Annotated in this window: 52 protein-coding genes (2 of these 52 cut by a window edge); 26 read left to right on the plus strand and 26 right to left on the minus strand. The window is 68.0% G+C overall.

Annotation, left to right across the window (positions count from 1 at the left end; all coding sequences use genetic code 11):
• The 6 genes from MNR00_RS16340 to MNR00_RS16365 all read left to right on the plus strand — a co-directional run.
• On the plus strand, positions 1–145 hold the end of the coding sequence (locus MNR00_RS16340; protein ID WP_241926964.1) for an amidohydrolase family protein. The gene continues 875 nt to the left of window position 1, outside the view; 145 of the gene's 1,020 nt are visible here — the last part of the coding sequence; its start codon lies off the left edge, out of view; its stop codon occupies positions 143–145.
• A 40-nt stretch (positions 146–185) separates the two neighbouring features.
• Positions 186–1,175: a hydroxyacid dehydrogenase gene (locus MNR00_RS16345; RefSeq protein ID WP_241926965.1), complete on the plus strand. Its 990-nt coding sequence runs from the start codon at positions 186–188 to the stop codon at positions 1,173–1,175.
• A gap of 122 nt (positions 1,176–1,297) precedes the next feature.
• Positions 1,298–2,542, plus strand: coding sequence for an extracellular solute-binding protein (locus tag MNR00_RS16350; RefSeq protein ID WP_241926966.1), 1,245 nt, complete (start codon positions 1,298–1,300; stop codon positions 2,540–2,542).
• Between the two features lie 62 nt (positions 2,543–2,604).
• Positions 2,605–3,549 (plus strand): sugar ABC transporter permease, encoded by a 945-nt coding sequence (locus MNR00_RS16355; RefSeq protein ID WP_241926967.1) that lies wholly within the window; start codon positions 2,605–2,607, stop codon positions 3,547–3,549.
• Complete coding sequence (locus MNR00_RS16360; protein WP_241926968.1) at positions 3,549–4,436, plus strand: carbohydrate ABC transporter permease; 888 nt, start codon at positions 3,549–3,551, stop codon at positions 4,434–4,436. The genes MNR00_RS16355 and MNR00_RS16360 overlap by 1 nt, the downstream gene beginning before the upstream one ends.
• Positions 4,437–4,439: 3 nt before the next feature.
• Positions 4,440–5,888, plus strand: a complete 1,449-nt coding sequence (locus MNR00_RS16365; protein WP_241926969.1) for a carboxylesterase family protein — start codon at positions 4,440–4,442, stop codon at positions 5,886–5,888.
• A gap of 64 nt (positions 5,889–5,952) precedes the next feature.
• Here the strand turns inward: MNR00_RS16365 and MNR00_RS16370 are convergent, their stop codons facing one another.
• Positions 5,953–8,883 carry a carbohydrate binding domain-containing protein gene (locus MNR00_RS16370; RefSeq protein WP_241926970.1) on the minus strand — a complete coding sequence of 977 codons (2,931 nt, stop codon included), beginning with the start codon at positions 8,881–8,883 and terminating at the stop codon, positions 5,953–5,955.
• A gap of 94 nt (positions 8,884–8,977) precedes the next feature.
• On the opposite strand from MNR00_RS16370, the gene MNR00_RS16375 reads away from it, so the two are divergent.
• Together MNR00_RS16375 and MNR00_RS16380 are read left to right on the plus strand one after the other, a co-directional pair.
• Positions 8,978–10,486, plus strand: a complete 1,509-nt coding sequence (locus MNR00_RS16375) for a DUF4127 family protein (protein ID WP_241926971.1) — start codon at positions 8,978–8,980, stop codon at positions 10,484–10,486.
• Positions 10,483–11,367 (plus strand): acetylxylan esterase, encoded by an 885-nt coding sequence (locus tag MNR00_RS16380; protein ID WP_241926972.1) that lies wholly within the window; start codon positions 10,483–10,485, stop codon positions 11,365–11,367. Before MNR00_RS16375 ends, MNR00_RS16380 begins: the two co-directional genes overlap by 4 nt.
• Before the next feature lie 65 nt (positions 11,368–11,432).
• On the opposite strand, the gene MNR00_RS16385 is transcribed toward MNR00_RS16380, so the two are convergent.
• A complete protein-coding gene (locus tag MNR00_RS16385) occupies positions 11,433–14,366 on the minus strand; it encodes a carbohydrate binding domain-containing protein (protein WP_241926973.1) in 2,934 nt (977 codons plus the stop codon).
• Positions 14,367–14,495: 129 nt separating this feature from the next.
• Positions 14,496–15,395: an acetylxylan esterase gene (locus MNR00_RS16390; RefSeq protein WP_241926974.1), complete on the minus strand. Its 900-nt coding sequence runs from the start codon at positions 15,393–15,395 to the stop codon at positions 14,496–14,498.
• Positions 15,396–15,519: 124 nt separating this feature from the next.
• On the opposite strand from MNR00_RS16390, the gene MNR00_RS16395 reads away from it, so the two are divergent.
• Both MNR00_RS16395 and MNR00_RS16400 read left to right on the plus strand, forming a co-directional pair.
• Entirely contained in the window at positions 15,520–16,209 is a 690-nt protein-coding gene (locus tag MNR00_RS16395) for an SGNH/GDSL hydrolase family protein (protein ID WP_241926975.1), read from the plus strand.
• Between the two features lie 53 nt (positions 16,210–16,262).
• On the plus strand, positions 16,263–17,300 hold the full coding sequence (locus MNR00_RS16400; RefSeq protein WP_241926976.1) for a Gfo/Idh/MocA family oxidoreductase: 1,038 nt from the start codon (positions 16,263–16,265) through the stop codon (positions 17,298–17,300).
• 59 nt (positions 17,301–17,359) lie between these two features.
• Here MNR00_RS16400 and gndA read toward each other — a convergent pair whose 3' ends face one another.
• The 5 genes from gndA to MNR00_RS16425 all read right to left on the minus strand — a co-directional run bounded on the left by gndA (position 17,360) and on the right by MNR00_RS16425 (position 23,217).
• On the minus strand, positions 17,360–18,769 hold the full coding sequence (gndA, locus tag MNR00_RS16405; protein WP_241928876.1) for an NADP-dependent phosphogluconate dehydrogenase: 1,410 nt from the start codon (positions 18,767–18,769) through the stop codon (positions 17,360–17,362).
• An 80-nt stretch (positions 18,770–18,849) separates the two neighbouring features.
• Positions 18,850–20,163, minus strand: coding sequence for a TRAP transporter large permease (locus MNR00_RS16410; protein WP_241926977.1), 1,314 nt, complete (start codon positions 20,161–20,163; stop codon positions 18,850–18,852).
• 1 nt (position 20,164) lies between these two features.
• Positions 20,165–20,773, minus strand: a complete 609-nt coding sequence (locus MNR00_RS16415; protein ID WP_241926978.1) for a TRAP transporter small permease — start codon at positions 20,771–20,773, stop codon at positions 20,165–20,167.
• Positions 20,774–20,883: 110 nt separating this feature from the next.
• Positions 20,884–21,906, minus strand: coding sequence for a TRAP transporter substrate-binding protein (locus tag MNR00_RS16420; protein ID WP_241926979.1), 1,023 nt, complete (start codon positions 21,904–21,906; stop codon positions 20,884–20,886).
• A gap of 228 nt (positions 21,907–22,134) precedes the next feature.
• Entirely contained in the window at positions 22,135–23,217 is a 1,083-nt protein-coding gene (locus MNR00_RS16425; RefSeq protein WP_241926980.1) for a LacI family DNA-binding transcriptional regulator, read from the minus strand.
• A gap of 163 nt (positions 23,218–23,380) precedes the next feature.
• Here MNR00_RS16425 and MNR00_RS16430 point away from each other — a divergent pair, with 163 nt between their 5' ends.
• The 5 genes from MNR00_RS16430 to MNR00_RS16450 all read left to right on the plus strand — a co-directional run bounded on the left by MNR00_RS16430 (position 23,381) and on the right by MNR00_RS16450 (position 28,400).
• Entirely contained in the window at positions 23,381–23,605 is a 225-nt protein-coding gene (locus MNR00_RS16430) for a hypothetical protein (protein ID WP_241926981.1), read from the plus strand.
• Between the two features lie 86 nt (positions 23,606–23,691).
• Positions 23,692–25,107: a glucuronate isomerase gene (gene uxaC, locus MNR00_RS16435; RefSeq protein WP_241928877.1), complete on the plus strand. Its 1,416-nt coding sequence runs from the start codon at positions 23,692–23,694 to the stop codon at positions 25,105–25,107.
• Positions 25,104–26,513, plus strand: a complete 1,410-nt coding sequence (locus MNR00_RS16440) for a mannitol dehydrogenase family protein (protein ID WP_241926982.1) — start codon at positions 25,104–25,106, stop codon at positions 26,511–26,513. Before uxaC ends, MNR00_RS16440 begins: the two co-directional genes overlap by 4 nt.
• A gap of 121 nt (positions 26,514–26,634) precedes the next feature.
• The gene (gene manD, locus MNR00_RS16445; protein WP_241928878.1) at positions 26,635–27,873 is read left to right on the plus strand and encodes a D-mannonate dehydratase ManD; all 1,239 of its coding nucleotides are present in this window, start codon (positions 26,635–26,637) and stop codon (positions 27,871–27,873) included.
• An 11-nt stretch (positions 27,874–27,884) separates the two neighbouring features.
• Positions 27,885–28,400 (plus strand): gluconokinase, encoded by a 516-nt coding sequence (locus MNR00_RS16450; RefSeq protein WP_241926983.1) that lies wholly within the window; start codon positions 27,885–27,887, stop codon positions 28,398–28,400.
• Positions 28,401–28,405: 5 nt separating this feature from the next.
• Here the strand turns inward: MNR00_RS16450 and gnd are convergent, their stop codons facing one another.
• From gnd to MNR00_RS16465, 3 genes are all read right to left on the minus strand, one after another.
• Complete coding sequence (gene gnd / locus MNR00_RS16455) at positions 28,406–29,461, minus strand: phosphogluconate dehydrogenase (NAD(+)-dependent, decarboxylating) (protein ID WP_241926984.1); 1,056 nt, start codon at positions 29,459–29,461, stop codon at positions 28,406–28,408.
• Between the two features lie 187 nt (positions 29,462–29,648).
• On the minus strand, positions 29,649–29,939 hold the full coding sequence (locus MNR00_RS16460; RefSeq protein WP_241926985.1) for a metal-sensitive transcriptional regulator: 291 nt from the start codon (positions 29,937–29,939) through the stop codon (positions 29,649–29,651).
• Positions 29,936–31,642: an FAD-dependent oxidoreductase gene (locus tag MNR00_RS16465; protein ID WP_241926986.1), complete on the minus strand. Its 1,707-nt coding sequence runs from the start codon at positions 31,640–31,642 to the stop codon at positions 29,936–29,938. The genes MNR00_RS16460 and MNR00_RS16465 overlap by 4 nt, the downstream gene beginning before the upstream one ends.
• Before the next feature lie 325 nt (positions 31,643–31,967).
• Here MNR00_RS16465 and MNR00_RS16470 point away from each other — a divergent pair, with 325 nt between their 5' ends.
• Positions 31,968–32,552: an NAD(P)H-dependent oxidoreductase gene (locus MNR00_RS16470; RefSeq protein WP_241926987.1), complete on the plus strand. Its 585-nt coding sequence runs from the start codon at positions 31,968–31,970 to the stop codon at positions 32,550–32,552.
• A gap of 120 nt (positions 32,553–32,672) precedes the next feature.
• On the plus strand, positions 32,673–33,014 hold the full coding sequence (locus tag MNR00_RS16475) for a TraR/DksA family transcriptional regulator (protein ID WP_241926988.1): 342 nt from the start codon (positions 32,673–32,675) through the stop codon (positions 33,012–33,014).
• Between the two features lie 21 nt (positions 33,015–33,035).
• Here MNR00_RS16475 and MNR00_RS16480 read toward each other — a convergent pair whose 3' ends face one another.
• Positions 33,036–33,959 (minus strand): AraC family transcriptional regulator, encoded by a 924-nt coding sequence (locus MNR00_RS16480; RefSeq protein ID WP_241926989.1) that lies wholly within the window; start codon positions 33,957–33,959, stop codon positions 33,036–33,038.
• Positions 33,960–34,044: 85 nt separating this feature from the next.
• Between MNR00_RS16480 and MNR00_RS16485 the strand changes: the two genes are divergently transcribed.
• Both MNR00_RS16485 and MNR00_RS16490 read left to right on the plus strand, forming a co-directional pair.
• A complete protein-coding gene (locus MNR00_RS16485) occupies positions 34,045–34,872 on the plus strand; it encodes a hypothetical protein (protein WP_241926990.1) in 828 nt (275 codons plus the stop codon).
• Positions 34,869–35,717 carry an SMP-30/gluconolactonase/LRE family protein gene (locus MNR00_RS16490; protein ID WP_241926991.1) on the plus strand — a complete coding sequence of 283 codons (849 nt, stop codon included), beginning with the start codon at positions 34,869–34,871 and terminating at the stop codon, positions 35,715–35,717. The genes MNR00_RS16485 and MNR00_RS16490 overlap by 4 nt, the downstream gene beginning before the upstream one ends.
• Positions 35,718–35,812: 95 nt before the next feature.
• On the opposite strand, the gene MNR00_RS16495 is transcribed toward MNR00_RS16490, so the two are convergent.
• Positions 35,813–36,787, minus strand: a complete 975-nt coding sequence (locus tag MNR00_RS16495; protein WP_241926992.1) for a C-terminal binding protein — start codon at positions 36,785–36,787, stop codon at positions 35,813–35,815.
• A 78-nt stretch (positions 36,788–36,865) separates the two neighbouring features.
• Between MNR00_RS16495 and MNR00_RS16500 the strand changes: the two genes are divergently transcribed.
• Positions 36,866–37,615, plus strand: a complete 750-nt coding sequence (locus tag MNR00_RS16500) for an SDR family oxidoreductase (RefSeq protein ID WP_241926993.1) — start codon at positions 36,866–36,868, stop codon at positions 37,613–37,615.
• Positions 37,608–37,946, plus strand: coding sequence for a nuclear transport factor 2 family protein (locus MNR00_RS16505; RefSeq protein WP_241926994.1), 339 nt, complete (start codon positions 37,608–37,610; stop codon positions 37,944–37,946). The genes MNR00_RS16500 and MNR00_RS16505 overlap by 8 nt, the downstream gene beginning before the upstream one ends.
• A 75-nt stretch (positions 37,947–38,021) precedes the next feature.
• Here MNR00_RS16505 and MNR00_RS16510 read toward each other — a convergent pair whose 3' ends face one another.
• Entirely contained in the window at positions 38,022–38,366 is a 345-nt protein-coding gene (locus tag MNR00_RS16510; protein ID WP_241926995.1) for a metalloregulator ArsR/SmtB family transcription factor, read from the minus strand.
• An 83-nt stretch (positions 38,367–38,449) separates the two neighbouring features.
• Here MNR00_RS16510 and MNR00_RS16515 point away from each other — a divergent pair, with 83 nt between their 5' ends.
• From MNR00_RS16515 to MNR00_RS16530, 4 genes are all read left to right on the plus strand, one after another.
• On the plus strand, positions 38,450–39,751 hold the full coding sequence (locus tag MNR00_RS16515; protein ID WP_241926996.1) for an FAD-dependent oxidoreductase: 1,302 nt from the start codon (positions 38,450–38,452) through the stop codon (positions 39,749–39,751).
• Positions 39,752–39,920: 169 nt separating this feature from the next.
• A complete protein-coding gene (arsB, locus tag MNR00_RS16520; protein ID WP_241926997.1) occupies positions 39,921–41,000 on the plus strand; it encodes an ACR3 family arsenite efflux transporter in 1,080 nt (359 codons plus the stop codon).
• Entirely contained in the window at positions 40,997–42,004 is a 1,008-nt protein-coding gene (locus tag MNR00_RS16525; RefSeq protein WP_241926998.1) for a metalloregulator ArsR/SmtB family transcription factor, read from the plus strand. Before arsB ends, MNR00_RS16525 begins: the two co-directional genes overlap by 4 nt.
• Positions 42,005–42,013: 9 nt before the next feature.
• Entirely contained in the window at positions 42,014–42,415 is a 402-nt protein-coding gene (locus MNR00_RS16530; RefSeq protein ID WP_241926999.1) for an arsenate reductase ArsC, read from the plus strand.
• 45 nt (positions 42,416–42,460) lie between these two features.
• Here MNR00_RS16530 and MNR00_RS16535 read toward each other — a convergent pair whose 3' ends face one another.
• From MNR00_RS16535 to MNR00_RS16555, 5 genes are all read right to left on the minus strand, one after another.
• Positions 42,461–43,267 (minus strand): SDR family oxidoreductase, encoded by an 807-nt coding sequence (locus MNR00_RS16535; protein WP_241927000.1) that lies wholly within the window; start codon positions 43,265–43,267, stop codon positions 42,461–42,463.
• Between the two features lies 1 nt (position 43,268).
• On the minus strand, positions 43,269–44,345 hold the full coding sequence (locus MNR00_RS16540) for an enolase C-terminal domain-like protein (protein ID WP_241927001.1): 1,077 nt from the start codon (positions 44,343–44,345) through the stop codon (positions 43,269–43,271).
• Entirely contained in the window at positions 44,342–45,103 is a 762-nt protein-coding gene (locus MNR00_RS16545; protein WP_241927002.1) for an SDR family oxidoreductase, read from the minus strand. The genes MNR00_RS16540 and MNR00_RS16545 overlap by 4 nt, the downstream gene beginning before the upstream one ends.
• Positions 45,104–45,159: 56 nt before the next feature.
• Complete coding sequence (locus MNR00_RS16550; protein ID WP_241927003.1) at positions 45,160–46,545, minus strand: hypothetical protein; 1,386 nt, start codon at positions 46,543–46,545, stop codon at positions 45,160–45,162.
• Positions 46,546–46,620: 75 nt separating this feature from the next.
• On the minus strand, positions 46,621–47,973 hold the full coding sequence (locus MNR00_RS16555; RefSeq protein WP_241927004.1) for an MFS transporter: 1,353 nt from the start codon (positions 47,971–47,973) through the stop codon (positions 46,621–46,623).
• 141 nt (positions 47,974–48,114) lie between these two features.
• Here MNR00_RS16555 and MNR00_RS16560 point away from each other — a divergent pair, with 141 nt between their 5' ends.
• A complete protein-coding gene (locus MNR00_RS16560; RefSeq protein ID WP_241927005.1) occupies positions 48,115–48,774 on the plus strand; it encodes a GntR family transcriptional regulator in 660 nt (219 codons plus the stop codon).
• A gap of 183 nt (positions 48,775–48,957) precedes the next feature.
• On the opposite strand, the gene MNR00_RS16565 is transcribed toward MNR00_RS16560, so the two are convergent.
• The 7 genes from MNR00_RS16565 to MNR00_RS16595 all read right to left on the minus strand — a co-directional run.
• Positions 48,958–51,120, minus strand: coding sequence for a peptidase C14 (locus tag MNR00_RS16565; protein ID WP_241927006.1), 2,163 nt, complete (start codon positions 51,118–51,120; stop codon positions 48,958–48,960).
• 99 nt (positions 51,121–51,219) lie between these two features.
• Positions 51,220–52,170, minus strand: coding sequence for a GNAT family N-acetyltransferase (locus MNR00_RS16570; RefSeq protein WP_241927007.1), 951 nt, complete (start codon positions 52,168–52,170; stop codon positions 51,220–51,222).
• A complete protein-coding gene (locus tag MNR00_RS16575; RefSeq protein WP_241927008.1) occupies positions 52,170–53,132 on the minus strand; it encodes a hypothetical protein in 963 nt (320 codons plus the stop codon). Before MNR00_RS16575 ends, MNR00_RS16570 begins: the two co-directional genes overlap by 1 nt.
• On the minus strand, positions 53,129–54,130 hold the full coding sequence (locus tag MNR00_RS16580) for a hydroxyacid dehydrogenase (protein WP_241927009.1): 1,002 nt from the start codon (positions 54,128–54,130) through the stop codon (positions 53,129–53,131). Before MNR00_RS16580 ends, MNR00_RS16575 begins: the two co-directional genes overlap by 4 nt.
• Entirely contained in the window at positions 54,127–55,188 is a 1,062-nt protein-coding gene (locus tag MNR00_RS16585; protein WP_241927010.1) for a dihydrodipicolinate synthase family protein, read from the minus strand. The genes MNR00_RS16580 and MNR00_RS16585 overlap by 4 nt, the downstream gene beginning before the upstream one ends.
• Positions 55,188–56,222 carry an epimerase gene (locus MNR00_RS16590; protein ID WP_241927011.1) on the minus strand — a complete coding sequence of 345 codons (1,035 nt, stop codon included), beginning with the start codon at positions 56,220–56,222 and terminating at the stop codon, positions 55,188–55,190. Before MNR00_RS16590 ends, MNR00_RS16585 begins: the two co-directional genes overlap by 1 nt.
• A 16-nt stretch (positions 56,223–56,238) precedes the next feature.
• Positions 56,239–56,625, minus strand: partial view of a carbohydrate ABC transporter permease gene (locus MNR00_RS16595; RefSeq protein WP_241927012.1) — the final stretch only. Its footprint extends 489 nt past the window's final position; only the last 387 of its 876 coding nucleotides appear in the window; the start codon falls outside the window, past its right edge — the gene reads right to left on this strand; its stop codon occupies positions 56,239–56,241.

Here is a 56,625-nt window from a genome sequence, read left to right on the forward strand (position 1 = left end):
CGACGTTCTCGCGATGGCGTCCCGCAACCCCGCGCGGATGCTGCGGATCGACCCATCCGGCGACAGAGTCGACGTCGCTCTGGATCACGGGCGCGTCATCATCCACCGCGTGACCGTGGGCGGCAACGTCGTCTGCGAGCAGTGAGAGAACGATCGGAGTGAGAACGATGACCGTGCGAATCTGCATGGCACTGAATGACCTGGACGGCAGCCGCCTCTACTCCGCCGAGGAGATGAACCGGCTGGCGGCCCTCGGTGAAGTGATCCGCCCTCCGGCGACGGAGGCGGGCACAGTACCGCCTCCGCCAGGCCTTGGCGATGACTTCGACGTGCTCATCACGTCGTGGAGCACAGCGCCATTCGATCCGGGGCTGCTGCGCGGCGGCCGCCTGCGGCTCGCCGTGCACAGCGCCGGATCGGTGCGCAGACTGTTCCCGATCGACGCGCTCGGGGACGGCCTCCGCTTGGCGCAGGGTGGATCGGATGCCATGGCCGAGGCCGTCGCAGAGATGGCGCTGACCATGACACTGTCGGTTCTGCGCAACGTGACCCTGCACGACCGGCGGCTGCAGTCGACGCGTGACTGGCGCGTCGGCGGCAACGGCATGCTCGGACAGAGCCTCGCTGCTCAGCGCGTCGGTGTCGTCTCGCTGAGCCGGGTCGGACGGCACTACGTGCGGATGCTGCGCGGGCTGGGCGTGACCGACGTGCAGGTGCACGACCCGTACGCCACAGAAGCGGATGCCGCCGAATTCGGGGCGGAGCTCTGCGAGCTGGATGACCTGTGCGCGCGCAGTGACGTGCTCGCCTTGCACGCGCCGAGCATCCCCGAGACGGTCGGGATGATCGGCGCCAAGCAGCTGGCGCTGCTCCGCGACGGAGCGATCATCATCAACACCGCCCGCGCCGAGATCACCGATGAGCAGGCGCTGATCGCCGAACTCGTCAGCGGCCGGATCTCGGCGGCCCTCGATGTGTTCACCACCGAGCCCCTGCCGACCAACTCCGCGCTGCTCGGCCTCGAGAACGTGCTGCTCACGCCGCACGTCGCCGGCGGCACGGTGCAGGCACGCTTCGCGCAGGGCCGCGCCAGCGTCGATGAGATCGAGCGGTTCGTGCGGGACGGCGCGCTGCTCGCCGAAGTGACACCGCAGAACTATCACCGTCTGAGCTGAGGACGTATCGCGTCCCCAAAGGTTCTTGACATGTACCCACACCGGTGGTTACGGTAAATGCAACCGATTGCAAACTGCGTCGTCCCGAGATCAAACCTGTACCCGAACCCAATGGAGGGATCATGAGTCACAAAGCCACAGTCGCCGCCGGCGCGCTCGCGCTGAGCAGCCTGCTGGTGCTCACCGCATGCTCCGGCAGCGAGGCACCCGCCGAAGCCGCAAACCCCGATGAGGTCTCCGGCACCGTCACCTTCTGGCCTTACCCGCTTGGCGGCGTCAAGGATGCCAGCTGGTGGCAGACCTACATCGATGACTTCAACGAGACTTACCCCGATGTGGAGATCGACCTGCAGATGCAGGCCTTCGCGGGTCGCGAAGAGGCCCTCGTCACCGCCATCTCCGGCGGCAACGAGCCGGATGTCGTCTACTTCAACCCGGACTTCGTACCGAAGTACGCCGCCGAGGACCTGCTGCTTCCGCTCGATGACCTGCGCGACGACTGGGACCAGTTCCACGATTCCGCCCTGCAGGCGATGACCTACGACGGCACGCTGTACAGCGCACCTCAGCTGATCACCGCCGGCAACGATTTCTGCAACGCCGTCGTGCTGGAGGCTGCCGGCGGAGTGGCGTGCCCCACCACCTGGGACGAGCTGCTGGAGATCGCCCCGGCGGTGAAGGAATCCGGCAACTACGTCACCAACTACTACGGCACGGGCACCCTGAACAGCACGTTCTACAAGTACCTGTGGCAGGCCGGTGGCGAGGTCCTCAATGAGGACATGACCGAAGCCGCCTTCAACGGGCCCGAGGGTGTCAAGGCGCTCGAGTACATCAAGACGCTCGCAGACAACGAGTGGATCCCCCGCGAGGAGATCGCGACGATCCCCCCGTTCGAGCAGTCACAGCAGGGGCTCGGCAAGGTCGCATACAACGGTGGAGGCAACATCATCGCCAACCGCGACCTGCACGGAGCGGACGCCATTGAGACGGTTCCGACCATGAAGGACGTCGAGCAGGTCGCATCGGGCACGGTCGGCGGATGGTCGATCTTCAACACCACCGACGCTCCCGCAGCCGCCCAGGCCTGGGTGCGGTACCTGACCGAAGCCGATTTCATGTCGAAGCTGCTGCCCGAGGCCAACTACTTCTCACCCCGCAGCGACCTGACGGGTCTGTACGCCGATGACCCGATCATGACCGCCGGCGAAGAGGCGATTCCGTTCGTTCGCACCGGCGTGGCAAGCCCCAAGGCACGTGAGATCATCGACCTCCTCAAGCCGCACATCCAGCGCGTCCTGCTCGAAGGAGCCGATCCGCAGGAGGCCCTGGATGCCGCTGCAGAAGAAGTGAACCGTATCCTCTGATCGCGCTCGACGATGGTGCCCGGAGCGCTCGCGCTCCGGGCACCATCAGACCGAAGGGCACCATGACTGCCACACCCACTCTCACCGCTCCACCGTCACCCTCGGAGCCCGAGCCGGCGCCGGTGGCTCCCAGGCGGCCTCGCCGCTGGTGGAACTCGCGCGAGGCGATTGCGGGATACATCTTCGTCGGTCCGATGGTGCTGCTCTTCGCCGTATTCCGCATCTGGCCGGCCATCTACGGCATCGTGCTCGCTTTCGGCGAGTACACGCTCCGTCGCACGTACAAGTTCGTCGGTCTTGACCACTTCGTGCACCTGTTCCAGGACCCGATCTTCTGGGACGCGCTGCTCGTCACCTTCATCTTCGCCGCAATCCAGATGCCGCTGGCGATGATCGTCTCACTGGGCATGGCGCAGCTCTGCAACCGGGTCCTCCGCGGCATGGGCTTCTATCGCTCGATCTTCTTCCTGCCGACCGTCACGTCAAGCGTGCTCATCGCGCTCGTCTTCATGTGGATCTTCTCGGGCGCAGGGCCCGTCAACGCACTGCTCGGGGTGTTCGGCATCGAGCCCGTCGGCTGGCTGACCGAGCGGGTCTGGGTGCTGCCGACCCTCGCCATCCTCAGCGTGTGGAGCAGCTTCGGCTACAACATGCTGATCCTGTTGGCCGGGATGCTGGCGATCCCCACCGAGTACTACGAAGCGGCATCGCTCGACGGCGCGAACGGCTGGCAGAAGTTCTGGCACGTCACCCTGCCCAATCTGAAGCCTGCGCTGTTCTTCGTGCTGATCATCGAGACGATCAAGTCGCTGCAGACCTTCGACTCGATCTTCGTGATGACCGGCGGCGGACCGGCACGAGCCAGTTACACCTTGACTTTCATGATTTACGACCAGGGCTTCGGCTACTTCGACTTCGGCTATGCCAGCGCGGCGGGTGTCGTGCTGCTGATCATCACGCTGGCGCTGTCGCTGATCCAGCGAAAGATCGTGGGGAAGAACGACTGATGTCCGAGACGATGACCACTGTGCTGCCTGACGCGTCGCCCAAGTCTGTGCGGCTGAAGCGTCGCTCCCCGTCGATGCGCAAGCTCGGCCGGCTGCTGCCGTTGCACCTGCTGCTGATCCTGATCGCCGTGGTGACGGCGTTCCCGTTCTACGCGATGGTGATCATCTCGGTGCAGCCGGGCCAGCCCATCCAGATGCCGCAGGCCCTGTTCCCGACCTCGATCTCGTTCGACGCGTTCATCGAAACACTCAGCAGCAGGAACATCCCACGCTGGGCACTCAACTCGACGATCTACGCTGTCGTCTCCACCGTCTTCGTCCTGCTGTTCGCATCGATGTCCGGCTACGCCTTCGCGAAGAAGAAGTTCCCCGGACGCGAACTGATCTTCTGGACCCTGGTCGCGATGCTGATGATCCCGTACCACCTGACGATCATTCCGCAGTACATCCTCGTCGGTGACCTGGGCGGGTTGAACACCATGTGGGGAATGCTCGTGCCGACGCTCGCCAACACCTCGGCGATGTTCCTGATGCGGCAGTTCATCCATGGCATTCCTGATGAGCTGCTCGATGCAGCGAAGATCGACGGAGCGGGAGAGTTCCGCATCTTCTGGTCGATCGTGCTGCCGCAGCTGAAGCCGATCCTCGCCACGCTGGCCACGTTCGTCTTCCTCGCGCACTGGAACGACTTCCTGTGGCCGATGATCTCTCAGACGTCCGCCGAGAATCATGTGCTGACCGTGGGACTGAACACGCTGCAGGAAGAGCAGGTACCGCTGGCTACGATCATGGCGGCGGCTGTGATCAGCTTCATCCCGACCTTCCTGGTCTTCATCTTCTTCCAGCGCTTCTTCGTGCGCGGGGTGATGATGAGCGGGCTGAAGTGACAGATGTCGGCCGGCGCGAGGGCTGATCCGCTCGAGCTGCCGTCCGAAGTGGTCGACACCCACTCCGGCCGGGTGCGCGGGTTGCGAAGAGTGGACCCGGCCTCGGGATCCGAGAGCCTCGCGTTCCACGGGATCCCATACGCACGGCATCCCGCTGGAGCTCTGCGGCTCGCCCCACCACAGCCGCCCGAATCGTGGCGGGCGGTGCGGGATGCAACACGGCCGACTGACCCAACCGCTAACGCCCTGCACGTCAATGTCTTCACTCCCGACCTAGACGGACGCCTGCCCGTACTGTTCTGGATCCACGGCGGCGCATTCACGAACGGCTCACCGCTCGACGAGCAGCTCGATGGAGTGAGCTTGAACCACGCCGGCGTCGTGCTCGTGTCAGCCTCCTACCGCCTGGGATTCGAGGGGTTCGGTCACGTCGACGGCGCGGTGCCCAACCGCGGCGTGCACGATTGGCTGGCAGCACTCGAGTGGGTGCGGCACAGCATCCGCTCCTTCGGCGGAGACCCCGATCGGGTGACCGTCGGCGGCCACTCTGCCGGAGGCGGTGCGGCGCTGACGCTGCTCGGGATGCCCGGGGCGCAGCATCTGTTCCACCGGGCGTTCTCGCTCTCCGGTGCTCTCGCCGACGTCGCACCGGCGCGGGCGCGCGAGCGCACGCGCCGGCTCGCGGCGCTGGCGCGGGTGGAAGCCGCGAACCTGCCCGACGTCGCCAGCGAGCAACTCGCCGTCCTGCTGCGGAAGGCTGCGAGCGCTCAGCAGGGCGACGCAGCACGCGCGGAGCGACTGCGCGAGGGCCTGCCATGGGGCCCGGTCGTGGACGGCGACCTGGTGCACCTGCCAGTCGCCGAGGCGGCCCGCGCCGGGATCGGCGCCGACAAAGCGCTGCTCATCGGGGCCGCGGATGACGAGTTCACCCCGGCCCAGAGGTCCAGGCAAGACGCCCTGGATGAGCTGGACATCGATCGGATGCTGCTGCCGTTTCTCATGGATGTGTCGGTGCGGGCTGCCTATCTGGCGGTGAACGTGGAATCGGCGGCGCGGGGCAACGCCGACTTGCTAGGTCGTCTGATGAGCGACGGCATCTGCCGCGCACTCGTGCCGCAGCTCGCCGACCTGCGGGCACGCGCTCATGCACCGACGTGGACCTACCGGTTCGGCTGGCGATCTCCCGTCACCGGATCGGCGAGCCACACGATCGACCTTCCGTTCTGGTTCGACGGCCTCGGCAAGGACCGCGCCCGGCGCCTGCTCGGCGATGGCGCCCCGCAGCCGCTCGCCAATGACATGCATGCCGCACTCGTGCACTTCGTGCGCGGTATCGATCCGGGGTGGCCGGCCTGGCGGCCCGGGATGCCGGTGACCAGGCAGTACGGCCTGGCCGAACCGACCTCCGAGACCGCATACGCGTCGGTGCGGCCGCTGGTTCCTGCAGGATGAACAGCCGCCCCGATGCCTGATCCAAGGGGTGTGCGCGGGTCGGATCCCGCGCACACCCTGCCGCTCACTTCAGCGAGCAGCCTTGCACGGCGCCGGAGATCGCGTTCGGCTCCCCCTGATCGTCAACGCCTGCGACATTGCCGCCGCACATCAGTGCACCCCGCACGTCGTTGCCGACGAACACAACTGGACCACGCGCGTTGGTGATTGCAGTGGCGCCCGAGATGCGGGATCCGATGATGCTCACTGCCGTCGCGCCATCGGCGGTGAGTCCGCCGCGCACGGTGCTGCGCTCGAGGCGCAGCTCGCTGCCTTCAGCGACTGTGACGCTGCCCTGTATCGTGACGTCAGCGCCGCACACCACGTCGCCGCCGGCCACGACCAGGCCGCCGGAGACGACCTTGTCGAGTTGCACCGTGCACGCCCTCTCACCGCGTGCCACGTCGTAGCGGAACACGTACGGCCCGTGGGAGAAGAAGATGTCTCCGTCAGCATCCGCGACGGCATTCATCAGCGGTGAGCCCGTCACCGTCGTGGGAACGATGTCGGTGTAGGCCATCGTCTCAGGATCGATCCGGAAGAACGAGAACCGGTTGGAGCCGTAGACGTCACCGTCGGCGCCGATCGCGAGATTCGCCCACGCCCATACGGTTCCCGAGCCGTACCGATGACGGAGGAGCTTCTCGGAGTAGACGATCTCCTCCGTCGCCGGGTCGTACTTGAACACGGTGTCCTCGGAGACTCCCCAGATGAGCCCATCAGGGCCGACGATGAGCCCGGTGATGCCCTCGTCCCCCTCCACTGGCACGAGGTCGCGAACCACCGTCTCGGTCTTCGGATCCCACACGATGAAGTGGCCCTGTGTCTGCCCGGAAGTCGGCGCCGCGAGCGCCCCGTCGATCGTCGTGCCGATGTAGACCAGACCGTCGTGCGCGAGCACGCTCACCACGGACTGATCCGTGACGATCTCGGTGGTGTACGTGGTGCGCTCGCCACTGGCGAAGTCGTAGCGGGTGAGCGCGCCCTGGTTCTTTCCGTAGGCGCCGACGCTGCCCATGTACGTGCTGTCGGTCTCGGCGTCGTAGGCGAGGCCGAACGGACGATCCTGCCCCTCATCCTCGAGGGAGTACACCTGGCGGGGCGCCGCACCGGTCGCCGGGTCGTACTCCATGAGCTTGGCATGTCCGTACGCGCCGAGCAGCAGCTTGCCGTCCCGGTTGACGGCGCTCTCGTACTGTCCGGACTGCAGCGAATCACCTGGTGTGCCGGTCTCCTCGTCGAACGGCGCGAGACCGATCAGGTAGCCGGATGCGTACATCGAGTCGGGGCCGGTGAACAGTCGCTGCACACTGGTCGGGGTCGCATAGGTGATGCTGTGCGAATCCGATACGCCCTTCGCCGGGTTCACCCTGATCACGCCCTTGCTGGTGGAGGCGATCAGCGTCCATCCCTCCCAGCCCGCTTCATCGGACTCCACCCAGTACCCGTCGTTCAGGTAACCATTCGCCGGGATGCCCAGATCGCGGCGTGTGCCATTGGTGGCGTCGAACTCCCAGAACGTCCTCCCGAACACGTAGATATAGTGCTCCGGCTGATCCGGTCGGGGCGTCACCCAGTAACCGTGCATCTCAGGGCCATCGCCCTTCCAGTACTGCACCTGATCGTCGGCGCCGATCACGATGATCTGGTTGGAGATGCGCGCGAACAGCCGGTCGTCGACGAACGTGAAGGTCGAGGCGAACGATTCGGTCGTGGAGCCAGGCGCGGTCTGCTCGTTCAACAGCGCGGTTTTCGTGCCATCCGGCGCCACCTTCCAGATCTGTGCGCTGCTCCCACCCGCACCGACGTACAGGTAGCCCCGCTCCTGATCGAAAGCGAGTCCGTGGATGTACTTCTGGCTGGAGTCGACCGCGCCCAGGTTCGCGATGACGTCGGTCACCGGGTCATAGCGGAACAGCAGTCCCTTCGGGTAGGTGCCGAGGTACATCTCACCGTCGTGTCCGGCGGCCATCGACCACGTGTAGCCGTCTGCGGGGGTGGACGGATTGATCACCCCGATCCTGCGGGCCTTCGTCGTCTCAGGGTCATACACCCACAGGCTGTAGTCCCCGTCGGTAGCGACGTAGATCCTGCCGTCGCTCGATCGGCGGATCTCCTGGGCGAAGCCGGATCCCGGCAGCGGCACCCTGCGCACGATCTCACCGTCGTCCAGACGCGCCACGACCAGGGTCGCCGGATACCCTGTCGACTCGACGCCCTTGAAGACCCCATAGCTCATCCAGACACCGCCCTCTTGACCGATCACCGCGTTCTTGGTGATCCTGCTGCCGACCGGCGTTCCCGTGTACGTCAGGTTCGGATCGTTCGCGACGACGAGGTCGGGCACCGACGGCGGAACCGGACGCTCGTGCCCGGATTCGCCTTTCAGTCCGAAGTAGACGTCGTCAAGGTACGCGTCGACGACTGGCGCGTTGCCGGCGTAGATCATGATCTGCGCCTGAGCGGCCCCGGCTGGCGAGTCGAAGTCGAGGAACGCGCGCTCCCACTTGTCCTCCTCGGTGCGCACCGTCTGCCAGCTGGACGCCAACTGCGTGCCGCTATCGTCGAGGAAGTACGTCCAGACGCTGAAGCTGCCGGACACCTTGTACACCTCGAGATTGACCTCGTACGCGGTCCGCTCCTCGACCGGCATCGCGGTGCTGATCACGCCCCCGCCGTACGACGTCGATGTGTCGTCGACATGCAGGCTCTGCGCGCCGACGGTGGTGTTCGAAGTCGAGACCTTGAAGTAGTCGCTGCTGCGAGTCGACCACGGGGCCCAGCCGTCGAGTTCGGCGAGCGTGGCGCCCGATTCGAAGCTCGCATCGACGAGCAGATTCGCATCCGGGTCGGTTGCGGCAACCGCGGATTCGTCGGTCTGGAGCGGGTTGGCGAGCGTCGTCACGATGAGCGCAGCCGCGGCCACTCCCACCAGCGTTCTTGATCGGGGAATCATGGTGCTTCTCCTGTGTTGTCGGGCCTCATTGCCGAAGAACAGCGCAACCGGCGACTCTTGCAATCGGTTGCAGAAGCAGGCTACCGTTAGATCCATGAGCGCACAAGACCCTCACCCGACGCGTATCGCGGTGCTGCCACCTGACGAACGGCCCAACACCGCCGGATACGCGCAGCAGATCGGCGCGTGCTGCGGAGCCGAGGTCATCCTGCCTCCTGCGCCACTGATGCCCCGCTTCCGAGAGCCCGCGGATCGCGATGCCCTGGCCGCTTGGCTGCGTGAGATCGACCCCTCCGCGGATGCCCACGTGATCTCTCTCGACCTGCTGGTGCACGGTGGGCTGGTGCCATCGCGACTGACGCACGACCGCCTCGGCGACGCGATCCCGAGGCTCGAGGTGCTCCGCGAACTGAGCGCACCGATCTCGGCATATCAGGTGGTCACCCGACTGCCCCACTACGACAACTCGAGCCGCAGCAGGCAGGAGCCCGAGTACTGGAGCACCCATGGCCGCAAGATGTTCGCACTCTCCCAGGCCTGGGACCGCTATGCGCGCGGCGAGGTGGAGACCGACGAGGTCGACACCGCGCTGGCCGACGTCCCCACCGAGTTCCGGCACGACCTGGTGCTGCGTCGGCTGCGCAATCATGCGGTGAACCTCGCAGCGCTCGAACTCGCCGCCGAAGGTACGGTCACGGATCTGATGCTCACCTCCGATGACACCGCTCCCCGCGGACTCCCCGCCGGCGATCGCGCCGCCCTGAGCACGTGGAACCAGCGACTCGAAACCGGTGCACTGCTGTATCCCGGCGCCGACGAGGTTCCGAGCGTTCTCGTCGCGCGCGCCGTGGCCAGTGCACGCGGAATCACGCCGCGAATCTATGTGTGCAGTCCGGACGCCGAGGGCCTGCAGCGCACGGCACTGTACGAGGACGCGCCTATCGATGTCGGAATCGACAGGCAGATTCGCGCTCTGGGCGCTGAGCGCGTCGGGTCTGCCGGCGACGCCGACCTTGTGCTGATGGTTCACGCTCCGTCCATGGAACCCGGCGACTGGACCGGGGCGCCGATCACGCAGGACAGCACGGCGGCGAGCGCGCTGGTCGCTGCCGAGACCATCGATCACATCGCCGCCGGCCGTCGGGTCGCACTCGCCGATGTGCGCTATGCGAACGGCTCCGACCCCACCCTGCTCACCATGCTCGACGAGGCGTGCGCGCTCAGCCGCTTGGAGGCCTATGGCGGCTGGAACACGGCGGGGAACACTGTGGGCACCACATTGGCGGCCGGGGTGAGCGCGCTGCTGGACGATGGCGAGACGGCGACGGCCGCGCGTCGGCGCTTCCTGTTCGCGAAGATCATCGAGGATGGCTACTACCTGCCGACGCTGCGCGTGCAGTTGCAGCAGGAGTTCCGCGACCGCGGTCTCGCAGAGCCTCCCCTCGACGAGCTGCCCGCGCTCGGCGAACGGGTCGCGCGGGATGTCACTTCTTGGGCATCCGGAGTCCACGCGCTCCGCGGAGTGCAGGTGACGAACGTATCGTGGCCGAGGGAGTACCTGTTCACCATCGACTTCGACGTGGATGCTGAGCGCGCTCCGTGACCGAGGCGGACATTCTGCGCCGCGAGTGGATCGAGCTGCTCGGTGCACAGCCCGCGTCGGATGCCGCGATCCACGTCGGCGATCTGCAGACCGACGGCGCGATTCGTCGCATCCCCGTCGAAGTGCGCAGTTACGGCCTTCGACAGGTGCTGCGGCTCGCACTTCCCATCGGTGACTCGCCGTGCCCCGTGATCGTGCTGCCGTTCTACGACACCCAGGTGCTGTTCGGCGAGGCGAGCGCCCTCTATCCAGACCCGAACGCCCACCCGACACGCGCCTTCGCAAGCGAGATGCTCGCGGCGGGCCTGGGAGTGCTCGCAGTGCCGTGGTGGGCCGAGACGATCGCGCATGCCGCGCCGACGGTCGAGCTGCATGCGCGATACGGCCCCGTGGCGGAAGACCACCTGATCCGGCATCCGATGGTCACCGGACTGGGGCGCAGCGTCTCCGATCTGCGACTCGCGGTCGACGCGCTCTCCGATATCAAACAGGTGGACAGCCACCGCATCGGCATGTTCGGACATTCCCTCGGCGGCAAGCTCTCACTCTTCGCGTCCGCACTGGACACGCGCATCGCCGCCGCGGTGACGCATGAGCCCGGTCTCGGTTTCGCGCACTCGAACTGGAGTGATCCGTGGTACTTCGGCGCGCGCGTGCCGACCGACCGCGATCTCGACGAGCTGCTGCGACTGGTCGCACCCCGTCCGATCCTCTACGTCGGCGGCGGCGCCGCGGACGGCGCCCACAACGAAGCGCTCGCGCGAGCTGCATTCAGTACTGATTCGCGGATCGAGATGCTGCACCACACCAAAGGCCACCCACTGCCTGAGGATCTGCTCAGGCAGATGATCCGCTGGCTCGATCGAAGACTCGCAGCCTGAGCGGAAGAAGACCGTGGGTTGCCGAGCGAACGCACTCGCTCGGCAACCCACGATTCATGTGCCGCTCAGAGCCCGGCGCATTGGCCCTGAAGTGAACCGCTCACCAGGTTCGCCTGCTCCTCCCTGTCCGGCTCGGCCGCGTTGTCAGTGCACTGCAACGACCCGCGCACCTCGTTTCCGGCGAACACGAACGCGCCCGCAGTGGCCGTCACCGACACCGCGCCACGTACCTGCGTGCCCCGCACCTCGATGCGCGCGGCGCCGTCCGCGTGGATCCCGCCGCGGACGTCGGCATCGCTCAGCAGGAGCGTGCCGCCGGCTTCGACCGTGATCCCGTCCTCGATGCGGATGCCGTCGACGCACGCCACTTCGCCGGATCGCACCACCAGCCCACCGGCGATGGTCTCCGTCGGCGTCTGCGTGCAGACAGTCGGGTCCGTCTCCTTCACGTCGTAGCGGAAGAGGTTGGCACCCCTGCTGAGGTAGACGTCACCGTCTTCGTCGACCGTGCTCCACTGCAGACCGTTCGCGATGCGAGTGGTCTCACCGGTCGCGGGATCGTGCACGCTGAACCGGTAGCCGGCAGTGACGTAGATCTTGCCGTCCGCACTCGACCGGTTCACGGTTCCGTACGCCCAGTACGTCGTCCCGGCGGAGTACCGGCCGCCGACCGTTCCCTCGACCGTCGACTCGCCCGTCGCCGGGTCGTAGGCGAACAGCACGTCCTCGGCGACTCCCCACACGACGCCATCCGGGTCGACCATGAGCCCGCCGATGCCTTCGCGTTCCTCTCCGGCGGGATCGATCGTCTTGACGACCGTCCTCGTCGCCGGATCGAACACGATCAGCTTCCCGGCGGTGTGCCCGCTGGGCGCGGAGCCGAGTCCGCCATCGACGGTGCTGCCCAGGTAGACGAGGCCGTCGACCGCGTTGTACACGACGGAGATGACGTTCTCGTCCTCTCCGATCTCGGTGGTCAGCCACTCGTGTTCGCCCGTCTGGGCATCCCAGATCGCGAGGCCGCCCTGCGTCATCCCGTAGGTCGCGACCGATCCCATGTAGATCTCGTCGCGATCCGGGTTGTATGCCATACCGAAGGGACGATCCTGGCCCTCGTCCGCACCGTCGAACAGCGTCGGCACCGAGCTGGTGTCAGCCGGATCGTACGCGGCGGGGTCGAGCACATCGAATCGTGCGTGCCCGTATCCGCCGAGGTAGAGCTTGCCGTCGCGGATGGCGGTCGATTCGAACTGACCGCGCTGCATGGTCGGCCCGTGCTGCTCGCCCGTCTTGTCGACCTTCGCCAGACCGATCATGTACCCCGATGCCCACACGCTGCCGTCGGGTCCGGGGAACAGCTTCTGGATCAGCGTCGGCTGCGCGAACTCGATCGGGTCGTTCGAGACGAGCTCTCCCTTCTCGAGATCCGCGACGAAGACACCCTCCGATGAAGTGCCGTACAGCACCGCGGCGCCACTGGAGGTGTCGACCATGCCGTTGGAGAGGTACCCGCCGATGTCGATGCCGGTGGGTGCGAACGTGTTCGTCGGAATGTCGTAGGTGAGCAGCTCACCGCCGGCAGTCGAGAAGATCGCTGTGTCGGATGCCGACCCCTGGATTATGTGGTGGCCGAAGAAGAAGCGGGTCTGATCCGGATCCCAGTGGACGACATTGCCGTCGAGGTCGAGCACGAGCATCCGAAGCCCGACCTGGGCGATGACGCGATCACCCACGATGTCCATGCGGCCCACGAACTGCGTGCCCTCGTTCAGACGCGGTGCGATCGTGTCGTCGGCGATGAGCGTCTGCTCGCCGCGACCGCCGTCGGCGATCTTCCAGATCTGCGGCACGCGTCCGCCGGAGCCGACGTAGAGGGTGTCAGTCGGGGCGTGGTACGCGATCGCGTGGATGTAGTCGATGCCCTCACCGATCCGGCGCAGCAGTTCGACCTCGTCGGTCACCGGATCCACCTGGAACAGGCGCGCATCGGGGTAGGAGCCGATGAACATCGACCCGTCTGGCCCCGGCGACATGCCGAAGGTGGAATCCTTCTCCTCGCTGATCCGGCCGAGGTCGGTGCACTCACCGGTCGCCGGATCATATCGCCACAGTTTCGAGTCGTGGTAGGTGCCCCAATACACCCGGCCGTCGTCGGCGATGTTGAGGTTGCGGGCGTGGTCGGCGCCATCTACCGTGCAGGTGCGCAGCTGTGCACCCGTCGCGATGTCGGTCACCGCGAACGTCGCCGGGTAGCCGCTGGCCGGATTGCCCTTGAACACCTGGTAGGAGACGTGCTGTCCGTCTTCGATCCCCTGTGCCGCCTGGCTCGGGATCTGGCTCGTCACCGGGGTACCCAGGTATGAGAGCCGTTCGTCCTGCACCAGGATCTCGTCGACCGGCGAGAGCTCGGGCTCTTCTGGGGCTTCCGAGCCCAGTCCGAAGAAGACGTCGTCGATGTAGGTGTCGATGTACGCGCCGGACGACACGTACAACAGTGCTTGGGCTGCCACCGCGCCCGCCGGCGCCTCGAACGTGGCCTCGGCGCGCTCCCAAGTGCTCTTCGTGGTGCGCAGCAGCTCGTACGGCTGCTCGATCGTGTTGCCGTCGGCGTCGTCGAAGTGCACCGTCGCGCTCACCGGTCCACCGTCGACGAGGTAGTGATCGAAACTGAACTCGTAGGTCTCGCCGGCCTCGATCGGCACTGGCTCGGCGATCAGACCGCCGTTGACGATGTTCGCGTCGCGAAAGAGGCGCAGGCTCGTGTCACCGTCACTCGCGCGCTCCTGCGTGAACGACGAGATCTCCGTGCGGTTCCACAGCGGCGTCCACCCCGGAGCATCCGCGGGGCCCGCACCCTCTTCGAAGCTCGCGTTCGTCAGAAGATTGGTCGGCTCATCGGACGCTTCCTCGGCGACAGCCGTGGTTGCGCCTGCGGCGAGCACGGCCGCGGCCACCAGCCCGGTGGCCAGCCTCCCGAGCAGCGTTCTGGATCTGATCATCTGAAATCTCTCCTGCCTTCCAGGTGCGTCATCGATGAGGCGCCTGTTTTTGCAATCGGTTGCAGTACGGAAGGCCAGATTATCGACAACGTCGGCCGGGATCAATAGCTCCCACCGGCGGCGGTGTGATCAGCGCGCGGCGAAGAGCGCTCTCGTGGCACGCGCGTAGTCGACCATCTCGCGCTGCTCTTCGGGGTAGCTGCGATGACCGGCGGTCATCGTCATGACCGTGCGGAACTTCGGTGACACACCTTCCGCGACCGCCCACTGCCCCACCGGCGGCACTGACGGGTCATCCAGCGCCGGCGCGACGATCGTCGGCACGCGCAAGCGCCGCGCCGACGTGGCCGCGTCGAAGTAGTCCAACACCTTCCAGGACTCGGGGTGCCGGGCCAGCCACTTCGCGACTGCGTCGCCACTGCCAACGCACGGCTCCGCCAGTCGAAGCGCGTGGGCGCCGAAGCTCGGCACGTACAGCGAGGCCGCATCGAACCGGGCATCCCACGGCACCGCCATCGCCCCGATTCCGCCACCGAAGCTGGGGCCGAAGTAGCTCAGGCGCATACCACCACGTGATTCCCCCAGGCGCACGCCGAGCACCTCCTCCAGGGCGTTCGCCGCGCACCAGATGTCGGCGGCGCAGCCGCCGTGCACATACGTCTCACGGGATTCGATGCCGTGCAGCACGTGCTCCTTCGAGAACGACGGGATTGCATCGGACTGCGACAGCTTGAGCATGCCGCGGGCCACCGGGTAGAAGACCGCCGCATCCTCTGGCGCCCATCGCTGATCGAGTTCAGCCCGGCCTCCGTAGCCGTGCGCGACGATGACAACCGACGTGAACTCCCCCGGGGGAAGCACGAGCCATCCGCCGACGCGAAGTCCTCCGAGTGATGTGTATCGCACCACCTCCGCGCCGGCCGCGTCCGGCGCTTCTCGGATCGGATTCGAGTCGATGGCCAGAGCTCGGGCAGCCGCATCTCGCCAGACGTCGTCGAAGTCCGCTGGCTCGGGGCGCGTCTCGATCACGCCTCGATCCTGTCATCACTGCGATCAAGGTGCAACCGATTGCAATACGATGGAGCCGACCATGATCAGATTCGACACCGACTCGTGATCGAACTCGCCACCCACGAAATTCAGGTAATCCACGATGACCACCGATCTGCAGCGGCTACGCGCCGCCCTGGCATCCGATGCGCCCCTGAACTGGGTGCTCACCGGCGACTCGATCACCCACGGCCTGCTGCACACGCTCGGCGAGCGCAACTACGTCGACCACCTGCACGAGCTGGTGCGCGGCGACATGGGACGCGTGCAGGACGTCATGATCAACACGGCCATCAGCGGCTGGCGGGTCAAACTGCTGCTGAAGGACTTCGACCGGCGCGTCGCCGCGTGGAAGCCCAATGTCGTGACGCTCATGATCGGCACGAACGACTGCTCGACGGGCGGTGTGTTCCCGATCATCTCGCCGCAGAAATTCGCCTGCCAGGTGCGCAGGTTCGTCCGCAAGGTGCGCCGCACCGGGGCCATCCCGGTGCTGCAGACACAACCCACGATCGACGTCGCGCACGCCCCTGAGCGGGCGCGCATCGCCGAGTTCGCCCAGGCGATCCGCGATGTGGCCGCAGCAGAGGATGTGATCCTCGTCGACCAGTTCGCGAAGTTCACCGAACTCGGTCACGGCGGCGTCGCGATGAACCTGCTGCACGACCCGTTCCACCCCGGGGCTGCAGGGCACGCCGTGCTGGCACTGGAGATCGCCCGCGTACTCGGGCTGCAGGCCCCACCGGCATCCGATCGGGTGCTGCCCGACCTCGCCATCCGCGCTGCGCGCTGAGCGCTGAGCGGCGACTGGCTGAACAGCATGGACACGGCGCCGAGGAGCGGACGATGACGGCCCCCGAATCCGGCCGCGTGCTGGGTGTGGGGATCATCGGTCTCGGCGGCATCGGTCGCATCCATGCGCAGGCTCTCGCTGACCTGCCTGAGCTCGCCGAAGTCCGCGCAGTCGCCCGAGCCCGCGACGAGGCACTGTCGGCGTGCGGCCTGCCCGCATCCGCTCGACGGGACGTCGACGAGCTGCTCTCCGATGAGGCGATCGACATCGTCTCCATCTGCACACCCAGCGACACGCATGCCGACCTCGCCCTGCGGGCGATCGAGCACGGCAAGCACGTCGTCATCGAGAAGCCGATCGCGCTCGACGCCGACGAGGGGCGCGCAGTGATCGCCCGCGCACAGCAGGCGGGGCTCACGGTCGTGGGCATCGCACAGCGGCGCTACGAGCCGCAGAACGTCGCCCTGGCGCAGCTGCTCTCCAGCGGCGTGCTCGGCCGCCCCCTGCTCGCCGAAGTGCTCGTGCCGTGGTTCCGTGATGACGCCTACTACCGCGCGGCACCGTGGCGCGCGGAGCGCGACGGCGGCGGCGGTTCGCTAGCTAACCAGGGACTGCACAACCTCGACCTCGCCCTGATGCTGCTCGGCCGCGTGACCTCAGTCACCGGTCAGTCCGCGACGATCGCGCACGACATCGCCGTGGAAGACGCCACGACGGCCACCCTGCGCTTCGCATCCGGTGCGATGGGCATCGTGGCCACCACCACCGGCGCCCATCCCGGCCACAACGCCCGCCTGACCGTCATCACCACGACCGGCCGGTTCGAGCTCGACGGCGACGCGATCCGGGAGTGGACGTTCGACGTGCCGGCCCCTGCATCCGGCGGATCCGCCCCGTCAGGGGCATCCGACCCACTCGCGATCGGCCACGCCGGCCACCTCGCGCAGTGGCGCGATGTGCTCGAGGCCATCAGCCACGGCAGCTCGCCGACCACGACCGGACGCGATGCTCAGCACACGGCCGAGGTCATCGCCGCGATCTACCGCAGCGCCGCAGACGGCGTCGCGGCGCCGGTCGAGCCTATCGACTGACGACACCGCAATGTCGGGCCCGCAGCCGCGGGCCCGACATCGTCAGTGGGTGTGTGGTGTCAGTGGGTGTCTTCGGCTTCGATTTCGGTGCGGCCTGCGGACCAGAGGGTGTGGAAGGTGCCGGGTTTGTCGGTGCGGCGGTAGGTGTGGGCGCCGAAGAAGTCGCGCTGCCCTTGGACGAGGGCGGCGGGGAGGCGGTCGGCGCGGATGCCGTCGTAGTACGACAGGGAGGAGCTGAATGCGGGGGCGGGGATGCCGGCGGTCGCGGCGGCGATGACGACGCGCCGCCAGGCGGCTTGTCCGCGGGTGAGGGCGTCGGCGAAGTAGGGGGCGGCCATCAGCACGGGCAGGTCGGGGGTCTGGGCGTAGGCGTCGGCGATGCGGTTGAGGAACTGGGCGCGGATGATGCACCCGCCACGCCAGATCTTGCTGATCGCGCCGAGGTCGATGTTCCAGTCGTACTCGGCCGCGCCCGCACGGATCTCATCGAACCCCTGGCTGTAGGCGACGATCTTGGACGCATACAACGCCAGGCGGACATCCTCGATGAACTGCTCGACCTGGTCGTCCGGGACGGTGAACGCCTCATCCGGGCCGGGCAGCCCCCCAGCAGCGGCGCGCTGCTCCGGGTGGGAGGACAGCGAGCGGGCGAAGGTGGCTTCCGCGATGCCGGAGACGGGCACGCCCAGGCTGAGGGCGGTCTGCACGGTCCAGGCGCCGGTGCCCTTGGCGCCGGCCTGGTCGACGATGACATCCACCAGCGGCAGCCCGGTGTCAGCGTCGATCTGGCGGAGCACCTCGGCGGTGATCTCGATCAGGTACGACTCCAACTCGCCCCGGTTCCAGTCCGCGAAGATGTCCGCGATCTGCGCGGGGGTCTTGCCGGTGCCGCGGCGGATCAGGTCATACGCCTCCGCGATCAGCTGCATGTCCGCGTACTCGATGCCGTTGTGCACCATCTTCACGAAATGCCCAGCCCCGTCATGGCCGACATGCGTGACGCACGGCTCCCCCTCCGCGACCGCCGCAATCGACTTGAGGATCGGGCCGAGGGTGACCCAGGACTCATCCGACCCACCCGGCATGATGCTCGGGCCCAGCAGGGCACCCTCCTCGCCGCCGGAGATCCCGGCACCGACGAAGTTGATGCCCGTCTCCCGCACCGCCTTCTCACGGCGGATCGTGTCAGGGAAGAACGCGTTACCACCGTCGACGATGATGTCACCCGGCTCGAACACCGCCGTCAACGCATCGATCACCGCATCAGTGGGACCACCGGCTTTGACCATGATGATCGCCGTCCGCGGCTTCACCAGACTCGCCGCGAACTCCTCATACGAGAACGCCGGCACGAACCCCGCCTCCGGATGCGCAGCCACCAACTCATCCGTCTTCACCCGGGAACGATTCAACACCGCCACCGTGTTGCCCTCGCGAGAGGCCAGATTACGGGCCAGATTCGACCCCATCACAGCCAGGCCGACGACTCCGATGTTGGCAGATGCTTCGGGCACAGTCATTCCTTCACTCACTTCTTGACTCAAGGGGTTCACATCAGGCCGAGCACGGTCGGCAGCCACGTCGAGACTGCGGGCACGAACGTGACGATCAGCAGGCCGACGCACAGCGCCCAGAAGAACGGCCAAAGCTTGCCGATGACCGGCTCGATCCGCACCCCGCCGACGCGAGCCGCGACGAACAGGTTGTTGCCGATCGGCGGCGAGATGTTGCCGAGGCACATGTTGAAGACCATCATCGCGCCGAAGTGGATCGGGTCGACACCGAGAGCGGTGACGACCGGCAGGAAGATCGGCGTGAAGATCAGGATCGCCGGGGTCGGGTCCATCACCGTGCCGGCAAGCAACAGGATCACCATGATGATCAGCAGCACGACGAAGACGTTGTCGGTGAACCCGAGCAGCCCCGCCGTCACCAGCTGCGGCAGTCGTGCGAAGGCGAGCACCCAGCCGAGGATGCCGGAGACGCCGATCAGCAGCATGATGATGCCGGTGACCTTCGACGCCTCGAGCACCACCTTGGGCAGGTCCTTGACCTTCAGCGTGCGCTGCAGCAGGCCGAGCACCAGCGAGTAGAGCACCGCGATCACCGCGGACTCGGTGGCGGTGAAGACGCCGATCAGGATGCCGCCGATCACGACGACGATCATCAGCAGTGCCGGCAGAGCCTTCAGGAACACCAGCATGCCCTGTGCGAACGTCGGGTGAGCGGTGCCCTTGGCCCGCAGCTCAGGGTGCTTGCGTGCATACAGCGCCACGACGGCGATGCAGACGAGAGCCCAGATCAGGCCAGGACCGACTCCGGCCATGAACAGCGCGGCGATCGACGTGCTCGAGACGAGCGAGTAGACGATGAAGGTGTTGCTCGGTGGGATCAGCATGCCCGCAGGGGACGATGCTGCGTTCACCGCAGCCGAGAAGGCGGGGTCGTAGCTCTCCTTGCGCATGCGCGGCGAGAGCACGGTGCCGATGGCGGCGGCCGATGCGACCGAGGCGCCGGACACGGCACCGAACATGGTGTTCGCGACGACCGTGGTCTGCGCGAGCGATGCCGGCAGACGGCCGGCGACCACCATGGCGAGATCGATGAGTCGCCCGGCTATGCCGCCGGTGTTCATCAGGCCGCCTGCGAGAACGAAGAAGGGTATCGCCAGCAGTGCGAACGAGTTGCTTCCGGCGAAGATGCGCTGGGCGGACGTCAGTGTGGCGCCCTCCCAGTCGAGCAGGATGACGACCGCGAGCATCGAGGGCAGGCCCATCGCGACCGCGACGGGAAGGCCCATCGCGATGCCGAGGGCGATGCCGCCGAGCAGGACGACGGTGGCGATGATGGTCATGACGTCCATGTCAGATCGCCTCCGCGTTCTCGTCGAATTCAGGGGTCGGCTTCTCGGCCCCGGCCAGCACGCCGATCAGGTGTGCGATTGAGTAGAAGACGATGATCACTCCGGCGATCGGGAGCACGAGGTACACCTGGCCGACCGTGACCGGCAGGGTGGAGAGGTCCTGGTTCCAGGCGTTGTCGGCGACCCGCCACCCGCCGATGATGAACACCATGACGAAGAAGAAGATCACGATGAGCTCGATCACGACGGCCATCACCCGCTGACCGGCAAGCGGCAGCTTCTTGACGAGGATCTCGACGGCGATGTGGCCGCGCTCGGAGAAGACGTAGGCGGCCGCGAGCACTGCCAGCACGACGAACGTGTAGCGGGCAGCCTCCTCGGTCCACGGAGCGGAGTTGTTCAGCACCTCGCGGGTGAAGACCTGCCACGAGACGACGATCACCAGCAGGGTGAACGTGATGATGCACAGCAGTGCGAGGACCCGGTCGATGACTCGACGAATTCGTGCGAGGACGGCGATGAGGCCGGGCCACCGCACAGGAATCTGGTCGGCGGGCGGGCCGTCGGGCACGCTGCCTCCCTGGTCCGGTTCGGGCGGTGTGGTGTTCACGTTCTCCTCCATTGCACTGTTCGTCTGTATTGCACTGGTCGTCGGGTGCTGTCGTGTCGCACACGGAGCCTGCGGAGCGCCTGATATCGGCGCTCCGCAGGCTGGGTGGGTTACTCGGCGCTGGCGCGGATCGCGTCGTAGAGCGTGCGCTGCGAGTCGGTGGTGATGAACTCGTCGAGCAGCGGGCTCAGTGCCTCGGTGTACGCAGCGGTGTCGACGTCGCCGAAGGTCGCTCCGCCGGCCTTCGCCTCAGCGATCGCCTCTTCGGTCTGGGTCTTCCACAGCTCGGTGTGCTGCTTCCACGTCTGCTCCCAGCCGGCGTCGAACGCGGCGCGGTCCTCGTCGGACATCCCGTCGAGGGTGCCCGAGTTGATGATCAGGAAGTCAGCGCCGATGAGGTGCTGGGTGTTCGAGAAGAAGGGGGCGACCTCGAAGTGCTTCTGCGTGAAGTACGAGATCTCGTTGTTCTCGGCACCGTCGATCACGCCGGACTGCAGGCCGGTGTAGACCTCGGAGTACGCCATCGGCGTCGGCGAGCCACCGAGCGCCTCGATCATCGCGATGAACACCGGGCTCTCCTGCACGCGGATCTTCTTGCCCTTGAGGTCGGCAGGAGTCTCGGCGATGCCGTCCTTGGTGTACATGTTGCGCGCGCCCTGGGTGAAGCCGCCAACGACGGTGATGTTGTTGCTGTCCTCGAGTGAGGTGTAGACATCGCCGACGACCTCGGGGTCCGCCAGCGCGTCCATCTGGTGGTCGATGGAGTCGAACACGGTCGGCAGGCTGAAGATGACGAAGTCCTTCTGCAGGTTCTCCAGCTGGGGAGCCGAGACGATGGCGAGGTCGATCACGCCGTCGCTGACCGACTGCAGGTACTCGTTCTGATCGCCGAGCGTCGAGTTCGGGTACACCTCGATGTTCCAGCGGCCGTCGGTGTCTTCGGCGAGCTTTTCGCCGAAGGCCTCAAGCGCGATGAACGAGGGGTGGTCCTCGGTCTGGTTCAGGGCGAGCTTCATGGTGTGCGTTTCGCCGCCGGCATCGCTGTCGCCGCCCGAACCGCCACTGCACGCTGCAAGGGCGAGTGCCGCGACCAGAGTGGTCGACAGCAGGGCGATTCTCTTCGTGGTCCGCATGTGATTCTCCTTCGATCCCACAGAGGGACAAGTCGGCGGTGACTGTCGCGAACGCGCTGGTGCGGCGCGTCCGACGGCGGCAGCATCGCCGTGGGGTGTTCGGGTTTCGGCCCGGCGGTCCGGACCTTGCTCGTACATTCATTCATCGCGGCATTTCGATGGCAACCAGTTGCCATCGATTGTCCTGAGATTGTCGAGCTGTTGCCGGAGACGGCCGGTGGCAGCTCGTCACGCCGACAGGTCGGGGCTGGCGCTGTTCGGCCAGTCCCCGAGCGGACTTGCCTGGCCGGTCGACGAGCGCACCACCAGGCGCGACGGCAGCAGCGCGGTCTTCAGCGGACCGCGCGGGACGAGCCGGCTGCTGCGGGGTGCGCGCAGATCCGCCAGCAGCGTCTGCACGGCGACCTTGCCCAACTGCCGCAGGGGGGCGGCGACGGTCGTCAGCTGCGGCGTGCAGAAGTCCGCACCGAAGATGTTGTCGAACCCGATCACCGAGACGTCCTCCGGCACGCGGATGCCGAGGCTCGTCAGTCCGCGCATCAGACCGATCGCGAGCACGTCGTTGTAGGCGATGATCGCCGTGGTCGGCGACCCCGCGATCGCACCGGCGGCGGAGAGCCCGCCGGCCTGCGTCGGCGAGAACGGGCCGATCCGCCTTGCCCGCAGCCCGAGCTCGTGAACGGCCTCGCGCAGCGCCTGCCAGCGCACGCCGTTCGCCCAGGAGGCGTCCGGTCCGGCGACATACGTGATCGTGGTGTGGCCGAGTTCGGCCAGATGCTCCACGGCACGCCGCATCCCGCGGGAGTTGTCGGTGGCCACGCTCGCGATATCGCTCATCGAGCGATTGAGCACCACCGTCGGCCGCTGCTTCGCCGCGACCCGGATCGACGAATCGGACATGCGAGACGTGGCGAGCACCACGCCCTCCACCATCGGCAGCGTGCGATCGAGCGCGCGGCGCTCGGCTTCGACGGATTCCTGCACGTCCGCGACGAGCAGGGTGTACCCGGCCTCTGTTGCCGTCTCCTCCGCACCACGAAGCAGCTCGAAGAAGAAGGGGTTGGTGACGTCGGCGACGATGACGGCGAGCAGCGATGTCTTGCCCGTCGGAAGCGCCCGCGCCAGCGGATTCGTGCGGTAGCCCATCTCCTCAGCGACTCGACGGATGCGCTCCGCGGTCTCGGCGTTCACCCTTCCCGGCCGTGCGAAGGCGCGCGACACCGTCGAGGGGGCGACGCCGCAGGCGGCGGCCACGTCGTAGATGGTGGGGCGCGAAGGCGCGCCATCACCACGATCAGAGCGTGAGGTCATGTGCCGGAGTCTAAGTCGACTCCACAGGCATGGCAACCGGATGCCATCTGTTGCCCATCCGACAATATTCGGCAACTGATTTGCAGAACGAGGGCGGAGCCGATTTCATGAGCACACCAGCATCGGGACACATGCCCGGGCGAGAACGTGAGCGGAACCGCTAGTGAACGAAGACAACACCCTCACTGAGGCGGAGTCGGCAGAAGACGAACTGCGCCGTCTCGGACTCCGCGACATCCGCGTGCGCTGCTGCGGTGGCGACGCCTGGCTCGATGCTCCGGCTGACCAGATCTCGTCGATCACCCGCGAACCGCTCCGCAGCGAGGTCGTGCGCGTGGTCAAGGCCGCCGGGTTCACGCACGTCGGCATCGGCCTCAACCCCCGCTGAGGCATCCACGAACACGGCCGGTTCCGTCCGTCGAGTCCATGGCCACATATGGCAACCGGTTGACGTCGGCTTCCGCCGCCCTGACGATGGTGGGCGTGTCTGTGAAACTCGAGCTCGACCCCGACCGCCTGCTGCCCGCCGATCCGCAGAGCCGCGTGATCGCGCGTGACCTGTACGACGCCGTCGCGGAGATGCCGATCATCTCTCCGCACGGGCACGTCGACCCGCGGCTGCTGCTCGACGATCCGGCGTTCGCCGACCCGGCCGAGCTGTTCATCTCGAGCGACCACTACGTCACCCGCCTGCTGCATGCCGCAGGCGTCGACCTCGCCGACCTCGGCGCCGGCACCTCGGCTGCCGGCGACCCCCGCCTGATCTGGCGGCGCTTCGCCGAGAACTGGCACCTGTTCGCGGGCACCGCCAGCGGCTACTGGCTGACCCACGAGCTCGTCACCCTGTTCGGCATCGATGTCGAGCCCGGGGCCGACACCGCCGACGCGATCTACGACACCATCTCGGCGCACCTCGCGCGGGCCGACTACCGCCCGCGCGCGCTCTTCGACCGGTTCGGCATTGAGGTGCTCGCCACCACCGACGACCCGATGGATGATCTCGCCGCGCATGCGGCGCTGGCATCCGACCCGACCTTCCGCGGACGCGTGCTGCCGACGTTCCGCCCCGATGCGTACCTCGATCCAGAGGCGCCGGGCTTCGCCGACCGCGTCACGCGACTCACCGAGGCAGGCGGCACCGCCGCCGACGACTTCGCCGGGTACCTCGCTGCACTCGAGGCGCGTCGCGCGCACTTCATCGCGCACGGCGCGGTCTCCGCTGACCACGGCGTGCGTGAGGCGTACACCGCCGACCTCGACGATGCCGACGCCGCCGCGCTGTTCCGCCAGGCGGTGCGCGGCGAGCTGGATGCCCGCGGCGCGCGGGAGTTCCGCGGCGCGATGCTGCTGCGCTCGGCCGAGATGAGCGTGCGCGACGGCCTCGTGATGACGATCCACCCCGGCGTGCACCGCAACCACTCGACGCCCACCTTCGAGCGGTTCGGTCCTGACACCGGACACGACATCCCTGTGACCACCTCGTACACCGAGAACCTGCGCCCGCTGCTGAACCGCTTCGGCATGGAGCGCAACCTGCATCTCGTGCTGTTCACCGTCGATGAGACCAGCTTCTCGCGCGAGATCGCACCGCTCGCCGGCTTCTACCCGAGCGTCTTCATCGGCGCCCCGTGGTGGTTCCTGGACGCGCCGGACGCCGTGGTGCGCTTCCGCAGCGCTGTCACCGAGACCGCCGGCTTCTACCGCGGAGCAGGCTTCATCGACGACACCCGCGCCTTCCTCTCGATCCCGGCGCGTCACGACATGGCGCGGCGGTTGGATGCCGGATTCCTGGCCCACCTGGTGCGCACCGGACGGATCTCGCAGGCCGCGGCAGTGCGCATCGCCGTCGACCTGGTCGATGCGATCCCCCGGAAGGCGTTCAAGCTGTGACGACCGGAACGCCCCTCACCCGCGCAAACCTCGCCGCCCGCACTGGTCGGCCGGCCGACCCGGCTCCGGTGCGCATCGCGCACCTCGGCCTCGGCGCATTCCACCGCGCGCATCAGGCCTGGTACACCGACGTCTCTGATGCAGAGAACGCCTGGGGCATCCGCTCCTTCACCGGACGTTCCGCGACGGCAGCTGACGAACTCGCACCGCAGGACGGGCTGTTCACGCTCATCGAGCGCTCGGCCGACGGCGACCGCTCGCAGGTGATCGACTCGATCGTCGACGCCGTCGACGGAGCGCGCCCAGGTGCGATCGCCGACACCGTGGCATCCGCTGACGTGTCGGTGGTGACCCTGACGATCACCGAGGCGGGGTACGCCGTCGACGGCGACGGCCGGCCCGACGTGACGCAGGATGTCGTGGCATCCGACGTCTCGCTGTTGACGACGCAGTTCGCGAGCGCGCGCATCGACGCTGAAGCCGTGCCGCGCACCGCTCTCGGTCGGCTGCTGCTCGGCATCGAGCAGCGACGACGAGCGGATGCCGGTGCACTGGCCATCGTGCCCTGCGACAACCTGCCAGGCAACGGCGAGCTGACGCGCGATGCGCTGTATGGTCTCGCCGCCCTCGCTGGCAGCGCCGCGCTGGAGGCGCACCTGCGCGAGAGCGTGTCGTTCGTGACGACGTCGATCGACCGCATCACGCCCAAGACCACCGCCGAGGATATCGCCGAGGTCGCTGCCAGCACCGGCTGGGCGGATCACGCACCCGTGGTGACCGAGCCGTTCCGCGACTGGGTGCTCAGCGGTGATTTCGCCGCCGGACGCCCGGAGTGGGAGCGTGCGGGCGCACGGTTCGTCGACGACATCGACCCGTTCGAGCGCCGCAAGCTCTGGCTGCTGAACGGCGCCCACTCGCTGCTCGCCTACGCCGGTCCGCTGCGCGGACATGCCACGGTCGCTGACGCGATCGCCGATCCCGTGCTGCGCGATCAGGTGCAGGAGTTCTGGAACGAGGCATCCGCTCATCTGCCAGAGGGGCTGGACGTGCCCGCCTACCGCGAGGCGCTGCTCGAGCGCTTCGACAACGGCCGCATTCAGCACCACCTCGCGCAGATCGGTCAGGACGGCAGCACCAAGCTGCGCGTGCGGATCGCACCGGTGCTGCTGGCCGAGCGGGCGGCCGGCCGTGAGGCTGAGGCCGCCGTGCGCACGCTTGCCGCGTGGATCGCGATGGGTGCCGCCGGGCGCCTGCCGGCGGATCGCAGCGCGCCTGCCGAGCTGGCGTCGACCGGTTCGGAGGGCGACGTCGTGCGCCTTCTTGCACATATCGACCCGCGCCTGATCGAGGATCCTGCGCTGGTGACCTCGGTCGCCGGTGCGGTCGCGGATCTGCGCACGCGCTGAGACAGCGTGCCCAGCACCGCAAAGGAATCCTCGAGCAACATGTGGCAACCGATTGCCATCGTCGAGGACTGATGTTGGAATGATGATGCGCCGCAGTGGCGCGCAGATCTACGGAGGCAACATGCGGATCGACAAGGCCGAGGTCATCGTCACCAGCCCTGACCGGAACTTCGTCACCCTCAAAATCACCACCGCCGACGGACTCACCGGACTCGGCGATGCGACCCTGAACGGCCGCGAGCTGTCGGTCGTCGCGTATCTGAGCGAGCACGTCGTGCCGCTGCTGATCGGCGCCGATGCGTCGCGCATCGAAGACACCTGGCAGTTCCTGTACCGCAGCGCCTACTGGCGCCGAGGACCGGTCACCATGGCCGCCATCGCCGCGGTCGACATGGCACTGTGGGACATCAAGGCCAAGGCCGCCGGCATGCCGCTCTACCAGCTGCTCGGTGGCGCTTCGCGCCGCGGCCTGCTGGCCTACGGACACGCCTCCGGCAAGGAGCTGCCCGAGCTGTTCGACTCGATCCGCTCTCACCAGGAGCAGGGCTACCGGGCGATCCGCGTACAGACCGGGGTGCCGGGCCTGAAGGCCATCTACGGCATCGCGTCGCAGGCGGCCGACACCGGTGGCGGCGAGGCCCGCTACGACCACGAGCCGGCACGTCGCGGCGCGAAGCCGGTGGAAGAGGACTGGGACACCAGGGCCTACCTGCGCCACCTGCCCGGCGTGTTCGAGGCGGTCCGCAACGAGTTCGGTGCCGAGATCCCCCTGCTGCACGACGGCCACCACCGCATGACTCCGCTGCAGGCTGCGAAGCTGGGCAAGGACCTCGAGCCCTACGACCTGTTCTGGCTCGAGGACTGCACTCCTGCCGAGAACCAGGAGGCGCTGCGCCTGGTCCGCCAGCACACCACCACGCCGCTGGCCATCGGCGAGATCTTCAACACGGTCTGGGACTTCAAGGACCTGATCCGCGATCAGCTCATCGACTACGTCCGCGGCGCTGTCACCCACATGGGCGGCATCACCCCGCTGAAGAAGACCGTCGACTACGCGGCGATCTACCAGATCAAGTCGGGCTTCCACGGCCCGACCGACATCTCTCCCGTCGGCATGGCGGCGCAGATGCACCTGGGGCTGGCGATCCACAACTTCGGCATCCAGGAGTACATGCAGCACGGCGCCAAGACCGATCAGGTCTTCGAGCAGTCCTTCACCTGGACCGACGGCCTGCTGCACCCCGGCGACCAGCCAGGCATCGGCGTCGAGCTCAACACCGACGAGGCCGGCAAGTACCCCTACGAGCAGGCCTACCTGCCGTACAACCGCCTGCTCGACGGCACCGTCCACGACTGGTGAGTCTCGCCGACATGACTGACATCGACGCCGGAGACGCCCCCTCACACGACCCGCTCGTCGTGATGGGCGTCTCCGGCGTCGGCAAGACGACGATCGCGATGCTCGTCAGCGAACGGCTCGGCATGCCGTTCATCGACGCCGACGACCTGCACGGCGCCGCGAACGTGGCGAAGATGAGCGCGGGCATCCCGCTCACCGACGAGGATCGGATGCCATGGCTGCAGCGCGTCGGTGAGGCGCTCGACCAGCATCCGACGCCGGTCGTCGCGTGCTCGGCGCTCAAGCGCTCTTACCGCGACGCGCTGCGCGCACACGCGCCGCGAGTGCGGTTCGTCATGCTTGCCGCCGACCTCGAGCGCCTGAGCGACCAGGTCTCGCATCGCGAAGACCACTTCATGCCGCCAGCGCTGCTGCAGTCGCAGCTCAACACGCTCGAGCCCCTCGAGTCGGATGAGCCCGGCGTGGTGATCCGCGTCGACGCCGGTCCGGAGGTTCTCGCGGATCGGGTGATCGCGCAGCTCGGCTGACCCGATCAGCCCGCGTCGGACTTGCGGCCGCCAGCCTCGAGCACGTCGCCGGCCGGGAGCTCCTTGTGACCGCCGAACTGCATCCGCATCGCGGAGAGCACCTGGTTGGCGAACTGGTCCTCGTCGCGTGACGCGAAGCGCTCGAACAGCGATGCCGCCAGCACCGGAACCGGAACGCCCACGTCGATCGCGGCCTTGACAGTCCAGCGACCCTCGCCGGAGTCCGACACGCGCCCCGCGAGGCCGTCGAGGTGGGGGTTCTCGTTCAGCGCCGTCGCGGTCAGATCGAGCAGCCACGACGAGATCACCGATCCGCGGCGCCACAGCTCGGTGACCTTCGCGGTGTCGATGTCGAACTGGTAGAACTCCGGCTCCTCGAGAGGGGCGATCTCGGCGGAGTGCTCGGCCTCGCGCACCCCGGCGTCCGCGTTCTCGAGCAGGTTCAGCCCCTCGGCGATCGCGGCCATGATGCCGTACTCGATGCCGTTGTGCACCATCTTCACGAAGTGCCCGGCTCCCGCCTGGCCGCAGTGCAGGTAGCCGAGTTCCTCCGGTGCGGGATCGCCGGTGCGCCCAGGGGTCCGCTCGATGTCGCCCATGCCCGGCGCGATGGTGCGCAGCAGCGGATCGATGTGCGAGACGGCAGCATCCGATCCGCCGACCATCAGGCAGTACCCGCGCTCGAGTCCGAACACGCCACCGCTGGTGCCGGCGTCGATGTACTCGATGCCGCGCTCGCGCAGCGCCGCCGCGCGACGCACGTCGTCGCGGTAGTTCGAGTTGCCGCCGTCGATGATGATGTCGCCGGATTCCAGGTGCCCCGCCAGTTCGTCGACGACCTTGCCGGTCAGCGAGGCGGGCACCATGACCCAGACGACGCGTGGCGTCTGCAGCTGGGCGGCGAAGTCATCGAGATCGGATGCCCCTGATGCGCCCTCCGCGGCGAGCGCCGCCACGGCCTCCTGGTTCACGTCGTATGCCACGCACTCGTGGCCGTCCTTCATCAGGCGGCGCACGATGTTCGCGCCCATCCGGCCGAGTCCGATCATTCCCAGTTGCATCGCGTCTCCCTGCGTTCGGTGCTTCCATCGTCACGCACCGCGGGCAGGCGGGCAAGGGGCGCGCGGGGGCGGGCAAGGCGCGCGCGAAATGCCGGAGAACGCACGAAATGCAGGATGCTGGGGCCGAAGCCCTCCTGCAGTTCGTGCGTTCTCCTCCGAACCGGACGTGTCGCCGGCGCATCCGTGCTCAGGCGAGTGTGAGGAAGAGCTTCTCGAGCTCTGCGACGGTCGGGGCACCATCGTCTTCCGCGGCCCTGCCCTGCTCAGCATCCGTCACGCAGTTGCGCAGTGCTGTGCTGATGACCGTGAAACCGGCGCGGTCGATGGCCTTGCCGACGGCGGCCAGCTGCAGCACGACGTCGCGGCAGTCGGCCTCGTCCTCCATGGCGTCGATCACCGCGCTGAGCTGGCCGCGCGCCCGCTTGAGCCGGTTGACGACCTTGCGGATCTCTTCTGCTGAAGCCTGGGTGCTGCTCATGCCAACTCCTTCACTGCGGGTTTCGTCGTATTCGTGCGGGTGCCGGCGCGCATCCGCATTCCGGCGTGCCACGTGAGGTAGCCGCCGTCGAGGTTGCGGGCCGAGCGACCGTGCTGGCGCAGCAGCCGCACGGCGGTGTGGCCGCGCTGGCCGACCTGGCAGTGCACGATCAGCTCGCCGTGGGGCAGCTCGTCGATCCGTGTGCGCAGGTCGTCGACCGAGACGTTGAGGCTGCCTGGGATCGCGCCGCGCTCGTACTCCGACTCGGTGCGCACATCGATGACGGTCGCGCCGGCATCCACCGCAGCCGAGAGCTCGTGCCATTGGATGCTGTCGGTCAGACCGGTCGCGGCGTTGTCGGCGATGTAGCCGAGCATGTTCACCGGGTCCTTCGCCGAGCCGTACTGCGGAGCGTAGGCGAGCTCGAGACGGCTCAGCTGGGTGGCGGTGAGCCCGGCTTGCATGGTGGTCGCGATGATGTCGATGCGCTTGTCGGCGCCGCTGCGTCCGATGACCTGTGCGCCGAGGATGAGGTCGGTGTCTGGATCGACGATCAGCTTCATCGTCAGTCGCTCTGCCCCTGGGTAGTACGCGGCGTGGTCGACGGGGTGCGCGTGGATGACGCGGTGCTCGCGCCCAGCATCCGACAGCCGCTTCTCGTTCCACCCGACCATCGCGACAGCCAGGCCGAAGACGCCGACGATCGACGTGCCGACGGCGGGCAGCGCATCAGCGGGCCGCTCGTCGAGCAGCCCGGCCTCCCACGCGATGACGTCGGCGACGGTGCGGCCGTGGCGGTTCGCGAGCCCCGCCATCGTGACCAGCGTCGGCTCGGCCGAGATCGCGTCGATCTTCTCCACGGCGTCGCCGACGGCGAAGATGCGCGGGTCGCTGGTGCGCTGCAGTGCGTCGACGGCGATGCCGCCGGTGGGTCCTGCGACGAGTCCAGCGGCCGTGGCGATGGATGCTGCCGGGCGCACGCCACGGGCATCGATCACGATGTCGGCTGGCACGATGCTGCCGTCGTCGAGGTGCACGCCGTCCGCGTCCAGCGCGTCAACCGACGTGTGCGTGCGCAGCTCGACGCCGCGGGCGCGCAATTCGTCGACGACGATCGCGGCCATCTCGGGGTCGAGGGGGCTGAGCGGGTGGGCGCTGTGCTGCACGAGGGTGACGTCGAGTCCGCGGTGCACCAGGTTCTCGACGGCCTCGAGCCCGATGAATCCGCCGCCTGCGACGACGGCGCGACCGGCTCCTGGCACCTCGTCGAGAGCGAGGGTGATGCGGTCGACGTCGTCCATGGTGCGCAGGGTCGAGACCACGGGGCCGCCATCGACCTGAGCGAATACATCACGCGAGGTCGCGCCCGTGGCGAGGACCAGGTGATCGTAGGACTCGTGCGCGACCTCACCGGAGCGGGCGTCGCGGATGGCGACGGTGCGCGCCGCCCGGTCGATCGCGACGGCGGTCTGACGGGTGCGCACGTCGAGGTTGAATCGGGCGCGCAGCGACTGCGGCGTCTGCAGCAGCAGGGACTGACGCTCGGCGATGACACCGCCGACGTAGTACGGCAGGCCGCAATTGGCGAAGCTGACGTAGTCGCCCTGCTCGATCACGATGATCTCGGCGTTCTCGTCGAGTCGACGCAGGCGGGTGGCTGCCGACATGCCGCCGGCGACGCCGCCGATGATGATCACGCGCATGCGATCACGCCTTTCCGAACAGCTTGGCGAAGAGACCGGTGCGCGGCTCGTTCTCGTGACCACTGCAGCGGTCGGCGGGACGAACACCGCGCATGACGCTGTCGACGTGCTGGCCGCATCCGGCCCACGTGGTCTTTCCGCACTTCCGGCAGGTCACTGCTCGACACATATCTCTGAGATCTCCTTACGACGGTATACCCCCGAGGGTATCAGATACCCCTGGGGGTATCGCTCAGAAGACCGGCAGGTGGCGAGCGGCGGACGGCGGAATACCCAGCATTCGCTCTCGGTTCTATTCACGCGTATGCAAACCGAAAGGATCATCTTGTCCTCCACCCCTCGCATCAGTGTCATCGTCGGCAGCGCACGCCCCGTGCGCATCGGCCGCCAGCTCGCCGACTCGGTCGCCTCGACCCTGTCCACGAACCTCGACGCCGAGATCCAGATCCTCGACCTCGCTGAGGTCGCGCTGCCCATGCTCGATGAGCCGCTGATGGCAGGTATGAACCAGTACCAGAACGCGCACACGGTCGCGTGGGCGAACCTGATCGCCGAGAGCGACGGCGTGATCTTCGTCACCCCGCAGTACAACGCCGGCTACCCCGCTGCACTGAAGAACGCCATCGACTACATCTACGCCGAGTGGAAGAACAAGCCGAGCGCCATCATCAGCTACGGCGGCCGCGGCGGCCTCGCATCGGCTGCCCAGCTGCGCCAGGTGCTGGAGTTCATCGGCCTCGACCTCGTCGACACCGATGCGTCGTTCACGATCGCACAGACCGATTACACCCCTGAGTGGTCGCTGGGCGATTCAGATGCGGTCGTCGCCCGCTACGCCGACGACGTGCGCGCCCTTGGCGACGCCGTCCTGGCGAAGATCGACGCCGAAGAAGAGGCCGAGGCGGCCTGAGCCCTTCGGCAGGCGGTCACCCTCCGGCGCGTGCGCGCCAGGTTCCTGCATCTGCTGCGTCGATCGATGCGGCAAATGCAGGACGCTGTAGCGGACGACCGTCCGGCATAAGGTGGCCGCATGAGTGACGTGCGCGCGAACCTCGAGAAGCTGAGGGCGGATGCTGCCGTGCGCGCTGCGGCGGCAGCATCCACCCTCGCCGAACTCTTACGCGTCCGGCAGGGATCCAACGACGACGACGAGCACGACCCCGAGGGGGTCACGCTGTCGTCGGAGTGGTCGCGCCTGTCGGCGCTGTCGGATGCTGCCGCCGACGAACTGCGCCGATTCGACGCTGCGCTCGCACGCGTCGATGCAGGCACCTACGGGGTGTGTGCGAACTGCGGCAAGCCGATCCCGGCTGCGCGCCTGGCGGTGCGGCCGTTCGCCGAGCTGTGCGTCCCGTGCGCGGAGGCCATCTGAGCCTGTCGACGCGAATTGGGATCACCCGCGGGCTTCAGCGACCGCGAACCGCGGATCGCCCCAACCCAGCTCGCCCTGGCCGTGGGCATCCAGCGCCAGCAGCACCAGGGTGCGGCGGTGCGCGGCGAAGGTGAGGATGTGCGCGAGGTTGCCGCCGTAGCTGATCATCTCGACAGGCTCGCCACTGGCATCCACGAACGTCTCATCGAGCCGGTTCTCGGACGTGACGTCGCGCACATGCGCGAGGAACGCCGGGCCCTCGACGTCGAGGATCCCGCGCATCTCACCGAGCGACTGGCCCGCCTCGACAGACAGATCGTACGAACGGCCCGCCATCACGGCGTTCCACATCGCCAGCTGCCCGACGAGCCTGGCCAGCAGCGACCGGATGGTCTGCACATCCTCGTCGACATCCAGGACGATCGGCTGGTCGAGCTCAGCATCGTCGAGCCTGCCCGCGACGGCGATCATCTCGCCGGTCAGGCGGACGTGGTGCTCCACCATGCTTGTCAGAAGATCCATTTCGGTTACCTCATCTCTCGGGGGGAGCCGGATGCTCCCCGGTGGGTGGAAGTGCACGTCGTTCGCCGCGGCGATGCGGATCTGCCCCGGCTGCCTGCGCCACTGCGCCGGCGCTTCGCCGAATGACCGCTGGAATGCCCGGGTGAACGCCTCATGCGAGCCGTAGCCGGCATCGACGGCGATGTCGATCAGCAGAGCGTCGGTGGTCAGCATCCGGAATGCCGCCCGCTCGAGCAGGATGCGGCGACGGAAGGCCCCCGGCGACTCATCCGCCATCTGCCGGATCAGCCGATCGAAGTGGTAGCGCGAGAAGCCGAAGCCGCTCGCGAGCGCGGCAGCGTCGATGCGCCCGGCCTGATCATCGGCCATCGCCTCGGCGAGGCGGTCGACGAAGGCGGCGAAGGTGTCTGATGCCGTATCCATGGGGTCCATCGTGCTCCGCCCGCGCCCGTCTTGCTTGATCTTCTTTGCGGACACGGGTCAGGCGCAGAAGTAGGCTGAGGGCATCATGCAAGACTTCTGGGATTTCGCCGGTAACTACTGGTGGCTGGCCTTCCCCATCATCGGTATGGCGACGGGCGCGATCGGTGGCATCAACAAGGCGATGGAGCGCAGCGCCAAGCGCCGTCATGAGCGGCGCATGGAGACGCTGCGCCTGAAGGGCGAGCTCAAGACCGCCCAGCTCGCCGCTCGCGGCATCGCCGTGCCGAAGCAGAGCGCCCGCGAGGTCGCGGCCGGAGAGCGGGCGTCATCGAAGCACATGCTCGACAAGCTCTTCACCGAGCACGACGAGATCACCGCGCGGTGGCTCGACTATGAACTCGATGTCGCGAAGCTGATCGCGTTCCCCGCCATGAGCGACGGTCGCCAGCCACTGACCGCCGCATTCCTGCGTGCCAAGAAGATCGCCGACACCCTGCGCCCGGATTCATCGGATGCCAAAGTGAGCGAGACCGAGGTCGCCGAGTATCTGGATGCCGTCGGCAACTACGCAGTGGCGTTTGAAGTCGCCGAACGCGACGCCAGGCGCCTGCGCAACTCGACCTTCACCGAGGCTGAGCGCAAGCGCCTCGATCGCGCCCAGCACATGCTGACCGTCGCGCTGGATGAGGCCGCCACCCAGGCCGAGCGCAACGTCGCGTACAAGCGCGTGCGCGAAGAGCTCGACGGGCTGATCCTGCTCTCGGACGAGGCCGTCGACGTGCTGAAGAAGAAGGTCGCCGGCGAGCTGCCGACGATGCGGCATGAACCCCCGGCTGCGCCGCGGACAGCATCCACTCCGCCCGAGCCCGAGCCCGAGCCGATGCGCATCAAGCGCGAAGACGGCACTCCATGATCGCCGCGAACGTCACCGGCCCGGTTGCGCACCACGCCGAGGGGCCGGTCTGGGCCGAGGCCTGGGGCGGGCTGCGCTGGGTCGACGGCACCGCTGGCGACCTGCTCTCGCTGCGCGAGGACGGCGTGCATCGCCGACACATCGACGACGAGTACCTCGCCTTCGCCCGCCCACGCACGAACGGCGGATTCGTCGCCGTCGGCGCCCGCACGCTGTACCTCGCGGACACCGCCGACGGCGAGACGCGCGCGGTCGCGCACCTGCTCGACGATCCCGCGATTCGCATGAACGATGGATGCTGTGACCCGAACGGCCTACTGCTGACGGGGTCCATGGCGTACGCCGCGACGCCGGGTGCCGCCGAGCTGCGGGTCATCGACACCGACTTCTCGTCGCGCACGGTCCTCACGGATGTGACGATCTCGAACGGCATCGGCTTCAGCGCCGACGGCCTGCACGCGTACTACGCCGACACCGCCACGCAGCGCATCGATCAGTTCGACTTCGTCGACGGGGCGCTCGTCGGGCGGCGACCGTTCGTCGAGATCCCCGCAGATCAGGGCTCACCGGACGGCCTGTGCGTCGCCGCCGACGGCAGCATCTGGGTCGCGCTCTGGGGCGGCTTCGCCGTGCAGGGCTACGACGCCGCAGGCGCGCTGATCGAGCGGATCGACCTGCCGGTGCCGCAGGCGAGTGCCTGCACCTTCGGCGGCACGGATCTCGGCACGCTGTTCATCACGACGTCCGCCGAAGGCCTGGCATCCGACCACGGCACCGAGGCCGGCTCACTGTACGCCGCCGATCTCGGCGTGCGCGGGCTGCCAGTGCTGCCGTTCGGCGGTTGAGCCGTCCCGACTTTGCAGGACGACTCCACTTCCACAGGATGATCCGGCGCGCAACATCCTGTGGAGTTGCAATCGTCCTGTGGAATTGAGCAGCCTCAGCGGGCGGCGTAGTCCGGGTTGACGATCGCGCCGACCTGCTCGCCGGCGAGGAAGCGGATGATGTTCTCGGCGGCGTGCACCGGAAGGTCCTCCAGCGCCTCGGGCGAGTACCAGGCGGCATGCGGGGTGAGCAGCACGTTCGGGGCGTCGCGCAGCGCAGCATCCGGTGCGAGGGGCTCGGCCTCGAACACATCCAGTGCTGCGGCGCCGATGCGGCCGCTGTGCAGGGCCGCGACGAGGGCATCCTCATCGATCAACGGGCCGCGGCAGGTGTTCACGATCACCGCACCCGGCTTCATCGTCGCGATCGACGTCGCGTCGATCAGGTGCCGCGTCGCGTCGGTCAGCGGCACGTGCAGGGTGAGGAGGTCGGCTGCGGCGATGGCGTCGTCGATGGAGCACGGCTCGCAGCCGGCATCCGTGATCGCCTCAGCGGGAGCGTAGGGATCGGCGACGAGCACCCGGAAGCCGAGCGCGCGGCATCCGCGGGCCACGAGCGAGCCGATCCGCCCGAAGCCCAGCACCGACACCGTGGTGCGCGAGGGGCGCACGGCCATCGGTCGGGCAGCGACCGGCTTCCACTCCCCTGCACGCAGGGCGGCGTCGTACGCGGGCAGGCCGCGCGCCTGCGTCATGATCATGGCGATGGTGTGCGCGGCGACCTCTTCGATGCAGTAGCTGGGGGTGTTCGCCACGGCGATGCCGCGTGCGGTCGCCGCGGCGACGTCGATCATGTCGTAGCCGATGCCCAGCCGGCTGATCATCTTCAGGTTGGGCATGCGGTCCATCAGGTCACCGTCGATCCGGTGCCACTGCACGATGAGCCCCTCTGCCTCGGCGCCCAGCGCGGCGAGCGTGTCGAACGAGGTCTCGTGCGCCCGTTCGGCGCTGAGACCAGCCGCGCGCAGGGTCTGCTCGGCGGCGTCGCCTGGCAGGTCGCAGTCGGTGATGAGGATGTGATGGTCAGCCATGAGGTCAAATGCTATAGCATCTAGCAGAGCCGACGCCAGAGGTATCTGTTCCCGGTATTTTGCTATAGCGTCTTGAGTATGACTGTTCGCCGTGCCCTCATCACCGGCGCCAGTTCCGGTATCGGAACGGCCGCCGCCCTCGAACTCGCCAGCTCCGGCGCCGCCGTATGGATCACCTACACCGGGCGCGAGGCCGAAGCCGCCCGTGTCGCCGAGGAGTGCCTCGCCGCCGGTGCGCCCGAAGCACACGTCTCGCGTCTCGATCTGCGCGATCCCGACTCGATCAGCGCACTGATCGCCGAGATCACCGAGGCGTGGGGCGCGCTGCACGTGCTCATCAACAACGGTGGCGTCTGCCCTTACACGGGCTACGACGACATCGACATCGAGGAGTGGGACTTCGTCCTCGAGACGAACGCCCGCGGCACGTTCCTGCTCACCCGCGCCGCGCTCCGCCTGCTGCGCGCCGCTGAGGGTGACCGCTCGGTCATCAACATCTCGTCGATCGCCGGTCAGGTCGGGGCACTGCAGACCGGCATCCACTACGCCGCGAGCAAGGGCGCACTCCTGGCGATCACCCGCAGCTTCGCCCGCCATCTGGCATCCGAGGGCATCCGCGTGAACGCGGTCACCCCTGGCCCCGTCGCCAGCGCGATCACGAGCGAGCTGTCGCCAGAGGCCCGCGCGAAGCTCGAGTCGGGCATCCCGCTCGGCGAATTCGGCCAGCCGGCCGACGTCGCGTGGATCATCGCGTCGCTGGCATCCGAGCGCGCCCGGTTCATCACCGGCGCGACCTACGACGTCAACGGAGGAGTTCGCATTGACTGAGACTCGCAGCGCCATGGACACCGTCCAGGCCCAATTGGACGCCTTCAACGCGCATGATCTCGACGCATTCGTCGCGACGTACGCGGCGGATGCCGTCATCACCGGCGTCACGCCAGAGCCGATCGTCGGATCAGCGGCGATCCGCGCGTTCTACGAACCCCGCCTGCAGAACCCCGAGCTGTCGTGCGTGATCGACACCAGCGTGCTGTTCGGCAGCCGATGGGTCGTCGCGCAGGAGCAGGTCATCAATGCCGGTGTCTCGACCGAGACCATCGCGACCTTCGACGTGGTCGACGGACTCATCTCGCGCGCCTCGATGCTCAAGGCCTGACGCGCCGGCGCCGATCCTTGGTACGGAACCTGGTCGAACTATCCAGGCTTGCGCTTCCGACCTGACTCGCGGGGCTCAATACTCCGGGCGAAGCGCGTCAGCGGCAGCGTCAAGCGCGCGGTCGTCAAGGGAGAAGTACGCCCACTTTCCGCGCTGCTCCCTGGTGACGAGTCCGGCTTCGGTGAGGAGCCTCATGTGGTGCGACACCGTCGCCTGCGACAGGCCGACCGGTTCGATCAGGTCGCAGATGCAGGCCTCGCCTCCTTCGGTGCCGGCGATGAGCGAGAGCAGCATGACGCGGGTGGGATCCCCGATGGCCTTGAAGACGCGGGCGGCGCGTTCGGCTTCCTCGGCGGTGATCGACGCGGTGACGCGGGGCACGCAGCATGTGCTCTGGTCGATGGTCGCGGGAAGGCTCATGCGGATATTCTTACACGTATTGACAAACTTCGATAGGTGCGTAAACGTACTCGTATTGAAGTTCTTCGATTCGAGGAGATGTGATGTCCGAGCTTCCTGTCGTCGTCGTCGGAGCTGGCCCGCAGGGCCTGGCCGCCGCCGCCCATCTGACCGAGCGTGGCCTCGACGTGGTCGTCGTCGAACGCGGCGGGGGTGCTGGCGCGGCCGTGTCCGAGTGGGGGCACGTGCGCCTGTTCTCTGGCTGGCCGGAGCTGACAGACACTGCAGCCAGGCGCCTGCTCGAGCAATCCGGCTGGACCGCACCGGCGAGCGGTTACCCGACGGGGGACGAATGGGTGAGCGGCTATCTCGCACCCCTCGCCGATGCTCTCGGCGATCGAGTCCTCTACGACAGGACCGTGACCGGCATCGCGCGACAGGGGAGGGATAAGGTCGTCGCGAGCGGCCGGAAGAGCACCCCGTTCGTCGTGCACACCGTCGACCAAGACGGCCGCGATCGCCGCATCCTCGCCAGCGCTGTCATCGACGCGAGCGGCACCTGGTCCCTCCCCAACCCTGCGGGGGCCGACGGATACCCCGCGGCCGGGGAGGCGGTTTCCTCTGAGCGCATCTCCTACCGCATCCCCGATGATGTTTCAGCTCTCGCCGGTTCGCACGTGGTCGTCGTGGGTGCGGGCCATTCCGCGACGCATGCTGTCCTCCGCTTGAGCGAGCTGGCCCGCCGCGAGCCCGGCACTCGGGTGACCTGGCTGCTGCGCCGCGGGAGCGCCGCGAACATGTTCGGCGGTGGAGCGGGAGATGAGCTGCCCGAGCGGGCCGCGCTCGGATCCCGCGCGCGCAAGGTCATCGAGGCTGGGGTGGTCGAGGTAGTCACCGGATTCCGGGTCGCCGAGTTTGAGCAGGAGGGCGAAGCGGTGACCGTCATCGCGGAGAACGGCCACGAGATCTCAGGCGTCGCACATGTCTTCGCGCTCACCGGTTTCCGCCCGGACACCGGCATCCTGCGCGAGGTGCGCATCGACCTGGATGGATCACTCGAAGCCGTAGCTGGGATCGCATCGGAGATTGATCCGAACATCCACTCCTGCGGATCCGTCGGGGCCACTGGCGCGCGCCAGCTCGCGCAGCCCGAGCAGGACCTGTTCATCGTCGGCGCGAAGTCGTACGGGCGCGCACCGACGTTCCTCGCCCTCACCGGCTATGAGCAGGTGCGCAGCGTCGTCGCACACCTCGCCGGTGACCATGAGGCAGCCGCGCGGAACGAGCTCGTCCTCCCTGACACCGGAGTCTGCGGCGGTGCCGGCGGGTTCGATGCCGAGGGCAGCAGCTGTTGCGCAGCCCCTGCCCTGCTGCAGATCGGCGCACGCCCGGTCGCCGTCGACTGATAGACGCGTCGAGAGGTGGCGCCCGTATGGGCGCCGCCCTCTCGCGCACCCCGGGAAAGTGAAGCCTTGGTGAACAAGGTCGCACACGCACCATCGCTTGCTTCGATCTCTGTCAATATAGAGATGATTCGAAATAGGGGATCGGGGAGTTGGAGTGACTGTGACCGGGATGCCCGCTCAGACGAGTGCACGGAGGCTGTCGGCACTGGACCGTTGGCTGCCGCTGTGGATCGGGCTCGCAATGCTCGGCGGGCTCCTCGTGGGCCGCCTCATCCCGGCCGTGTCAGACCTGCTCACCCGACTCGAAGTCGGCGGGGTCTCCGTCCCGATCGCCCTCGGGCTGCTGGTGATGATGTACCCGGTACTCGCCAAGGTCCGCTACGACAAGGTCGCCGCCGTCACTGGGGACAAGAAGCTTCTTGTCTCCTCGCTGGTGCTGAACTGGCTGGTCGGTCCCGCGGTGATGTTCGCCCTCGCCTGGATCTTCCTGCCCGACCTGCCCGAGTACCGCACAGGACTGATCATCGTGGGTCTGGCGCGCTGCATCGCCATGGTCGTGATCTGGAACGACCTCGCCTGCGGCGACCGGGAGGCCACCGCCGTACTGGTCGCGATCAACTCGGTCTTCCAGGTCGTCGCCTTCTCCCTGCTCGGCTGGTTCTACCTCGCGGTCCTGCCAGGATGGCTGGGCCTGGGCACCCAGGGACTGGAGATCTCGGTCTGGCAGATCGCGCTGAACGTCCTGGTCTTCCTCGGCATCCCGCTCGTCGCCGGCTTCGCATCCCGCTGGATCGGCGAGCGTCGAAAGGGCCGCACTTGGTACGAAGAGAAGTTCCTCCCTGTGATCGGTCCGTGGGCTCTCTACGGGCTGCTGTTCACGATCGTGCTGCTGTTCGCGCTGCAGGGCGAGGCAATCACGCAGAATCCGCTCGACGTCGCTCGCATCGCGCTGCCGCTGCTGGTCTACTTCGCCATCATGTGGTTCACCGGCATCCTCACCGGCAAGGCGCTCGGGCTGAACTACGCCCGCTCCACGTCGCTCGCGTTCACCGCGGCTGGCAACAACTTCGAGCTCGCCATCGCGGTGGCCATCGGCACCTTCGGTGCCACATCTGGTCAGGCCCTCGCCGGAGTGGTCGGCCCGCTCATCGAGGTGCCGGTGCTAGTCGGGCTCGTCTACGTCTCACTCTGGGCGGCCAGCGCCTGGTTCCACACCGATCCACACACCGGCGAAAGGACCACCTCATGAACGCCGCACTCGCGGGCCCGGTCGACAACTGCACCCCGGTCGCTGCTCACGCCATCGGCCTCGCGTCGGCGACCACGGTCGCCGACGCGCTGAAGTCACTCGCCGATCCACTGCGACTGCGCATACTGTCGGCCATCTCGACGGATCCGCGCGGCGAGGTCTGCGTGTGCGACCTGTCCGAGCTCGCTGATGTGTCCCAGCCGACGATCTCCCACCATCTGAAGGTGCTCAAAGAGACCGGAATGCTGCTGTCGGAGCGTCGCGGCACCTGGGTGTACTACCGGATCGCTCCCGCCCGCCAAGGGGCCGTGACCGCACTGCTCGACGCATTCGCTCCCGCGGCCACGCTGGACGCCGCCGAGGACGGAGCCGAGCGCACGAAGGCGCTGCGCACCATGGATGCCCGGGTCACCCGCCTCGCCGAGGAACTCGCCGACGAACTGACTGAGCTGAACCACGATCTCGTCGTCGCGATCACCCGCGAATCCTTCGCAGGCCTCGTCCGCTCAGCGAAACTCACCCAGCACATGATCCCGCTGACTGAGCGGTTCGCCAGGCAGCGACTGGCCGACCTGAGCCGCGACCGCACGGCCGGGACCGCGCAGGTCCTGTTCGTCTGCGTCGCGAATGCCGGCCGCTCCCAACTGGCGGCCGCCCTGGTCAATCGGCTCGCGGACGGCAAGGTCATCGCACGCTCCGCCGGCTCGGCACCCGCCTCCGACGTGCACCCGCACGTCAGGTCGCTGCTCGCCGAGGTCGATAGCGAACTCGAAGCGGGCATCGCGTTCCCGAAACCCCTCACCGACGATGCCGTCCGCGCCGCCGACATCGTCGTGACCATGGGATGCGGCGACGTCTGTCCGATCATCCCAGGCATCCGCTACGAGGACTGGTCCGTCGGCGACCCGGCCCTGGCCTCCCCAGAAGGGGCCGCGGCCATCCGCGACGACATCGAGGCCCGCGTCCGCGACCTCCTGACCACACTGACCACTGACCACGCCTGAGGAACCACCGTGCCCGACACCAAGCCCTCCGTCCTCTTCGTCTGCGTGCACAACGCCGGCCGCTCCCAGATGGCCGCAGGGTTCCTGCGCGACATCGCCGGCGACCGCATCGAGGTGCGGTCGGCCGGTTCCATGCCGGCTGACCAGATCAACCCCGTCGCCGTGGAGGCCATGCGCGAGGAAGGCATCGACATCACCGCCGAACAGCCCAAGGTACTCACCACGGAAGCCGTGCAGGCCTCCGACGTGGTCATCACAATGGGCTGCGGCGACGCATGCCCGTTCTTCCCCGGCAAGCGCTATGAGGACTGGAAGCTCGATGACCCCGCCGGCCAGGGCATCGACGACGTCCGCCCGATCCGTGACGAGATCCGCGGTCGCATCGAACAGCTGTTCTCAGAGCTCATCTGACCAGCCTCGTCCATGGCTGGCCGGCGGGCACGCACGCGAGCGCTCTCAGCGCCGGATGTCGCCGAAGGATGCCGTCCACGCGCCGTCCACGGCGATGGACTGTCCGGTGAGGTAGGGCGCTTCGTCCGAGAGCAGGAACGCGGTCACCGCAGCGACTTCTTCGGCACGCGCGATCCGGCCCATCGGCGGACCTTCGGCGAGGGCGCGCTCTGCGGCGATGGGGTCGTCGGAGGCGGCGATCTGCGCCTCGAGGTGGGGAGTGCGCACGCCGCCCGGAGCGACGGTGTTGGCGCGGATGCCCTGTGCGCCGTAGCTGACGGCGACGCTGCGCGTCAGTGCGTCGATCCCGCCCTTGGTGAACTCGTACGCCCCGTGGTCGAGGAAGCTGGCCCTGCCATGGATCGAGCCGATGTTGACGATCGCCCCTGGCGTGCCCTGCTCGAGAAAGGCCGATACAGCCACCGAGCATCCCCAGACGTAGCCGAAGCCGTTGATGCCCACGATCTCGCGCACCAGGTGCTCATCGATCTCGTGCAGCGGGGTCTGCTTGGTGATGCCGGCGTTGTTCACCCAGCCGGCGAGCGGCGCGATCGCCCGCGCCTTCTCGGCCGCCGCCAGGTGCGCCTGCCGGTCGGCGGCGTCGCCGAGCACGACGTCGGCGACGATGCCCTCTTCAAGGGTTCCTGATCCCGGTGAGCGCTCCAGCCCGACCACGATCCAGCCGTCGGCGGTGAGCCGTTCGGCGATGGCCCGGCCGATGCCCTTGCCGCTGCCGGTCACCACGACGCTGCGTGCACCGGCCTCTGCGCTGCGCGCACCGGCCTCGACGACCTCGGACTGCTGCTCGACCATCTCAGATCTCCTCGAACTCGAACACCGTCGGATCCAGTGCGAACCCAAGACCCGCGGCATCGGCCGGGCGGACGCGCCCCTCGAAGTGGGGACCTCCGGTGATGAACGACGGGGCGGGGTCGTAAGGATTCACGCCGCGCGCGAACGTCTCCACACCGATGCCGAGGTGCGCCGTGACCTCGGGGTACACGTGCCCTGACACCGGCACCCCGCGCGACCCGGCCCAGTGGATCATCTCGCGAGCGGGCGTGACGCCGCCGATCGCGACGACGTCCAGCCGCAGCACATCGACCCCGCCGACGTCGACCAGTGCCTTCAGCACGGCCGGGTCTGTGACCTCGTCACCCACGGATACGGGCAGACCGGTCTCCGCCTTGATGCGCGCGACTCCAGCGGCGTCCTCGGGCAGCAGCGGGTCCTCCAGCCAGGCCAGGCGCGCTGAATCCCACTGTGCGATCTCGGCGATCGCGACGTCGGCACTGGGCCAGCCGAAGCCGACATCGACGACGAGACCGGTGGATGCGGGGAGCTCGGCGTTCAGCATCCCGATCAGCTCTCGCATATATGCCGGATCCGGCATGCGCGAGATCTTGACGTTGGTCCAGCCATCGGCCTGCGCGATCACCTCGTCAGCGACCTCGCGGGGAGTGCGTCCCGGCGTCGGGTAAGCGGCGACGAGCATCGACTCCCGCGGTGCGTCGCCGGTGCCGAGCAGGCGCCACAGCGGCTGGCCGGCACGGCGGGCCGCGATGTCCCACAGGGCGATGTCCACCAGGCCGATCGCGCGACGCACGAGGCCGACGCGTCCGACGATGGCGCTGCCGCGCAGCATCCGCTCCCACGCTGTCGCGGGATCATCGGCATCCTGTCCGAGTGCGTGCACGGCGACGAGCCGCTCGACGATCTCGGCCATCGGCGCCTCGCGCGAGAGGCAGTACGCGAAGCCCTGGGTGCCGTCATCGGCGGTCACCCGCACCGCCGTGTACTCGCGGCGTGACACGGTCATCGCACCCAGCTGCAGCGGCGCGGGCAGCGGCAGCACCGTTGTGGCGGTGTCGATGCGCGCGATCGTCGTCATTCGGGCTTCTTCGCCAGCGGCACGCCGTAGTCGATCATGAAGCCGCCGTCGACATACAGCGTCTGGCCATTCATGTAGCGGGACTGGTCCGAGACGAGAAAGCTCACTGCCGCAGCGATCTCGCTCGCATCTGCCAGGCGCTTGGCGGGGATGCGCGAGAGGATCGTGTCGAGGCTGAGCGTGCCGGCTTCGACGCCCTGGCGGAAGACGCCGGTGTCGACGTAGCCGGGGGCGACGGCGTTGACGCGCACGCCGCGGGCGGCCCATTCGGCGCCGGCAGTGGAGGTGAGGCCGATGACGGCGGCCTTCGTGGTGGCGTACGGCGCACGACCGGCAGACCCTCGCGACGAGATCGACGAGATGTTCACGATGCGACCCCCGCCGTGGGCGAGCATGCGGCGACCGGCCGCCTGCAGGCAGGTGAAGACGCCGTGCAGGTTGACGTCGACGACCGCCGCCCATTCGTCCCAGGTGAGGTCCTCGAGTCCGCGGTGACGCTGGATGCCGGCGTTGTTCACGAGCACCTCGATGGGCCCGAACTCGGCTTCGATCTCACCGAAGACGCGGTCGACACCGTCGTGATCCGTGACGTCGAGCTCACGCCAGACGATGCCGACAGGATTCTCATCGGCCGTCAGGCCGGGAACCCGGTCGGCGGCGATCACGCGGTAGCCGTCAGCGGCGAGGCGCTGGCCGATCTCCCAGCCGATTCCTGCCGAGCCGCCGGTGACGATGGCGACGGGGTTCTGAGCGGTCATGGTTCTCCTCGCTGAGGGTGAAGATTTGCTATAGCAAGTGTAGCGGGATGCTGTGGCTAGCGCCCCAGCACCTCGGCCACGACGGCGATGGCGTGTTCTTCGAGCAGCTCGAGAGCCCCCGCCGCCAGCGGCGTCTGCCAGGCCTGGTAGGCGCCGCGCTCGTACGCCTCGCGCGTCGGCAGGTACACGAAGCCCGGGCCGTTGGTGAGGTTCATCACGACGATCGGCACATCGGGGAAGCGCGCGCGCAGTGTGGTCTGGAGTCGCGAGTACGCCTCACCGGGATGCGCGATGAGGACCGCGTCGCCCAGTCGCCAAGCCCAGAGCGGATGCTGCACGGTCGGGCCGGTGATGTAGCCGTCGCGCAGGTTGCGGGCGCGCCCCAGGCGCTCGTCGCGAGAGCGCGGGTCGATGTCCTTCCACTCCTCGGCGAGCTCCTCGAGGGTGGGCAGGTCACGCAGAGGCAGCTCGACGGATGCCACGATGGCTGCTGCCCCGTCACCGCCGTGCGCCGCACGACCCGTCCAGATCGCCAGGGGTGCGCCTGATTCCACGATGCCGTCCAGGGTCAGTTCTTCCCCCGGCGCGGGCAGCGAGTCCAGCGCCGCCATCACCGCGTGTCCGAGTGAGCGGCCGTGACGATCGGCGACGGAGACGTCTCCGGTGTACTGCTCGCGCGGCGCCAGCTCGCCCGCGGCGCCCTGCACGAACAGGCACGGAGCACCGGTCGCCTGCTCGACGATCTCGCGCATCGCCCCGACGTAGTCGGGCGAGACCTCGCGCGACTGCCAGGCCAGCGTCGTCGGATGACAGGCGTAGTTCACCAGGGTGGCCACAACGGCGCCGCCGACGCTGATGCGACCGATCGTGACGGTGTCGTCGGCGACGCCAGCAGGGTTGTAGCCGACCAGTGCGCGACCGTCGACATCGAGTTCGCGGTCGGCGGCGAGAGTGCAGCGGCCGGATGCCCATTCGATGAGCCCCCGCTGTGCAGCATCCAACGCCTCGCGCCCGGCCGCGATCCCTGCTGCGGCGAGTGCCTCGAGGTACCCGGGGATGAGCTCCCCGCCCGGCAGGTGCGCATCTGCCGCGCACAGCACCGCACCGGCGTGGGTGTGCGACAGCGAGAGCATCAGCTGGTCAGCATCCAACCCGAGCCCGGCGAGGATCGCGCCACGCACTCCCTGCTCGTCGGCGACACGACGCCACCACGTGCCGTCCACCGCCAGCAGCATGCGCGGGCGGTCATCGGCGGCGATGATGGCGAGCGCCGTCAGCTCGAACGGGCGGTGGGCACCCTCGGAGCGCTCCCAGTCGGCGGGCCCCCAGTTCTTCGCGCGGATGCCGACCGGCGGCGTGATGTCACGTCGCGCGACGCCGACGCGCGCGTCGGTGCGGGGCACCCGGATGCGGTCGCCGAGACTGGTGGCCGAGAAGGTCATTGATGCGTCTCCATGATTTCCATGATGGTCGGGTTCAGGTGATTCGGTGGGGGCCACCCACGGCCCCCACCGAATTCAATGGGCGGCGACCTTGATCGGTTCGACTTCGGGCACCGTGGTGAAGTCGGCACGACGGCTGAGCACGAAGGCGACTGCCGCTCCGAGCAAGGTGAGCGCCGAAATCAGCAGCAGTCCCCAGATCGCCGATCCGGTCGTCTGGCTGATCCAGCCGATCGCGTACGGACCCGCAAAGCCGGCGAGGTTGCCGACGGAGTTGATGAAAGCGAGTCCTGCAGCAGCTGCCGTGCCGGTGAGGACCATCGGCGGCAGACTCCAGAACAGCGGCGTCGTGGAGAACAGCGCCGACATTCCGACACACAGTGCCGCCAGTGCCAGCACAGGCGTGTTCTGTGCAGCCACCGCTGCGATCAGCGAGAGCGCGGTGATGGAGAGCGTGATGCTGATCTGCAACGGGATGTTGCCCTGTTTTCGGGCCGCCCTCTCCCAGGGAAGCATCACGAGCGCCGCGCACAGGTTGGGCAGGGCGACCAGCCATCCGGTGGTCGAGTTCGAGAAGTCGCCCATGCTCTTGACGATCGTCGGCAGCCACATGCCCAGTCCGTAGGCACCGAACACGACCCCGAAGAACAGCACGATGAGCGTCCACAGCCGTCCATTGCTGAACACCTCGCGAAGGCGCAGTCTGCCGTGCGTCTTCTCGGTCGCCTCGGTCTCGGCGGCAAGCGTGTCTGTGATCCACCGCTGCTCTGCGCGGTTCAGCCAGCGCGCGTCCTGCGGGCGGTCGGGGAGCCAGAACCACACGACGAATGCGAGCACCACGGCAGGGATGCCCTGCAGCAGGAAGACGAGCTGCCACCCCTGCAGGTTCCACATGCCGTCCAGACCCAGCATCCACCCCGACAAGGGCGCGGCCACTGCATTCGCGATCGGGTTCGACAGCACGAAGACGACCAGCACCTGGGTTCGGTACTGACGGGGGAACCACAGCGTCAGGTACAGCAGCACGCCGGGGAAGAAGCCCGCCTCGGCGATGCCGAGGATGAAGCGCGCAATCGCGAATTGCGTGCCGTCCTGCACGAATGCCGTCAGAGAGGCGACGATTCCCCACGAGATCATGATGCGCGCGATCCACTTGCGAGCACCGAACTTCTCAAGCAGCAGGTTGCTCGGCACCTCGAACAGCAGGTAGCCGATGAAGAAGATTCCGGCGGCGAACCCGAAGGCCGCTTCGGTGATCTGCAGCGCCTGCGTCATCTCCAGCTTCGCGAAACCGGCATTGTTGCGGTCGATGTACGCGATCAGGTAGAGCAGCCCGAGAAACGGACCAAGCCTCCAGATCGCCTTCTTCATCGCCGCGGCGCCGATGTCTGCGGTTGCGCTTGCTGCGCCGTCTGACCTGCCTGTCATGACAACTCCTTCGTTACTCACGTTTGCTATAGCATCTAGCAAAACGGGACATTTGTCTACTCCCGGGGTGCAATGCCATAGCATCGGTCGAGCAGGAGGGCGCGATGCCCAGACATGACATCGCCCCGGGGAGGTCACAGGATGCGCGCGGTTTCGGATCAGAACATCGCCGAGCAGGTCACCGACGAGCTGCGTGCCGCGATCCACTCCGGCGAGCTGGCACCGGGTGATCGTCTGGTCGAGCGCAAGCTCGCCGAACGCCTCGGCGTGAGCCACATCCCGGTGCGCGAAGCGCTCACCCGCCTCGCCGAAGAGCGCCTGATCACCAGGGAGCCGCGGCGCGGCGCGCGAGTGGCGGCCCTGACCGCACAGGACCTCGAAGAGATCGCCAGCCTTCGGATCGTGCTCGAGCAGTTCATGGCCATCCGCGTGCAGGAGCGGTGGACCACGGCCTCTGCCGAACGTCTGCAGCAGATCATCGACGCGATGGAAGCAGCCGAAGTCGGCGACATGACCGAAGTGCTCCGCCAGGACCGCGCGTTCCACGAGGCACTCGCGGAACTCAGCGAGCACCGCTTCCTCACCGAGCTGAGCGCGCAGCTGCGCGGGCGCATCACCGGATTCATCAGTGCGGCGAACGCCGCCCTGCCCCCTGCCGAGCAGGCCGAGCACGTCCGCAGCCACCGCGAGATCATGGATGCCATCGCCAGCGGCGATCCCGATGCGGCGCGCGATGTGATCGCCCAGCACGTGAAGCGGGCCTTCGAGCGCATCGAGCCGCTCTCCGAGCCCGAGGCCTGACCGGCCGCGAGGCCCTGGAGCGCAGCATCCGTCGTGCCGGATCACTGACGCTCCGCGCCCCACGTGGCGTGTCGCGAGACCGACACACCACGTGCGGACCGCTCCATCAGTAATCCGACACATGGCACCGGCCCGCGACGCCGGCCGCCGGGGCCCTGACCAGCAGGAACCCGGGCGACCGGATCAGGCGATCGCGTTGGTGGCGATCACGACAGCATCCGACTCCTCTGGCATCGCCGTGCGCTTGACGCCGATCTCGACGTTCGACGAGTGCACCAGGGTCGAGCCCTTGCCGAACGCCGCCGGCGCCAGCTGCAGCGACCCTCCCTCGAAACGCGTGCCGACCGCGCGGTAGTGGTTCGCGCCGCCCTCGAGCTGCACGTGCACGCTGTCCGCGCCGCGGAACGCGCTGTGCGCCAGCGTGAGGTCGAGCCGGCCGTCGCCCTTGCGCGAGATCGCCGCGCCGCGGGCATCCGACACCTCGGTGCCGACCACGTCGACCGTCTGCCCGGCAGCGCCGGCGGCGACCAGACGCACACCCGACAGGGTCGAGCCGTCGAACCGCACCTTGGCGGAGGCCACAGTGACGGCATCCGATTCGGCGGCCGCCGTCAGCGTCGAGCCGCGGAAGGTCACGGGCGCCGGCCCGTTGATCTTCATCCCGCCGACGCCGTCCAGCACCGTGTCGACGAACGTGATCGGCTCCTTGACCGTCGCGTTGGTGAGCTCACCCGGAGCGACGAAGGTGAAGTGCGAGTCGGTGATCACCGTCGGCCGCGACGAGACGTTCGACGCCTGCGTGATGATCAGCGTGTCAGAAGCAGTGCAGCCGCGCAGCTGCGCGCCGTCGGCGTTGATCCACAGCATGCCCGACCCCGCCAGCGACTTCTTGCCGATGACCTGCACGTCCTCAAGCGTCAGATCGGTGACCTTCACGCGCGCGACGAACCACGAGCAGACGTGCTTGCGCACGGTGATCCGCTTGGCGGCAGAACCCCAGGCCGCACCCGAATTCGCGAACGTCATCAGACCGGAGTTGCCGACGTAGGTGAGGTCGTGCTCGTACTGGCCGTGCGTGACGAACGGGCCCTGGTCATCGCCGTCGCCATGGCAGTTCTCGACCAGGCAGTACGCGCTGGCGGTCCAGTCGTTGAGGTGACGGGCGTTCGACGTGTGGCAGTTGGCGACGTAGCCGTACAGGCAGTAGATCTGCTGCGTGAGATAGCCCGCACCGCCCCAGGTGACCGAGGTGGGGTTGGTCAGATTGCACTCGGTCGTGGAGAAGTACGTGTTCCAGCGACGCTGGATGAGCGGCCAGAACGTGCCGGTGCCGTCGATGTGGTCGACGTCGCAGCGCACCGCGTACTCGAAGGCGAGCGGATGCGATCCGGTGAGCTCGTCCGTGCCCTTGCCGAGGAAGCGCAGGTTCGACACCGAGACGTCCTGCACCGGCTTGACGTGCCGCCAGGTCATGACGCGATCCTTGCCGAGCGTCCAGCCGTTCAGGTAGTTCACGCGGATGTGCGTGCCATCGATGATCTGCGTCACCTGCACCAGACGCTGCAGCTCTCGCTCCCAGCGGCCGGTGAGTGCGTTCACCTCGGCGGCGTACCAAGCGCCGACAGCGAAGAACGATGAGTCGCCAACAGGGAACACGTCGGAGTTGTCCGGCACGACCTCGCCGAGCTTGGCCTCGTGCACGGCGTCGGTGACCTCACCCTGGAAGAACATCACCGCGGCGAAGGGGTCGTTCCGCGGCGCGTCCTCGATGCCCTCGGTGGTCATCAGGTGGTTGCCGAAGTCGAACGCCAGGTTCGACCGGGTGAACTTGTGGCGCCGCACGAAGTTCAGGTCGGTGTGCGCTTCGATGCGAGTGATCGAGGCGTCCGCGACCATGGCATCCAGGGCATCGTCCGCGTTCTGCTTCGGCCCGAAGACGCCGAAGACGCGGAAGTCGACGGTGCCAGAGTGCACCAGCACCCAGCTGCCCTTCTTGCCCTCGAGCACCGTGCCGCCGTTGGCCCCAGGGGCGTCCTTCGTCACGAACCGGTACAGCGCACCGCCGCCGTCGCCGGCGGCAGTGCGTCCTGCGGTCCGCACGAGGTCGCCGACCTTCGCGTTGAGCTTCGCCAGCGCAGCGGCATCGGATGCTGCGCCGACCGAGTTCGTCGCCGTGGACTTCATCGGCGCGGCCGGTCCTGCCGCCTGCGCGACCGACGGCGCGGACACCGCCGCAACACCGCCGATGGCGGCTGCCGTGAACCCGGCGAGCACCATGCGTCGGCTGCGCACCTGTGCGGTCGTCTCGGTGGCGGACGTCTCTGTGGGTGTCTCCTGATGCGTCATCGTCATCCTCCTTGCGGCGTCGTCACCGCGGTCAGTGCGCGCGACAGACCGCGCGCGTCCCTCCCACCCGGGTGCTCCGGGCAGGCTTCGAGCCATGGCTCAGAAGTAGTCGGCCGCCGTGAAATGGCGGATGCTGCCGAGCCGGGGTTCCCGGCGCAGCGCCCTGGTCATGCCGGTGCGGTCGGCGGTGTACGCGGCGTCAGGGGCGAAGTCGCGGATCGCCTGGTGCTGCGCGGAGTCCGGCACCGCCTCTGGCACGCCGATGTTGCACGTGGCGACACCGGCGGCGGCCCAGTCGGTGGTGATCGCCGCGAGCAGCGCGCGCCAGACCTCCGCCTCTCCTGCGACTGCAGGTGCCACCGCGATCTCGTCGACGATCCCCGTCACGATGCCGTCATCGTGGGAGATGCGCGCGACGGCGTAGCCGAGCAGCACGGCCCCGCTGCACACCGTGTAGATCGGCGCTCCCTGCAGGCGCACGGCGGCCATCGCCCAATCCACACTGCGGCGCACTGGCGCCAGCGTGACCCCGGCCCGCGAGTTCTCGTAGACGGGGCGCGCCCAGTCGAAGGCGCCGGGGCCGACTGTGGTGCGCGCCACATCGAGAGAGCGTTCGCCGGCGGTGCTCGGCGCCCACGCACCGGTCAGGCTCCGCCGCATCTCGAACGTCTCGAATCCGCTGGAGCGGTACACGTCGGGGGTTCCGGTGAACAGCAGAGCCCAGTCCGCGTCTGCCGCGCCGTCGAGCGAGGCGGCGACGAGCCGCCGCGCCAGTCCCTGCCCCCTGGCGTGCGCGGCGACCGCGACGCTGCCGATGCAGTGCACCAGCGCGGTGTCGCCATCGCTCTCGCGCAGGCGCTTGGGCAGACCCCAGATCGATCCGCAGATGCCGGAGTCGTCGACGGCGACCACCGTGTGCTCCAGGCGGCGGCGGTCGATCAGCCACTGGTCAGGCGACAGCCGCTGGTCGAACGCGGAGTCCCACAGGTCGGCGAGTGCGACGGCATCCGTCGCCTCTGCCAGGCGGATCGTCGCGATGTCGGATGCCATCATGCTCCTCTCGATGCCTGCCCGGCGCGGGCGAATGCCGCGGCGCGAATCGTGTTGCCGACGACAGTGCGCGCCTGCGCCCAGGGCGCCGGCACCCGCCCGGCCGGCGCGGCCTCGAGCAGCGCACGCACCAGGCCGGCGAAGCCGAGCTGCTCCATCGGCGCGTCGACGTCGAGCTCGACCGTTCGCAGTCCGCGCGCCGTGAGCACGTCGACGGCGTACCGATCCGGCCCTGGGATGCCCGTCACCATGACCTGCGCGGGGACAGGTCGTCCACCCTCGGGTCGGCGCAGCAGACCGTCGATGCCTGCCGCGTCCTCGGAGCGCGTCGTGGATCCGGTGGATCGACGGGTCCACCCCGACGTGGGATCGAATGTGCCACCGGGCACGACGCTGTCGACGAGGTCCCAGGCGTGCACGCCGACGGTCACCAGCGTGCCGCCGCCGCGAGCGGGGTCATCCTGCCAGGCGCGTCCCGGCAACTGGAAGCCGGCGTTGTCGTGCTGCACGTGCACGCGGATGCCGATGATGTCCTCATCGGCGACCTCTTCGGCCAGACGCTGCACCGCGGGCGCGAAGCGCAGCACTGAGGCGGTGCCGACCGGCGCCCGAACGGACTCGAGGGCGCTCTCCCAGGTGGCGAACTGCGCATCGGTGGCGGCGACGACCTTGTTGAAGAAGACCGGCATCGTGGCATCCGACTCGTGCAGGCCACGCAGCAGCCGCAGGGACTCCTCGGGACGCGGGGTCGCGATGAGCACATCGGGCTTCAGGGCGACGAGCTCGGCGACCGTGCGCACGACGCGGGCGCCGCAGCGCTCGGCGAACGCCGTCGCGGCTTCGCCATCGGAGTCCTGCACGGCGACCACCTCGGCGCCCAGCGCCAGGGCGTTCGCCGCATCGGTGTGCGGATGCGAGTGCGCGAGCCCTGCGAAGGCGACGCGCAGCGGCGCAGCGGTCATGCCATCGAGGACAGCTGCTCGCGCGAGATCGCGTGCTCGAGCGAACCGTCCGCCAGGTGCGATTCGATCTCACCTGCCACGATGTGGCCGAGGCTCAGCCTGCCCTCGCGACTGCCGGCGGCGCGATGCGGCGTCAACAGCACCCCTGGCAGTGAGCGGAACCCGCTGTCGGCGGCCAGCGGCTCCTCGTCGAACACGTCGATCGCCGCGGTGATGCGGCCGGTGCGCGCCTCGGCGAGCAGGGCCGACTCGTCGACCAGCCACGAGCGCGCCGTGTTGACCAGGCCGGCGCCGTCTGGCATCAGGGCCAGCTCGTCGGCACCGATCAGGTGGTGCGTCTCGGGCAGCGTGGGCGCGTGCACCGCCACGATGAGAGCGCGGCGCATGGCCTCATCGAGCGGGGTGAGCTCGGCGCCCAGGTCTGCTGCGGCAGCGGCATCCAGCGTCGGGTCGACGAGCAGCGGCCGCGCACCGAGGGCGCGGATCATCGCGAGGTACGCACGTCCGGTGCGCGAGGCGCCGATCACGGCGATCGGGGCGTTCAGGATCTCGTGCTGCACGCCGGCGGTGCGCTCGTCGTACCAGCCGCCGTCGCGCAGGCCGTGGTGCATGGTCGGAATGCGGTGCAGCAGCGCCAGGGTGAACGCCAGCGAGACCTCGGCGACCGAGCGCGCCATGCCCGCACCCGCCTGGGTGACCAGGATGCCGCGGTCGAACAGTTCGTCGGTGACGAACGGCTTGACCGTCGCGCCGGTGTGCGCGACGAGGCGCAGCCGGGGCATCCGGTCGAGTCGCGCGGCGTCGAGCGGGCCGAGGCCCCAGCTCGTCACGAGGATCTGCACGTCCTGCAGATCGGCCGCATCCTCGAGCCGGTCCACGCGCAGGAACGATCCGCCGAGGCGCTCGGCGGCGCCCTTCAGTCGGTCGGTGTCCTCGGCCGAGAAGAACTCGGCGAAGAGGCTCTCCGACACGACCGCGACGATGCTCGGGGCGCTCATCTCAGCCACTTCTCCAGATTCTCGGCGATGAAGGCATCGTCGTTGAGCTCGGGGTAGGCGAGCCGCACCCGCTCGATCTCCTCCGCCTGGCCTGGCGACAGCCCCTCGTGCGGGTCGAGGCACCACGTGCCCTCGAGCAGTCCCTGCTGGCGCAGCATCTCGTGCACGCCGGCGATGACGCCGTGGAAGTCATTGCCCGGATCGAAGACCGCCTGGTTGACATCGACCATGTCCGAGGCGACGCGTCCGAGGCGCTGATAAGCCTCGACGTCGCCGGCAGCGGCGCGGTGCGCCTCGTCGACCAGGGTCACGGCAGCGCGCGTTCCCACGGCCCACTGGCCGAGCAGCCCGCCGACGAAACGCAGCGTTCGCGGCCCCTGAGGCGAATCGACGTGGAACTCACTGAGCAGATCCGCGACGATCGCGTCGTCGTTGCCGGTGTACAGCGCGATCTCGTCAGCGCGACCGGACGCGGCGACGCCGCGCACCAGTTCGAGCGTGCGGTAGCGGTCGAAGGGCGCGGCCTTCACGGCGACCACAGCGGGGATCGACGCGAACTCGCGCCAGAACTCGCGGTCGAGCACCGGTCCGCCGATCGCCGTCTGCAGGTAGAAGCCGACGACGGGCAGCACCTCGCCCACGGCCCTGGCCCGATCGAGGAGCGCCCGGTTGTCTGCCCCTGAGACGCGGGGACTGACCAGCACTGCGTCGTAGCCGAGGCCGCGAGCGAGTTCTGCCTCTGCCACAGCCTGCTCGGTGCCGCCGGCGACACCGGCGATCCGCACGACCTCCGGCCCGGCGGCCTTCAGCTCTTCTGCGGCGAGCGCGAGCACCGGCTCGAACAGGGCGTGCTCGGGGTCGCGGATCTCGAACTGCGTGGTGTGCACCCCGACGGCGACACCGCCAGCGCCTGCGTCGAGGTAGTAGCGCGTCAGTGCGCGCTGGCGTCGCTCGTCGAGTCGACGCTCAGCGGTCAGGGCGAGCGGGTGTGCGGGGATGACCGCGCCACGGGCAAGGGTCTGCGCGGCTTCGGGGCGCAGAGCGGGTACAGCGGTCATCAGAACTTTCCGTCTCGAACGGCCCACTTGGTCGGCTTCGCGGTCATCGGCAGGTCGGCCTGCATCCACGCCGCCTGCCACTGGATCAGCGTCTCGGCAGAGACCGCGGGGTAGCCGAACAGCGCCATGCAGCGACGGGCATCGCTGAGCAGCGCGGTCGGATGCGGCTCGTCGACGAGAGTGACCTCGCGATCGAGCAGGTCGCCGAAGCGGCGGGCGATCGATTCGACGCTGAGCAGCTCGGGTCCGGTGAGGTTGATGGTGAACACGTCTGACGAGGCGTGCAGCAGGCTGCGCAGCACCACCTCGTTCGCGTAGCCCTGCCAGATCACGTTGACGTTGGCGGTGGCCACCGAGACCGGTTCGCCCGCGAACACGGCGCTGCCGATGTCTGCGAGCACGCCGTAGCGCAGGTCGACGGCGTAGTTCAGACGGATGATCGACACCTTCGTGCCGCGCTCCTGCGCACCGAACTCGAAGACCCGCTCGCGTCCGAGGCAGGACTGCGCGTACTCCCCGATCGGCGACGGCGTGACCTCTTCAGACGCTCCGCCAGAGGATGCCGGCAGGAACGGGTACACGTTTCCGGTCGAGAGCACGGCGATGGCGCTGTCGCGGTAGCGGCGCGCGATGCGGTCGGGCAGCGCGGCGTTGACCTCCCAGGCCCACGACGGGCTGGTGGCAGCACCGAACTTCGCGCCGACCATGAACACCACGTTCGGGGCATCCGGCAGCGATGAGAAGTCGTCGTTCTCGATGAGGTCGAACGGGATGACCTCGACGCCGGCGCTCTGCAGACGCTCGACGACCACCGGGTCGCCGAAGCGCGAGACGGCGTACACGGTGTCGTCGGCGCGGCCGGCGGCATCCATCGCCTTGCGGGCGAGCATCGCCAGCGTCGGGCCCATCTTGCCGCCCGCCCCGAGGATGACCAGGTCGCCCGAGCTGCTGGCGAAGTCGTCGACGAGCGCCGCACTGGGCGTCGCGAGCACCTGCTCTAGCTCGTCCTCTGACGTGAATCTGTGCTGTGACACGGTGTTCATATTCCTTTCAGCCCTTGATCCCAGAGCCGGTGACGCCTTCCTGAACGTAGCGCTGTGCGATCAGGTAGGCCATGAAGATGGGCAGCAGCGCGACGACGGAGCCGGCGAGCATGACGCTCAGCGGGACGTTCTGCTGCTGCAGGGAGGAGATGCCGACGGTGAGCGTGAACATGTCGTTGGACTTCGCGATGATCAGCGGCCACAGGAAGTCGTTCCAGTGCCAGAGGAAGACGAAGATGCCGAGCGTCGCGAGCACCGGCTTGCACAGCGGCAGCACGATGCGCAGGAAGATGCGCATCTCGCTGGCGCCGTCGATGCGCGCGGCCTCGAACAGCTCGTCGGGCAGGCCCTGGATGAACTGACGCATGAGGAAGACGGCCTGCGCGTTCGCGAG

Origin of the sequence: Microbacterium sp. H1-D42, assembly GCF_022637555.1 — a bacterium.
Lineage (GTDB): Bacteria > Actinomycetota > Actinomycetes > Actinomycetales > Microbacteriaceae > Microbacterium.

What these genes read in the sequence shown, in the direction of transcription:
- gnd (WP_241926984.1), bottom strand. Translation starts at nt 29,461, where the DNA reads ATGCAACTGGGAATGATCGGACTCGGCCGGATGGGCGCGAACATCGTG.
- MNR00_RS16360 (WP_241926968.1), top strand. Translation starts at nt 3,549, where the DNA reads ATGTCCGAGACGATGACCACTGTGCTGCCTGACGCGTCGCCCAAGTCT.
- MNR00_RS16565 (WP_241927006.1), bottom strand. Translation starts at nt 51,120, where the DNA reads ATGACGCATCAGGAGACACCCACAGAGACGTCCGCCACCGAGACGACC.
- MNR00_RS16350 (WP_241926966.1), top strand. Translation starts at nt 1,298, where the DNA reads ATGAGTCACAAAGCCACAGTCGCCGCCGGCGCGCTCGCGCTGAGCAGC.
- MNR00_RS16395 (WP_241926975.1), top strand. Translation starts at nt 15,520, where the DNA reads ATGACCACCGATCTGCAGCGGCTACGCGCCGCCCTGGCATCCGATGCG.
- MNR00_RS16550 (WP_241927003.1), bottom strand. Translation starts at nt 46,545, where the DNA reads ATGACCTTCTCGGCCACCAGTCTCGGCGACCGCATCCGGGTGCCCCGC.
- MNR00_RS16400 (WP_241926976.1), top strand. Translation starts at nt 16,263, where the DNA reads ATGACGGCCCCCGAATCCGGCCGCGTGCTGGGTGTGGGGATCATCGGT.
- MNR00_RS16425 (WP_241926980.1), bottom strand. Translation starts at nt 23,217, where the DNA reads ATGACCTCACGCTCTGATCGTGGTGATGGCGCGCCTTCGCGCCCCACC.
- MNR00_RS16545 (WP_241927002.1), bottom strand. Translation starts at nt 45,103, where the DNA reads ATGACCGCTCAGAACCCCGTCGCCATCGTCACCGGCGGCTCGGCAGGA.
- MNR00_RS16460 (WP_241926985.1), bottom strand. Translation starts at nt 29,939, where the DNA reads ATGAGCAGCACCCAGGCTTCAGCAGAAGAGATCCGCAAGGTCGTCAAC.
- MNR00_RS16515 (WP_241926996.1), top strand. Translation starts at nt 38,450, where the DNA reads ATGTCCGAGCTTCCTGTCGTCGTCGTCGGAGCTGGCCCGCAGGGCCTG.
- MNR00_RS16580 (WP_241927009.1), bottom strand. Translation starts at nt 54,130, where the DNA reads ATGAGCGCCCCGAGCATCGTCGCGGTCGTGTCGGAGAGCCTCTTCGCC.
- MNR00_RS16480 (WP_241926989.1), bottom strand. Translation starts at nt 33,959, where the DNA reads ATGGATACGGCATCAGACACCTTCGCCGCCTTCGTCGACCGCCTCGCC.
- arsB (WP_241926997.1), top strand. Translation starts at nt 39,921, where the DNA reads ATGCCCGCTCAGACGAGTGCACGGAGGCTGTCGGCACTGGACCGTTGG.
- MNR00_RS16465 (WP_241926986.1), bottom strand. Translation starts at nt 31,642, where the DNA reads ATGCGCGTGATCATCATCGGCGGCGTCGCCGGCGGCATGTCGGCAGCC.
- MNR00_RS16420 (WP_241926979.1), bottom strand. Translation starts at nt 21,906, where the DNA reads ATGCGGACCACGAAGAGAATCGCCCTGCTGTCGACCACTCTGGTCGCG.
- MNR00_RS16540 (WP_241927001.1), bottom strand. Translation starts at nt 44,345, where the DNA reads ATGACGACGATCGCGCGCATCGACACCGCCACAACGGTGCTGCCGCTG.
- MNR00_RS16525 (WP_241926998.1), top strand. Translation starts at nt 40,997, where the DNA reads ATGAACGCCGCACTCGCGGGCCCGGTCGACAACTGCACCCCGGTCGCT.
- uxaC (WP_241928877.1), top strand. Translation starts at nt 23,692, where the DNA reads ATGGTGGGCGTGTCTGTGAAACTCGAGCTCGACCCCGACCGCCTGCTG.
- MNR00_RS16385 (WP_241926973.1), bottom strand. Translation starts at nt 14,366, where the DNA reads ATGATCAGATCCAGAACGCTGCTCGGGAGGCTGGCCACCGGGCTGGTG.
- gndA (WP_241928876.1), bottom strand. Translation starts at nt 18,769, where the DNA reads ATGGGGTCGAATCTGGCCCGTAATCTGGCCTCTCGCGAGGGCAACACG.
- MNR00_RS16555 (WP_241927004.1), bottom strand. Translation starts at nt 47,973, where the DNA reads ATGACAGGCAGGTCAGACGGCGCAGCAAGCGCAACCGCAGACATCGGC.
- MNR00_RS16355 (WP_241926967.1), top strand. Translation starts at nt 2,605, where the DNA reads ATGACTGCCACACCCACTCTCACCGCTCCACCGTCACCCTCGGAGCCC.
- MNR00_RS16370 (WP_241926970.1), bottom strand. Translation starts at nt 8,883, where the DNA reads ATGATTCCCCGATCAAGAACGCTGGTGGGAGTGGCCGCGGCTGCGCTC.
- MNR00_RS16450 (WP_241926983.1), top strand. Translation starts at nt 27,885, where the DNA reads ATGACTGACATCGACGCCGGAGACGCCCCCTCACACGACCCGCTCGTC.
- MNR00_RS16495 (WP_241926992.1), bottom strand. Translation starts at nt 36,787, where the DNA reads ATGGCTGACCATCACATCCTCATCACCGACTGCGACCTGCCAGGCGAC.
- MNR00_RS16365 (WP_241926969.1), top strand. Translation starts at nt 4,440, where the DNA reads ATGTCGGCCGGCGCGAGGGCTGATCCGCTCGAGCTGCCGTCCGAAGTG.
- MNR00_RS16575 (WP_241927008.1), bottom strand. Translation starts at nt 53,132, where the DNA reads ATGACCGCTGCGCCGCTGCGCGTCGCCTTCGCAGGGCTCGCGCACTCG.
- MNR00_RS16535 (WP_241927000.1), bottom strand. Translation starts at nt 43,267, where the DNA reads ATGGTCGAGCAGCAGTCCGAGGTCGTCGAGGCCGGTGCGCGCAGCGCA.
- MNR00_RS16510 (WP_241926995.1), bottom strand. Translation starts at nt 38,366, where the DNA reads ATGAGCCTTCCCGCGACCATCGACCAGAGCACATGCTGCGTGCCCCGC.
- MNR00_RS16570 (WP_241927007.1), bottom strand. Translation starts at nt 52,170, where the DNA reads ATGGCATCCGACATCGCGACGATCCGCCTGGCAGAGGCGACGGATGCC.
- MNR00_RS16345 (WP_241926965.1), top strand. Translation starts at nt 186, where the DNA reads ATGGCACTGAATGACCTGGACGGCAGCCGCCTCTACTCCGCCGAGGAG.
- MNR00_RS16410 (WP_241926977.1), bottom strand. Translation starts at nt 20,163, where the DNA reads ATGGACGTCATGACCATCATCGCCACCGTCGTCCTGCTCGGCGGCATC.
- manD (WP_241928878.1), top strand. Translation starts at nt 26,635, where the DNA reads ATGCGGATCGACAAGGCCGAGGTCATCGTCACCAGCCCTGACCGGAAC.
- MNR00_RS16585 (WP_241927010.1), bottom strand. Translation starts at nt 55,188, where the DNA reads ATGACCGCTGTACCCGCTCTGCGCCCCGAAGCCGCGCAGACCCTTGCC.
- MNR00_RS16375 (WP_241926971.1), top strand. Translation starts at nt 8,978, where the DNA reads ATGAGCGCACAAGACCCTCACCCGACGCGTATCGCGGTGCTGCCACCT.
- MNR00_RS16560 (WP_241927005.1), top strand. Translation starts at nt 48,115, where the DNA reads ATGCGCGCGGTTTCGGATCAGAACATCGCCGAGCAGGTCACCGACGAG.
- MNR00_RS16485 (WP_241926990.1), top strand. Translation starts at nt 34,045, where the DNA reads ATGCAAGACTTCTGGGATTTCGCCGGTAACTACTGGTGGCTGGCCTTC.
- MNR00_RS16500 (WP_241926993.1), top strand. Translation starts at nt 36,866, where the DNA reads ATGACTGTTCGCCGTGCCCTCATCACCGGCGCCAGTTCCGGTATCGGA.
- MNR00_RS16490 (WP_241926991.1), top strand. Translation starts at nt 34,869, where the DNA reads ATGATCGCCGCGAACGTCACCGGCCCGGTTGCGCACCACGCCGAGGGG.
- MNR00_RS16475 (WP_241926988.1), top strand. Translation starts at nt 32,673, where the DNA reads ATGAGTGACGTGCGCGCGAACCTCGAGAAGCTGAGGGCGGATGCTGCC.